The 45285-nt window shown below is 69.3% G+C and carries 35 protein-coding genes and 1 pseudogene; 18 read left to right on the forward strand and 18 right to left on the reverse strand.

Annotated elements, in window-relative coordinates:
* Nucleotides 1-1331, reverse strand: a 1331-nt coding sequence (locus MZTS_RS05725; RefSeq protein ID WP_210329142.1) for a helicase HerA-like domain-containing protein, incomplete at its 3' end; no start/stop codon positions are given.
* Nucleotides 1332-1477: 146 nt separating this feature from the next.
* Here MZTS_RS05725 and MZTS_RS05730 point away from each other — a divergent pair.
* The 4 genes from MZTS_RS05730 to MZTS_RS05745 all read left to right on the forward strand — a co-directional run bounded on the left by MZTS_RS05730 (nt 1478) and on the right by MZTS_RS05745 (nt 4536).
* Nucleotides 1478-1864 (forward strand): DUF2267 domain-containing protein, encoded by a 387-nt coding sequence (locus MZTS_RS05730; protein WP_192282452.1) that lies wholly within the window; start codon nt 1478-1480, stop codon nt 1862-1864.
* A gap of 209 nt (nt 1865-2073) precedes the next feature.
* Nucleotides 2074-3072 (forward strand): l-ornithine N(alpha)-acyltransferase, encoded by a 999-nt coding sequence (gene olsB, locus MZTS_RS05735; RefSeq protein ID WP_009864373.1) that lies wholly within the window; start codon nt 2074-2076, stop codon nt 3070-3072.
* Between the two features lie 78 nt (nt 3073-3150).
* A complete protein-coding gene (locus tag MZTS_RS05740; protein ID WP_192282454.1) occupies nt 3151-4320 on the forward strand; it encodes an MFS transporter in 1170 nt (389 codons plus the stop codon).
* Nucleotides 4321-4407: 87 nt separating this feature from the next.
* A complete protein-coding gene (locus MZTS_RS05745) occupies nt 4408-4536 on the forward strand; it encodes a TFIIS helical bundle-like domain containing protein (protein ID WP_192282456.1) in 129 nt (42 codons plus the stop codon).
* 141 nt (nt 4537-4677) lie between these two features.
* Here MZTS_RS05745 and MZTS_RS05750 read toward each other — a convergent pair whose 3' ends face one another.
* Nucleotides 4678-5871: a patatin-like phospholipase family protein gene (locus MZTS_RS05750; protein WP_192282458.1), complete on the reverse strand. Its 1194-nt coding sequence runs from the start codon at nt 5869-5871 to the stop codon at nt 4678-4680.
* 403 nt (nt 5872-6274) lie between these two features.
* Between MZTS_RS05750 and MZTS_RS05755 the strand changes: the two genes are divergently transcribed.
* From MZTS_RS05755 to MZTS_RS05775, 5 genes are all read left to right on the forward strand, one after another.
* Nucleotides 6275-6820 carry a ComEA family DNA-binding protein gene (locus MZTS_RS05755; RefSeq protein ID WP_009865043.1) on the forward strand — a complete coding sequence of 182 codons (546 nt, stop codon included), beginning with the start codon at nt 6275-6277 and terminating at the stop codon, nt 6818-6820.
* Nucleotides 6821-6979: 159 nt separating this feature from the next.
* Nucleotides 6980-7195, forward strand: a complete 216-nt coding sequence (locus MZTS_RS05760) for a hypothetical protein (RefSeq protein ID WP_009865044.1) — start codon at nt 6980-6982, stop codon at nt 7193-7195.
* Nucleotides 7192-7698: a DUF3016 domain-containing protein gene (locus MZTS_RS05765; protein WP_192282460.1), complete on the forward strand. Its 507-nt coding sequence runs from the start codon at nt 7192-7194 to the stop codon at nt 7696-7698. The genes MZTS_RS05760 and MZTS_RS05765 overlap by 4 nt, the downstream gene beginning before the upstream one ends.
* 74 nt (nt 7699-7772) lie before the next feature.
* The gene (locus MZTS_RS05770) at nt 7773-8672 is read left to right on the forward strand and encodes a diacylglycerol/lipid kinase family protein (protein ID WP_192282463.1); all 900 of its coding nucleotides are present in this window, start codon (nt 7773-7775) and stop codon (nt 8670-8672) included.
* Entirely contained in the window at nt 8669-9547 is an 879-nt protein-coding gene (locus MZTS_RS05775; protein ID WP_009864783.1) for a metallophosphoesterase, read from the forward strand. The genes MZTS_RS05770 and MZTS_RS05775 overlap by 4 nt, the downstream gene beginning before the upstream one ends.
* Before the next feature lie 28 nt (nt 9548-9575).
* Here the strand turns inward: MZTS_RS05775 and MZTS_RS05780 are convergent, their stop codons facing one another.
* From MZTS_RS05780 to MZTS_RS05825, 10 genes are all read right to left on the reverse strand, one after another.
* Nucleotides 9576-11036 (reverse strand): sodium:solute symporter family protein, encoded by a 1461-nt coding sequence (locus MZTS_RS05780; RefSeq protein WP_192282504.1) that lies wholly within the window; start codon nt 11034-11036, stop codon nt 9576-9578.
* An 8-nt stretch (nt 11037-11044) separates the two neighbouring features.
* Complete coding sequence (locus MZTS_RS05785; RefSeq protein ID WP_192282465.1) at nt 11045-11248, reverse strand: DUF3311 domain-containing protein; 204 nt, start codon at nt 11246-11248, stop codon at nt 11045-11047.
* Between the two features lie 214 nt (nt 11249-11462).
* On the reverse strand, nt 11463-13499 hold the full coding sequence (locus MZTS_RS05790; protein WP_192282467.1) for an ATP-binding protein: 2037 nt from the start codon (nt 13497-13499) through the stop codon (nt 11463-11465).
* A gap of 154 nt (nt 13500-13653) precedes the next feature.
* A complete protein-coding gene (locus tag MZTS_RS05795; RefSeq protein WP_192282469.1) occupies nt 13654-14103 on the reverse strand; it encodes a tellurite resistance TerB family protein in 450 nt (149 codons plus the stop codon).
* A 46-nt stretch (nt 14104-14149) separates the two neighbouring features.
* A complete protein-coding gene (locus tag MZTS_RS05800; protein ID WP_192282471.1) occupies nt 14150-14896 on the reverse strand; it encodes a nucleotidyltransferase family protein in 747 nt (248 codons plus the stop codon).
* A 55-nt stretch (nt 14897-14951) separates the two neighbouring features.
* Nucleotides 14952-16580 carry a tRNA (adenosine(37)-N6)-threonylcarbamoyltransferase complex ATPase subunit type 1 TsaE gene (gene tsaE, locus MZTS_RS05805; RefSeq protein WP_192282472.1) on the reverse strand — a complete coding sequence of 543 codons (1629 nt, stop codon included), beginning with the start codon at nt 16578-16580 and terminating at the stop codon, nt 14952-14954.
* Nucleotides 16581-16712: 132 nt separating this feature from the next.
* On the reverse strand, nt 16713-19367 hold the full coding sequence (locus MZTS_RS05810; RefSeq protein ID WP_192282473.1) for a PAS domain-containing sensor histidine kinase: 2655 nt from the start codon (nt 19365-19367) through the stop codon (nt 16713-16715).
* A 409-nt stretch (nt 19368-19776) separates the two neighbouring features.
* On the reverse strand, nt 19777-21183 hold the full coding sequence (gene ahcY / locus MZTS_RS05815; protein ID WP_192282474.1) for an adenosylhomocysteinase: 1407 nt from the start codon (nt 21181-21183) through the stop codon (nt 19777-19779).
* A gap of 162 nt (nt 21184-21345) precedes the next feature.
* Entirely contained in the window at nt 21346-22968 is a 1623-nt protein-coding gene (locus MZTS_RS05820; RefSeq protein WP_192282475.1) for an AMP-binding protein, read from the reverse strand.
* A 75-nt stretch (nt 22969-23043) separates the two neighbouring features.
* Entirely contained in the window at nt 23044-23661 is a 618-nt protein-coding gene (locus tag MZTS_RS05825; RefSeq protein WP_192282476.1) for a nitroreductase family protein, read from the reverse strand.
* Nucleotides 23662-23788: 127 nt separating this feature from the next.
* Between MZTS_RS05825 and MZTS_RS05830 the strand changes: the two genes are divergently transcribed.
* Both MZTS_RS05830 and MZTS_RS05835 read left to right on the forward strand, forming a co-directional pair.
* Nucleotides 23789-24595, forward strand: coding sequence for an enoyl-CoA hydratase (locus MZTS_RS05830; protein WP_192282477.1), 807 nt, complete (start codon nt 23789-23791; stop codon nt 24593-24595).
* 78 nt (nt 24596-24673) lie between these two features.
* The gene (locus tag MZTS_RS05835) at nt 24674-25453 is read left to right on the forward strand and encodes an endonuclease/exonuclease/phosphatase family protein (protein ID WP_192282479.1); all 780 of its coding nucleotides are present in this window, start codon (nt 24674-24676) and stop codon (nt 25451-25453) included.
* On the opposite strand, the gene cls is transcribed toward MZTS_RS05835, so the two are convergent.
* Together cls and MZTS_RS05845 are read right to left on the reverse strand one after the other, a co-directional pair.
* Nucleotides 25344-26780, reverse strand: coding sequence for a cardiolipin synthase (gene cls, locus MZTS_RS05840; RefSeq protein WP_192282481.1), 1437 nt, complete (start codon nt 26778-26780; stop codon nt 25344-25346). The two genes, MZTS_RS05835 and cls, sit on opposite strands and share 110 nt — an antisense overlap.
* Before the next feature lie 138 nt (nt 26781-26918).
* On the reverse strand, nt 26919-27908 hold the full coding sequence (locus tag MZTS_RS05845) for an NAD(P)H-binding protein (protein WP_192282483.1): 990 nt from the start codon (nt 27906-27908) through the stop codon (nt 26919-26921).
* 100 nt (nt 27909-28008) lie between these two features.
* Between MZTS_RS05845 and MZTS_RS05850 the strand changes: the two genes are divergently transcribed.
* The 3 genes from MZTS_RS05850 to addA all read left to right on the forward strand — a co-directional run bounded on the left by MZTS_RS05850 (nt 28009) and on the right by addA (nt 35638).
* Nucleotides 28009-28890, forward strand: coding sequence for a LysR family transcriptional regulator (locus MZTS_RS05850; protein WP_192282486.1), 882 nt, complete (start codon nt 28009-28011; stop codon nt 28888-28890).
* A gap of 185 nt (nt 28891-29075) precedes the next feature.
* The gene (gene addB, locus MZTS_RS05855) at nt 29076-32207 is read left to right on the forward strand and encodes a double-strand break repair protein AddB (protein WP_192282488.1); all 3132 of its coding nucleotides are present in this window, start codon (nt 29076-29078) and stop codon (nt 32205-32207) included.
* Nucleotides 32204-35638 carry a double-strand break repair helicase AddA gene (gene addA, locus MZTS_RS05860; RefSeq protein WP_192282490.1) on the forward strand — a complete coding sequence of 1145 codons (3435 nt, stop codon included), beginning with the start codon at nt 32204-32206 and terminating at the stop codon, nt 35636-35638. The genes addB and addA overlap by 4 nt, the downstream gene beginning before the upstream one ends.
* Before the next feature lie 59 nt (nt 35639-35697).
* Here the strand turns inward: addA and MZTS_RS05865 are convergent, their stop codons facing one another.
* Nucleotides 35698-36996: a PQQ-dependent sugar dehydrogenase gene (locus tag MZTS_RS05865; protein ID WP_192282492.1), complete on the reverse strand. Its 1299-nt coding sequence runs from the start codon at nt 36994-36996 to the stop codon at nt 35698-35700.
* Between the two features lie 305 nt (nt 36997-37301).
* On the opposite strand from MZTS_RS05865, the gene trxA reads away from it, so the two are divergent.
* Nucleotides 37302-37622: a thioredoxin gene (gene trxA, locus MZTS_RS05870; RefSeq protein ID WP_012456650.1), complete on the forward strand. Its 321-nt coding sequence runs from the start codon at nt 37302-37304 to the stop codon at nt 37620-37622.
* Between the two features lie 173 nt (nt 37623-37795).
* On the opposite strand, the gene MZTS_RS05875 is transcribed toward trxA, so the two are convergent.
* The gene (locus tag MZTS_RS05875; RefSeq protein WP_192282494.1) at nt 37796-38683 is read right to left on the reverse strand and encodes an outer membrane protein; all 888 of its coding nucleotides are present in this window, start codon (nt 38681-38683) and stop codon (nt 37796-37798) included.
* Nucleotides 38684-38994: 311 nt separating this feature from the next.
* Nucleotides 38995-40131, reverse strand: a pseudogene (locus tag MZTS_RS25135) (enoyl-CoA hydratase-related protein); the annotation flags it as partial.
* A gap of 232 nt (nt 40132-40363) precedes the next feature.
* Here MZTS_RS25135 and MZTS_RS05890 point away from each other — a divergent pair.
* The 3 genes from MZTS_RS05890 to MZTS_RS05900 all read left to right on the forward strand — a co-directional run bounded on the left by MZTS_RS05890 (nt 40364) and on the right by MZTS_RS05900 (nt 43225).
* The gene (locus tag MZTS_RS05890; RefSeq protein WP_009865711.1) at nt 40364-40807 is read left to right on the forward strand and encodes a DMT family transporter; all 444 of its coding nucleotides are present in this window, start codon (nt 40364-40366) and stop codon (nt 40805-40807) included.
* 197 nt (nt 40808-41004) lie between these two features.
* On the forward strand, nt 41005-42189 hold the full coding sequence (locus MZTS_RS05895) for a DUF262 domain-containing protein (RefSeq protein WP_192282496.1): 1185 nt from the start codon (nt 41005-41007) through the stop codon (nt 42187-42189).
* A 112-nt stretch (nt 42190-42301) separates the two neighbouring features.
* The gene (locus MZTS_RS05900) at nt 42302-43225 is read left to right on the forward strand and encodes an MAE_28990/MAE_18760 family HEPN-like nuclease (protein WP_192282498.1); all 924 of its coding nucleotides are present in this window, start codon (nt 42302-42304) and stop codon (nt 43223-43225) included.
* Between the two features lie 885 nt (nt 43226-44110).
* On the opposite strand, the gene MZTS_RS05905 is transcribed toward MZTS_RS05900, so the two are convergent.
* Nucleotides 44111-45127, reverse strand: coding sequence for a KpsF/GutQ family sugar-phosphate isomerase (locus MZTS_RS05905; protein WP_192282500.1), 1017 nt, complete (start codon nt 45125-45127; stop codon nt 44111-44113).
* Between the last annotated feature and the right edge of the window lie 158 nt (nt 45128-45285).

Here is a 45285-nt window from a genome sequence, read left to right on the forward strand (position 1 = left end):
GCCGCCGCCTCGGCCGGAGCCGCATCGAGCTGCTTGCGCTTGGCGAGCATCTCGTAGGCGCTCTCGGTGTCGACCGCCTCGTCGTATTTTCCGCGCAACGGACTCTGCTGGATGATCGCGGCGCGCTCGGCCGGCGTCAGCGGGCCCACCTTGCCCTGCGGCGGCGCGATCAGCGCCCGCTCCACCATGGAGGGCGTGCCCTTCGCCTCGAGGAAACTCACCAGCGCCTCGCCGACGGCGAGTTCGGTGATGGCCTTGCCCACGTCGAAGCCGGGGTTCTGGCGGAAGGTCTCGGCGGCGGCGCGCACGGCGCGCTGGTCGCGGGGGGTGAAGGCGCGCAGCGCGTGCTGCACCCGGTTGCCGAGCTGGCCGAGCACGGTCTCCGGCACGTCGAGGGGGTTCTGCGTCACGAAATAGACGCCGACGCCCTTGGACCGGATCAGGCGCACCACCTGCTCCACCGCGTCGAGCAGGGCTTTGGGCGCGTCGTTGAACAGGAGATGCGCCTCGTCGAAGAAGAACACGAGCTTCGGCTTGTCGAGGTCGCCGACCTCGGGAAGCTGCTCGAACAGCTCGGAGAGCATCCACAGCAGGAACGAGGCGTAGAGGCGCGGCCGCTGCATCAGCTTGTCGGCCGCCAGGATGTTGACGAAGCCCCTGCCCTCCCGGTCGGTGCGCATGAAGTCGGCGAGGTTCAGCGCCGGCTCGCCGAGGAACCGGTCCGCACCCTGATTCTCCAGCACCAGCAAGGCCCGCTGGATCGCGCCGATCGAGGCGCCGGAGATGTTGCCGTAGGTGCCCGAGAGCTCCTTGGCATTCTCCGACAGGAAGGTGAGCAGCGCGCGCAGATCCTTGAGGTCGATGACCGGCCACTGGTTCTCGTCGGCGACGCGGAAGGCGATGTTGAGCACGCCTTCCTGGATGTCGTTGAGTTCGAGGAGCCGCGCGAGCAGCAGCGGCCCCATCTCGGTCACGGTGCAGCGGATCGGATGGCCCTGCTCGCCGAACACGTCCCAGAACACCGTCGGGAAGCGGTCGGGTTCGTAGGCGATCCCGAGTTCCTCGGCGCGCTTGACGAAAGGCGGCTTGGCTTCGCCGGGGGCGGCGAGCCCCGAGAGGTCGCCCTTGATGTCGGCGGCGAAGACCGGCACGCCCGCGTTGGAAAAGCCCTCCGCCAGCACCTGGAGCGTCACGGTCTTGCCGGTGCCGGTGGCGCCGGCCACGAGGCCGTGCCGGTTGGCGAGCCGGAGGCTCAGCCGCTCGGGCTTCGGCTGCGGCCCGGTGCTCCGGCCCACCAGGATCGTTCCCTCGCTCGCCGCCACGCCCGTCATCGTGCCGCCCTTCCCTGAACCGTAACCGTGCTCAGATACAGGGTATGGCGCCCGGCCTGCCCGATCCAGGGCCCTCATCCGTGTGACCCTTGATTTCGCCGCCCCCGCGTCGGACAGACGAAAACCTGCCAGAGAGGAAGCGTTTTATGGAAGAGCTGATTGCCCGCGTCACCAACCGCACGGGCCTCGACGCGGCGACCGCCCAGACCGCCATCGGCCATATCCTCTCCTTCCTCCAGAAGGAGGGGCCGGCGGCCGAGGTGGGCCAGCTGATGGCGGCCCTGCCGGGCTCCGAGGCGGCCATCGCCGCGGCCAATGCCGGCGAGGGCGGCGGCGGATTGATGGGCATGCTCGGCGGCATGATGGGCGGCGGCGTGATGGCGCTCGGCCAGAAACTGATCTCGGCCGGCGTGCCGATGAACCAGATGCAGCCCCTCGGCCACGAGCTGTTCGCCTATGGCCGCGAGACGGCCGGCGAGGACGTGATGGGCCCGATCGTCGGCTCGATCCCCGGCCTGAGCCAGTTCGTCTGAGGCGTCAGCCTGCGCTAAGTCCTTCAGATCGTTAGCCGGGTTCGTTCGCCGGCTATGTCGCCGGCCTTGCGCGGGATCCCTCCCCGGCCCCGCGCAAGTCTCTGTTCCGGCACAAAGATTTCCGTCATAAAAGCGTGCGGCCTTCATGGTGTTGTCGCCGCATGAGAGGAGGCGCCGCGCCGCCTCGCCCGCGACGGGACCTGTCGACCATGCTGCCGAATTTCTCTCCCCGCGACGCGACGGCGGCGTGGAAGGCCGGCTGGGAGACCAAGGTGCAGGCGCCCTTCGCGCGCTTCCGCCAGACCTTCGAGGGTGGCGACCTGATGCTGCCGGGCGGCGCGCCGATCCTGCTGAAGGCCCGCGCCAAGCGGTCGCTGCTCGAACCGGGGCTCGATCCCAGCCTCGGTCGGATCGGCTCGCTCGAAGTGCGGCTCGCCACCACCAAATCCGAGATCCGCCGGGCGCAACGCCTGCGCTTCCGCGTGTTCTACGAGGAGATGTCGGCGGTTCCCACCGGCATGGCCGCGCTCAAGCGCCGGGACATCGACGCCTACGACGCGGTCTGCGACCATCTGCTGGTGATCGACCACGCCGCGACGGAGGCCAAGCCGTTCCGCAAGGCCCGGCCGAAGGTGGTCGGCACCTACCGGCTGCTGCGCCAGGAGCGGGCGGAGGCGCATTTCGGCTTCTACTCCTCCGGCGAATACGACCTCGCGCCCCTGCTGGAGCGCCATCCCGGCAAGCGCTTCCTCGAACTCGGCCGCTCCTGCGTGCTCAAGCCCTACCGCACCAAGCGGACGGTGGAGCTGCTGTGGCACGGCATCTGGACCTATGTGCTGCACCATCGCATCGACGCGATGCTGGGCTGCGCCAGCCTGGAGGGCACCGACCCGGACCGTCTGGCGCTCCCCTTGAGCTTCCTCCACCACCATGCCCGCGCCCCCGAGGCGTGGCGCGCCCGGGCGCTCCCGGAGCGCTACGTGGCGATGGATCGGTTGGCCAAGGAGGCGGTCGATCCGAAGGCGGCGCTGACGGCCTTGCCGCCGCTGATGAAGGGCTATCTCCGGGTCGGGGCGACATTCGGCGACGGCGCCGTGGTCGACCGTCAGTTCGGCACCACCGACGTGCTGGTGGTGCTTCCCGTCTCGGCGATCTCGGCCCGCTATATCGGCCATTTCGGCGCGGGTGCGGATCGGCACGCCGCCTGATCGCGACGGGTTGCGGAGAGGGGGCGGCCCGGCTCATGGCGGGTTCCCCCCGAACTGCCGCTCCGCCGTCCGAAGGTCATGACCGTCGTCCCCGCCCCCTCCCTCGATCGCGACCGTCTCTCCGCGATGGCCGCCGCGATCGCCTGCGTGGCGGTGGTCGGCACGGGGCTCGGACTGTCGATCCCGCTGCTGTCGCTGGAGATGGAGCGGATGGGCGCGTCGAGCGTCGTCATCGGCCTCAACACGGCGGTGGCGGGCTTCGCCGCGATCCTCACGGTGCCGTTCGTGCCGCGGCTCGCCGCCCGGATCGGTGTGGTGCGCCTGCTGATCCTGGCGATCGTGCTCGGCGGCCTGTGCCTCTCCGCGTTCAAGCTCCTGCCCCACCTCGCCCTGTGGTTCCCCTTACGCTTCGTCTTCTCGACAACCATGGGCGTGCTGTTCGTCCTCTCCGAGTACTGGATCAACGACGCCGCCCCGCCGGAGCGCCGCGGGCTGGTGATGGGGATCTACGCCACGGTGCTGGCGATCGGCTTCGCCATCGGGCCGACGCTGCTAACTGTCGTCGGCACGCAGGGGTTCGCGCCCTATCTCGCCGGCTCGGCCCTGTTCTTCCTCGGCCTGACGCCGCTGATCCTCGCCCGCAGCGTCTCGCCCGATCTCGGGCATGACGGGTCGGCCGGTATTCTCACCTATCTGCGCCTCGCGCCCCTGGCGGTGCTGGCCGCCGCCCTCTACGGCGCGGTCGAGGCGGGGGCCTTCGCCATCCTGCCGCTCTACGGCCTGCGCATCGGCCTCGACGCGCAGGTCTCCGCCGCGCTGGTGAGCGCCGTGGCGCTCGGCAACGTGCTGTTCCAGATTCCCGTGGGCCTCCTGGCCGACCGGGTGGACCGGCGTCTCGTACTGCTCGGCGCGAGCCTGGCCGGGGCGCTCGGCGCGGCCCTGATTCCCGCCGCCTCCGTCTCGCTGCCGCTGCTCTCCGCCCTGCTCTTCGCCTGGGGCGGCATCGCCGGCACGCTCTACACCGTCGGCCTCGCCCATCTCGGTGCCAGCCTGCGGGGGCCGGATCTGGCCGGGGCCAACGCCGCCTTCGTGATGCTCTACAATGCCGGTCTGATGCTCGGGCCGCCCCTCATCGGCGGCGGCATGGACCTTGAGCCGTCGCAGGGCTTCGCCGTCGCCCTCGCGCTGCTGTTCGTGGCCTATGCCGTGCCGGTGGTGCACAGCCTCGTCCGGGAGCGCGCGGCCTGAAGAGCGGGCCGCGCGGGGAACGGCATCGCCGGGTATCCGTTATCGGATCAAGCTGCACCGTTCTGCTCAGACCCGAAGGAGCCTGCCATGAGCCTCATCGGCCGCCTCGTCACCAAGATCCTCGGCACCGACGACCGCGTGGTCGCGCGCGACGACCGCAATGCCGGATCGAGCTCCCCGATCGGCCGCCTCGTCACGAAGATCCTGCGCAAATAGATCCTTCGGACGTCGCCCCGCCTTCCCCGCGCGTCATCGGACCGGTCGCCCTCCATGGGCGGCGCGGTCCGTTTCGGCGCCGGGGATCCTGCGGGTCGCGCTCTGACCGACCGGGCGTGGTTGGTTCGGGCGTGGTCGCTCTCAGCGCCCCGCCACGGCTTCCCGCACCACGGATTTGACGAGGGGCGATGCCGGCACGGTCGGACGCCAGAAATTGCCGCTCCGGCCGGCCTCGTAGCCGTATTGGTAGAGGCTGCGCATATAGCCGGTATCGAAGCCGCGGGCCGTCGTGGTCTGCGGCGCACGCTCGTCGATATAGGTGAGATTGAAGCCAATCCCGTTGCGGTGGGCGAAGGCATCGGTCGCGACCAGCGTCGCCCTGGAGCGGGCGCGGCTCGCCGTGGTGAAGGACTTCTCCACGATCGAGAGCGTGTTGTTCTTGGTGACGTCGAATTCCGGCTCCAACCGGCCGTTGATGACGACGTAGATGTCGGCCTTGCCGGCGCTGCGGAACCGCCCGTCGCGCACCAGGAAGGATTGCGGCAGGGTGAAGACCGGCGTCACCACCGAGCCGTCCACATGCATCTCCTGGAAGGCGCGACCCTCCGCTTGCACGTCGAGGAGTTGCGGCGGGAACACCGCCGGGATGCTGGCCGAGGCGGTCAGAACGTCGGTGAACAGCGAGACCGCGTTGGGGGCGCCGCTGGCGGCGATGGCGCCCATGTTCCAGATCACCGCGCGCTGGCTGTCGAGATTCGTGGTCACCACCAGCAGGCGCCGGCCCTTGGCATGCTCCTCGGCGATGGCCTGAAGCAGCTCGGGCGTGACGTAGCGGGCGATCAGGTTGCGCAGGCGCCCATCGCCGAACAGGCCGGAGCCGAACAGGACGTTGGCGATGCTCGGGCTCTGCACCAGCGATTCGGCGACGCCGCTGGTGTAGATGTCGGTCAGATAGCTGTCATAGCCCGGGCCGAGGAAGGCGAAGGGGGCGATCAGGGCCCCGGTGGAGACACCCGACACGATGGTGAAGTCGGGCCGCTTGCCAGAGGCGGTCCAGCCGTTGAGCACCCCCGCGCCGTAGGCGCCGTCCCCGCCGCCGCCGGACAGGGCGAGGTAGGTGAAGGCTTGGCGCTTCTTCTGCGGACCGGCCGTCATCGCCACGAAATCCGCGGCGGTGGCATCGGCATAGGCCCGGACGCCGACCATGCCCGGCACCGTGGCCGCTTCGGCCTCGGCCTCGGTGTAATTCGTGCGCGGAAGCGAGGAGCAGGCCGCTGCCTGCCCGGCCAGCGCCGCCGCGAGGAGCAGGCGCGACCAGCGGAAACCCTGTGACATCGGTATGACCTGAAAAGCCCGGACGCGTGCTCAAGCTTACACCAAACGAGCTTGGCCGTATTGCGTTCCCGCACGGCACCCCCGTTCGCGCCGCCGCTGATGCGGTCGGGCCACAGGCGTCAGGCGCGCCCTGATCGGAGGCTCGACTCGCGCCCCCGCCACGGCCGGAGGCTGGCGGTTCCAGCCCCGGTGTCGAACCGCCGCCAGGTCGGTTCCGCAGCCTACTCTCAAACTTGTCATATGTTTAGCGGACGAGTTCGCATTAGAATGCGCTGTTGAGATTCCGTCTGCGGTCCTGAGCTGCCCTTCCGTCGCTGCGATGCCGGCCCGGCCGAGCGCAGGTCCCAGAATTCAGGTCTCTTGAGTCGGCGAGCGCCCGGGAGCCGGGGGAGGATACGCGCCCATGCTGAGCGGATCGGCGATCCTGCGCCTTCTTCTCCTGATCGTGGCAGCAGCGGGCATCGCCGGCTTGGTCCAGCAGGTCTGGTTGAGGCGATCGGCGCAGGACACCGCCGCGCCGATCGCCGTGATCGCCCCGGCCAAGCCGGTGACGGAGCGCGCATCTCCTCCGCCGGCTCCGGTGCGGACCGTGAACCCGGCCGAATCCCCGTCGGTCCCCGTCGCCGATGAGCCTTCCCCGTCTCGGCCGGCAAAGCCAGCCCCGCCCGCATCCCCGCCTGTTCCCGCGCCGGTCGCAGAGGCGCCGCCCGTTGCCCCTGAGCGGGATCCGGTGGTCGAGGCGGAGGAGAACGCCCCCTCCGCGGCGGTCGCGCTGGTCGATCTCAATACGGCCTCACTCGCCGAGCTGAACGGATTGAAGGGCGGCGGCTCCATCGGACGGGCGATCATCCAGCACCGCCCCTACACCTCGGTCGAGCAGCTTCTGTCCAAGCGCGTCCTCAACCGCGCCACCTATCAGCGCATCAAGGATCAGGTGACGGTGCGCTGAAGCCGCCCTCGACCGGGGGGGCGAGCGGCGACATTCGGGCCCGAGCGAAACAAGCCTCCGGCTTTCAGGTTACCTCGCGGGACGCTCGACCCTGGCAGAGTGCGCGCGCAGGCCCTAAACAGGAGCGGACCTTTCCCGCAGCGAGGCCGAGGCCGATCCATGCAAACGACATCCGGCGCACCGATCCTCCGCCAGGATCTGGGCGTCGAGGAAACGACGGAATCCGACAACATCGTCCGCTGGGACGGTGAGCGGCTCTACGTCGAGCAGGACATCTACCACAACGGTCAGCTCGTCCACCGCAAGTACCGGCGCACCATCACCGAGCCGGTCGCCCGCGCCCTGCAGGCGGTCATCAAGCGCTCGCATCAGTGAGGGCTCCGGCGCTCGCCCTGCTGGCGGCGCTGGCCGCATCCGTCGCCGTCTCGCCCGCAACGGCGCAGGTGCGGGTCACCTTCGTCGCGCCCGAGCGCTACACGGATGCCGACAATCGCTTCGGCTCGGGGCTGTCGCTCCGGGCCGTCCTCGCCGAGATGCGCCGCCTGTTCGAGAGCCTGGGCGAGCGCGCCCTGGCGCCGGGCCAGAGCCTGGACATCGCGGTGCTCGACATCGACCTCGCCGGGATCGACCGGCCGAGCTTCAGCATGCCCCAGGGGCTGCGGGTGGTGACCGACATCACCCCGCCCCGTTTCCGCCTGCGCTACGCGCTGAAGCAGCGCGGCCGCACCCTGCTCGCGGCGGAGGAGACCGTCAGCGACATCAACTTCCTGCTGCGCTCCAACCGCCTGTCCTCCGGGCAGCCCTTCTTCTACGAGCGGGAGGTGCTGCGGGATTGGTTCCGCGACCGCATCGTCGAGCGCCGGCCGCCGCGCGGCTGATCCATCGTCACAGGGACGACGCCTCGATCTGTCATCCCGGCGCGGTCACGGGCCGGGTCACCTCCCACGCGGATATGCGGATCGTCCTCGTCGCCAACGCCGCGTCCGGCTCCTTCGCCGACGGCCTCACCCCGGCCGCGATCCGTGAGCGGCTGGCGGCGGCCGGTTTCGATCTCGCCCCCGAGCCGGAGGAAAGCCTTCCCCTGCCCGAGCGGCTGCGGGCCGCCGCAAGCGTGGACGAGGTCGAGGCCGTCGTGGTGGCCGGCGGGGACGGCACGCTCAACTGCGCCGCCGGCATCCTGGCCGGCACCGGGCGGGCGCTCGGCATCCTGCCGCTCGGCACCCTGAACCTGCTCGCCAAGGATCTCGGGATCCCCCTCGATCTCGACCGGGCGATCGCCGTGCTGAGGGACGGCCGGCGCCACGCCGTCGATGTCGGCCGCGTCAACGGCCATGTCTTCCTCATCAATTCGGTGCTCGGCATGCCTGCCCGCATGGTCCGTCACCGCGAGGCCCTGCGCGGTGGCCCGCTCGGACCGTTGGGCCTGCTGCGGCTCGCCGCCGTGGCCCTGCGCCATCTCGGCCCCTATCCGCGCCTCCCGGCCTCGGTCTCCGTCGGCGGCCAGAGGCGGCGGATCCGGTTTCGCCTGCTCGCCGTCGTCAACAACGACTACGCCGAGGCGCCGGGAAGGATTCTGGAGCGGAGCCAGGTCGATGGCGGCGGGTTGACACTCTACATCGCCCGCCGGCTCTCCCCCTGGCGTCTCGCGCGGTTGGCGCTCGGCTTCGGCCTGGGGCGCTGGCGCGACCTGCCGGACCTGGAGCGCTGCGGTGCGACCCGCTTCGCCGTGTCGGCCGGGCGGCGCGCAGTGCGGGTGATGAACGATGGAGAGATCCGCTTGATCGCCCCGCCCCTGCGCTACCGGCTGATGCCCCGTGCCCTGACCGTGATCGTGCCGGAGCCGGGCCGGTGAGGCGGCTCGCCCACATCTCCGACCTGCATTTCGGGCGCACCGATCCGGCGGTGGTCGAGGGGCTGGTGGCCGAACTGAACCGCGCGCCGCCGGACCTGATCGTCGCCTCGGGCGACTTCACCATGCGGGCCCGGCGCAGGGAATATGCGGAGGCGCGGGCCTTCCTCGACCGCCTCGCCGCACCCTGGATCGCGGTGCCGGGCAACCACGACATCGCCTATTTCAAGCTCTTCACCCGCTTCTTCCATCCGTTCCGGCGCTATCGCCGCTTCATCGCGCAGGACACGGAGCCGACCTTTCTCGACGACGAGATCGCGGTGATCTGCCTCAACACCGTGCGGACCTGGGCGCCGGAAACGGATTGGTCGCAAGGCAAGATCACCCGGACGCAGATCGCCCGCACCGAGGAGCGGCTGGCCGCCGTGCCGCCGCAGGTCTTCCGGATCGTGGTGGGCCATCACCCGTTCATGCCGCCGCCCTGGGATGCGGAGGCCCGTCTCGTCGGCCGGGCCGACGAGGCCCTCGACGCCTTCCGCCGCCACGGCGTCGGCCTGACCCTGGCGGGCCATCTCCACCGCCATTATGCCCGCTTCGCGGAAGCTCCGGCGACCGGCACCGAGCCCGATGCGGTCGCCGTCGACCGGGGCGTGGCGCGGGCGAGCGGCACGCGGCTGCTGGCGGTGCAGGCGGGCTCGGCCACCTCGACGCGGCTGCGCGGCAACGAGCCCAACGCCTATAACCGCATCGTCATCGCGGACGGGCAGGCGACCGTCACCGTCCGGATCTGGACCGGCGACGCCTTCGAGGATGCCCGGGAGGAGGAGGCCGCCCCGTCCGAAGCCCGGAGCGACGAGGCGGTGCCGGCCGCGCGCTGAGCGGCCGGCTCCTCTCCTCTGGCTACCTTCAGGGCTGGGCCGTCCGCCGCGCTCCGCCGCCCGCGAGGCTGACGGCGAAGGCCACCGCGAGGTTGAGGGCCAGAGCCACCACGCCGATGTTGAGATCCTGCACCGGCCCCGGCAGGCCGGGAAACAGCTTGGCCAGGGTGTAGCCGCCGAGCACGGTGACCGCGACCGTGGCGATGCCGGCGAGGATCCCCGCCATCGCGCCGGCGCGGGTCAGCGGGTTGTTCGGCAGCAGGCTGAAGAAGAAGGCCGGGAAGAGCTGCGTCACCACCGCGTAGCCGATCAGCAGGAGCTGTACGATGGTCTCGCCCCCGTGCAGGGTGAAGCCGACGCAGGCCAAAGCCAGCAAGGGCGCGACCCCCTTGGCGAGCCGGCCGGTGGAGGCATCGGTCGCGTTCGGAGCCAGCGGCCGGTAGAGGTTCTGGGCGATCAGGGTCGAGCCCGCGATCAGGATCATCGAGCCCGGCACCAGGGCCGTCAGCACGCCGGTGGCGCCGATCACGCCGACGAACCATGGCGGGAAGGTCTGCAAGGCGATTCTGAACAGCGACAGGTCGACATCCGGTCCCGTCAGCCCCGGCACTTGGAGCACGGCGGCGAAGCCCGCGAAGAACACGAACAGCAGCATCAGCTGGTAGAGCGGCAGGAACACCGCGTTGCGCCGGAACACCTTCGGGTCGCGGGCGGTGTAGATCGAGGCGAAGATGTGCGGGAACATCCAGCCGCCGAGCGCCGTGAGCAGGGTGGTCGAGGCGAACCATGTCGCGCTCTGCCCGCGATCCGGCAAAGCGAGGAAGCCGGGCTTGGCGGTGTCGATCGCCGCGAACATCGGGCCGATGCCGCCGTAATAGTGGTACGGCAGATAGAGCCCGAGGAAGAGCACCACGAACAGGATCATGAAATCCTTGAGCACGGCGGTCCAGGCCGAGCCGCGCACGCCGGAGACCATGACGTAGACCGTGAGCGTGCCGGCGCCGATCCAGATCGCGGTCGTCGGCGAGATCACGCCGTAGGAGGCGGTGGCGACGATGATGCCGAGCCCCTTGAGCTGCAGCACCATGTAGGGAATGAGCGCCACGATCCCGACCAGGGCGACCAGGATGCCGAGGCTGCGGCTCTCGTAGCGCGCGGCGAAATAATCGGGCTGCGAGAACAGGTTGCGCTCCTTGGCGAAGCGCCAGGCCGGCGGCAGGATCCAGTAGGAGATGACGTAGATCAGCGTCAGGTAGCAGAGGATGTAATAGGTCGGCCCGCCCTTGCCGTAGGCCCAGCCCGAGCCGCCGAGGAAGGTGAAGGTGGTGTAGATCTCGCCGGCCATCAGCAGGAAGACCAGCAGCGTGCCGAAGCCGCGCTTGCCGACGCTCCACTGCTCCATGTCCATGTCGTGCCCGGCCCGCGCCCGCAGGCCCAGTCCCAGGGCCACGACGACCGCGAGGGCGATGATCGGAAGCGCCGCGTTCATCGCTCCGTTCATGGCCCCTCCTCCGGCTCGCTATTGGCGGGATCGGTGAGGTAGATCAGCGCCATGATGCCTGAGGTCGCCACGGTGCAGCCGACGAGCCACGCCAGCAGCAGCGGCATGCCGAACACCAGGGGCTCGACCCGGTTGAGGAAGAAGGGCCCCGCCATCATCCCGAGGAAGGGCAGGAGCGCGAGCCAGCGGAGATGCCTCATGGCCGCGCCCTCCCCGGCTTCGGTTCGCTCGGCATCGTCCCTGGTCCGCTCATGCGCTTCCCGTCCGTTCGGCCGGGAGAGCATGGGGCAGATCGTCCGGCGGGGCGAGGGGATGAATTCCTCTTTTGCGCCTCATGCCCAAGGCGCCTCATGCCCAAGCCGGCGGAGCCCACCGGGATGGCGGATTTGGGCTTCGCTCAAACGCCGCGCGGTCTCATGCTGCTTCCGCGCGATCCCCGAGCAGGCCCGGCAGGGCGCGCAGGTTGAGGGGTTTGGGCAGGAAGTCATCGAACCCCGCGTCGAAGGCGGCGGCGACATCCTCGCGCCCGGTATTGGCGGTGAGCGCCACCAGGTGGAGCGGGGCGGCGCCGGTCTCTGCCTCGCGGGCGCGGATGCGGCGGGCGGTCTCCAGGCCGTCGAGGCCGGGCATGCGGATGTCGATCAGCGCCAGATCGAACGGTCCCTGAGTCTCGGACATGGCGAGGGCTTCGAGGCCGTCCCGGGCGAGGCTGACCCGCGCGCCGAGCCGTTCCAACGCCTTTGTGGCGAGCAGGGCGTTGATCGGATTGTCCTCCGCCAGCAGCACCCGCCGGCCCGGCGCGGCGGCCTCGCTCCGAAGCGGAGCGGATTCGGCCGAGGCCGGGCTTCCGGCGCTGTCGGAGCGCGGCTCCAGCAGGCGGTCGAACAGGGAGCGGGCCCGGACCGGCTTGATCAGGTAGCTGTCGAAGCCCGCCGCGCTCGGGGCGCCGAATTCGCGGCGGTCGAAGGGCGAGAGCAGAATCAGGCTGCAACGCACGCCGCTGCGCCCGGCCTCCGCCGCGAGCGCCCGCACCGGGCCGTCCCCCAGGCTGCGGTCGGCGATGAGCCCGTCGAAGCGAACCCCGGCCAGGGCATCGAGACCGGCCTCGACGCTGTCGACCAAAACCGCCGCCGCGCCCGAGCGGGTCAGCCGCCGGGCAAGGAATTGCGCCTGGAACGGCGAGGCCGCCACGATCAGGATCCTGCGCTGGGGCAGCGCCGGCTGCGGCGCGGGGGGCTGGGCCCCTTCCGCGACGGCGAGGGGCAGCACGACCCGGAAGGTCGAGCCGCGGCCGAGCGTCGAACGAGCGTCGATCGTCCCCTCCATCCGCTCCACGAGGCGGCGTGTGATGGCCAGCCCGAGGCCGGTGCCCTCGTGCCGCCGGCTGGCGCTGTCGTCGCCCTGCACGAATTCCTCGAACAGGAGCGGGATGCGGTCCTCCGGCATGCCCGGACCGGTATCCTCGATGGTGAGGACGAACCCCTCACCGGCGCGGGCGAGGCTGACGCCGACGCCGCCGGTCTGCGTGAACTTGATGGCGTTGCCGGCGAGGTTCAGCAGGATCTGCCGCACCCGGTCGGCGTCGCCGACCCGCAGGGTGGTCAGGTCGTCGGCGATGTCGAGGGCGATCTCCAGGCCCTTGTCCTGGGCCCGCGGCGCCAGCAGCTCGACCACGCCCTCGACCAGGGCGGCGACATCGAACGGCTCCGCCGCCAGATCGAGGCGGCCCGCCTCGATGCGGGAGAAATCGAGAATGCCATCGACGAGACCGAGCAGCGCCGTGCCGCTGGTCCGCAGCGCCTCGACGTAGGTGCGCTGCTCCGGGTCGAGCCGCGTCTCGAGCAGGAGGTCGCCCATGCCGAGGATGCCGTTGAGCGGCGTGCGCAATTCGTGGCTGACGGTGGCGAGGAAGCGGGATTTCGCGACGTTGGCGGCCTCCGCCCGGCTTCGGGCCTCGTCGAGCGACCGCACCGCCTCGACATGCTCGGTCACGTCCTTGCCTGCCCGCAGCCAGGTCGGGCCGTCCCGGTTCGCCGCCGCCGGCATCTCGACGAAGGAGAACCAGCGCGGAACCCCGTCCACCGGAACCAGCCGCTCCTCGACCACCCGCACCCCGTCGGGGCGCAGCTCGACCGTGCCGCGTTCGATCACCTCGGGCGTCAGCGTCGAGCCGATCAACTCCAGTGGACTCATGCCGAACAGGGCGGCGAAGCCCTCACTGGCGAAGACGATCCGTCCCTGCCCGTCCCGCTGCACCACCGCTTGGGTGGTGGCCTCCACGAGGACGCGGTAGCGCTCCTCGTTCTCGGCGATCTGCCAAAGCCGGTCCTGCAGCGCTTCGGCCCGGTCGGATTCGTGGATGAGGGGCTGGCGGCGGATCGATGCCAGGATCAGCGCTAGCATCGCCGCCGCCACGCCCAGGCTCGTCAGGGTCACCGCGAGGGTGGTCATCGGCTCAACACGCTCCCCGTCGCCGGACGGCCGGCTGTTCAGGGGGCGACGATGCCAGCCTTGCGTGAAGCGGCGCTTGAGAAAGGTGCTTAAGGGCGCGTGAGCGGGAACGGTCGCGTTTGCGCGTCGATCCGCAGCGCCCTCGGTCCGGCCGTCACAGCTCCGGAAACCGCTGCAGAAGGGTGTCCTTGTCGAGCCCGAGGGCGGCGGCCACCTCGGCCAGCGCCGCATCCTCCTCGCGGCCGATGCCCTCGTGATCGGCCACGTCGGCGGCGATGAGGAAGACGTTGCGGCGCTGCTCCTCCGGCCGGTCGGCGATGGCGGCGATCCGCACGAGGTTTTCCGCGCGGCCGGCGCGGGTGCGGGCGCGACCGAGTCCCTCGTAGAGGGCGTGTTCCAGCATCAGGCTGTCATAGCCCTTTTCCAGGATCGGGTTCGCCCGCATTCCCTCCAACGCCGTCTCGAATTCCTCGGTCATCAGCTCGCCGTCGGCGACGGCGACGTTGGCGCAGGCCGAGACCGCCGCCTGCATCAGCGCCTCGTCGCCGGCATAGGCCTTGAGCGTGAAGCGAAACCGCTCGACCGCGTCGTGAAGGAAGCCCATTCTCACCAAAAACCCTGCCGCCGACCCCCGACAACGGGGGTGCCGCTCAAACGATCCGCGCGCTCTCGCGCACCCGCGCCTCGGCGGCCTCGATCGCCTCCGGGGTGCCGACATGGAGCCATTGCCCGTCCAGGCGCAGGCCCCGCAGGCGGTCGCGCTTCACGGCCCGGTCGAACAGCAGGGTCAGGGAGAACGGCCCCTCCGGCGTGTCGGCGAACAGCTCCGGCTTCAGGATGGCCACGCCGGCATAGATGAAGGGCGCGACCTCGCGCTCGCCGCGCCAGTGGAGGCGGCCGTCCGATTCCATGAAGAAGTCGCCGGCCCCGTCATAGCCGAGGCTCGTGGCGGTGGGGGCGACGAGGAGCAGGATGTCCGTGGTCTCCGGGTCCCAGGCCTCGATCAGCCGGTTCAGGTTCGGCCGCGGCCCTTCCAGCCAGAAGGAATCCGAGTTGAACACCACGAAGGGCTCGCCCGCGAACCGGTCGAGCGCCTTCTTCACGCCGCCGCCGGTCTCCAGCAGCGCGTCCCGTTCGTCGGAGAGGACGATCCGCGGCAGCCCGGTGCGGCGAGCGAGATGGCCCTCCATCAGGTCGGCGAGCCAGTGGACGTTGACCACCGCCGTCTCGATGCCGCCCTCCGCCGCCCGGTCGAGGGCGTGATCGATCAGCGCCTTGCCGGCGACCTCGACGAGGGGCTTCGGCAGCGTCGCCGTGACCGGGCGCATGCGCTTGCCCAGCCCCGCCGCGAGCACGAAGGCGCGGGTGATGGTGTTCGGGATCTGCTCGTCGCTCATGACGCGTTCGCGGGCCGGTTCGCAGGGAGGCTTCGATAGGGCTTCGACGGGATTGTCAGGGGGCGGCGGGGCCGGTCTCCGGCCGGGGCGCGACGAGGTTCGGCAGGTGGGTCTCGTGCCACGCCCGCAGGCCCGCCAGGGCGGGATGGGCGAGGTTGCGGGCGAGATAACCCTCGATGCGCGGCAGATGGGCGAGGTAGCCCGGCTTGCCGTCGCGCCTGTCGAGCCGGGCGAAGATGCCGAGGATCTTGGTGGCGCGCTGCGCCGCCAGCACCGCGTAGGAGCGGGCGAAGGCCTGCATGTCGAAGCCGATGTCGCGGGCGCGGCGCTCGCGGATGTAGAGGCCGAGCAGGCGCAATTCGAAATCGGCGCTGGCATTCACCCGCGCATCCTGCAGCAGCGAGGCGACGTCGTAGGCCGGATGGCCCATCACCGCGTCCTGGAAATCGATCACGCCGACCCGCTCCAGCCCGGTCCGCTCGGGCAGCCAGATCAGGTTGGGCGAATGGTAGTCGCGCAGGCACCAGGTGGTTGGTTCGGCGAGGAGCCCCTTCAGCGCCTCGGTCCAGAGGTCGAGGAAGGCTGTGCGCGCCTCCGGTGCCAGGGTCGTGCCGCGGATCGCCGGGGCATACCATTCGGGCATCAGTTCCGCCTCGAACAGCAGCGCCTCGAGGTCGTAGGGCGGGATGACGTGCTCGATCCCCTCGCTCACCGGCACGGCGGCGGGCAAATCGGTGGCGTGCAGCTTGGCGAGCAGCCGCACCGCCTCGGCATAGCGCTCGGGCCGCGGCGCGCCGTTCTCGACCACCGGCTCGGAGCCCAGATCCTCCAGGATCAGCAGGCCGGCATCGAGGTTCTCGCCGAGGATCCGGGGCGCCGACACGCCGATGGCCCGCAGCGCCCGGTCCATGCCGACGAAGGCATGGATGCTCTCGGCGAGCTTGACGATGGCGCTGTAGGGCTTCCCGTCGCGCACCGGCGGCCCGTCGGGGCGCGGCGGCGCGATCATCAGCACGGCGGTCTCCCCCCCCGGCTTGACCAAGCGTTCATAGGCGCGGGACGAGGCGTCGCCCTGCATCAGCACCCGGTCGGCCTCGTCCCAGCCGCTGCGGGCGAGCAGCCCCCGGATGGCGCGGGCCCGTTCGAGGCGCTCGCGCATGTCGCCGGTGCCGTCGATCCGCACGAGGCGGGCCTCCTCGCCATACTCCGCCCGCAGGGACAGCTCGACGGTGAGCGTCGGGTTGTCCCGCCGGCCGAGGCGCTCGGGCCATTCGACCAGGGTGATCGCCGTCTCGGACAATTCGTCGAAGCCGAGTTCCACCAATTCGTCCGGGCCGCGCAGGCGGTAGAGATCGGCGTGGATCACCGTGCGGCCGCTTCCGGTCTCGTAGGGCTGCATCAGGGTGAAGGTCGGGCTCGGCACCTCCAGGGCGGGGTCGCGGGCGAGTTCCCGGATCATGGCGCGGGCCAGCGTGGTCTTGCCCGCGCCGAGGCCGCCGAACAGGGCCACGAGGTCGCCGGGCCTGAGGAAGCTCGCGAGGAAGGCCGCCATGTCCTCGGTGGCGCCCTCCTCGGGCAGCAGCACCTCCCAGGCCGTCCGCCGCGGCGCGGATGGCGGGGGAGCCTCTCCCGGCGGTGAGCCGGGCTGCGGGCTTCCCGCCGTGCCGTCCGGTTCCTCGCTCAACGCCCCAACCCTCCGCACAACCCGTCCCCCGGCCGCCCCGAGGGAGCCGCCATCATCCTAGCGGGGGATGTTTAACCATTTCCGGCATCCGGGGTGAGCCCCCCGGTCCGGGGCGTCGGCTTCCCGTGCCGGCTATTCGGCGGCGTCGAGATTGGCGGCGGCCGGGCGGGCCGCGATCCGCGCCGCCGCGCCGGGCGCCCCCCGGACGCCCTCGCCCGGCTGGCCGGTGCCCGGCAGCCGCCCGTCGCCGGGGGGCGGTTCGACCGGGAACAGGCAGGTGACGCAGGTGCCCCGGCCCGCCGCCGAGTCGATCTCGACCCGGCCCCCGTGCAGTTCCACGAAGGAGCGCACGATGGAGAGGCCGAGGCCGACGCCGCGATGCTTGGTGCCCAGGGTGTTGCTCTCGAAGCGGTCGAATACCCGGTCGATGACCTCGGGGGCGATGCCCCGGCCGCGATCGACCACCGTGAGCCGCAGTTCGGCACCCTCGCGCCGGGCCTCGACCCGGACCTGCTGGCCGGGTTCGGAGAAGCCGACCGCGTTGGAGAGCAGGTTGAACAGGATCTGGCGCACCCGCTTGCCGTCGGCGAACACGCTGCCGATGTCCTCCGGCACGTCGAGATCGAGGCCGATATCCGATTCCGCCAGCCGGTCCTCGATGCCGCGGGCGGCGGCCTCGACGGTGGCGCGCACGTCGATGGTCTCGCGCTGGAGTTCGAGCGAGCCGGCATCGATCGAGGCGAGGTCGAGGATGTCGTTGATGATCACGAGCAGCGCCGCCGACGAGCGCATGATGTGCTCGGAATATTCGCGCTGGCGCTCGTTCAGGGCGCCGACCGTCTCGTCGCCGAGGAGCTGGGTGAAGCCGATGATGTTGGTGAGCGGCGAGCGCAGCTCGTAGGAGACGTGGTGGACGAAGGTGTCACGCAGCTGCGAGGCGCGCTCCAGGGCGTCGTTCTTCTCGGTGAGCGCCCGCTCGACATTGGCGCTCGCGGTCACGTCGATGAAGGTGAGCAGCGTGGCGCCGAGCGGCAGCGGCTGGGCCGAGCAGTCGAGCACCGTGCCGTCGCTCATGTCGAGGCGGCAGGCATGGCCGCTGCGGGTCTCGTTGAGGCCGGTGACCGCTTGGCGGATGCCGGCCCAGGGGCTCTGGTCCGGGGTGAGCGCCCGGCAGGCGGCGATGACCGCATCGGCATGCGGCCGGCCGGCCAAGGTGGCCGGGTCGAGGCGCCAAGTGACGGCGAAGGCGCGGTTGGCCACGGTCAGGCGCCCATCGGCGGCGAACACCGCAACCGGCTCCTTCAGGGCCTCCAGAGTCTCGGCCTGCTCCTTCATCAGCGCGTCATAGCGCGAGGCGAGCTTCATGCTCTCCGAGACGTCGTGGTAAAGATAGGTCAGGCCGCCCTGCGGGTTGGGATCGGCGACGACGCGCAAAGCCCGGCCATCGGGCAGGTACCAGGGCGTGTCCGTTGCCTCGACGGCGTGGTAGGCGGCCAGGATATCGGCCTTCCACGAGCGGAAATCGGCCTGTTCCGGCAGCTTGCGGGCGGCGCGCAGGCGGTCGAGGATCTCCCCGTCGAGGGGGCGGCTTTCGAGGAAGGCGGGGTCGAGATCCCACAGGCGCTGATAGGCGGCGTTGTGGAAGATCAGGCGCTGGCGCGCATCGAACATCGCCACCGCAGTCGGCAGTTGGTCGAGGGTGCGCACATTGGCATCCATCTGCCGCTGCAGGTCGGCCCGCACGCTTTCCAGTTCCGAGACGTCGACGGCGATGCCGACCCGGCCGGTTTCGAGGGCGGTCTCGGTCACGTCGAGGGTGCGGCGCGCGCCCGCCACCACCGCCGAGAGGCGCAAGGGATGGGCGGCGAAGCCCGGCCGGCTCGCCTGCCTGGCGATCTGCTCGCGGGCGGCCCGGTCGAGCAGCTCCAGGCCTTGGTTCAGCACCGCCTCGCGGCTCTGTGCGTCGACGGCGGCGGCGTAGGCGAGGTTGACGAAGGCGAGCGCCCCGTCCGTTCCCCGTTGCCAGACCGGTTGCGGAAGCGCGTCGAGGAGCCCGGCCAGGGCGGAGAGGCCGCGCTTGGCCTCCTCCAGCTTGCCGCGCAGCTCGATCAGTTCGCGGCGCTCCTCCGTCGTCTCGCGCAGGCGCAGCAGCGCCCGCCCGCTCACGGCCTGCCCCTGGGCCTCGACGAAGCGTCCGGCGAGGCTGCGCAGGTTCATCCGGAAGCCGGTCCCGCGCTCGCGCAAGGTGGCGACGGCGGCGTCGAGGAGCTGCGCATCCTGCGCCGTCAGCCAAGTTTCGAAGGCGAGCAGGCGCCGGGCAGGGCCCTGGCCCCCCCGCGGGTCCTGGCGTGGATCCTGAAGGGCGGAGTTCAGGCCCCGGCCGTCCTGGTGCCGGCCATCCTGGCTTCTCAGGTCCTGGGCGAAACCCACATCGCCGATGACCGCCGGGTCGCCGCGCCCGGCCCAGGTGACGAGAACCTGGCGCTCGGAATGAAGCAGCATCTCGGACCGGTCGTGCGCGCCGCCGAGCTGGGTCAGCTCGTCCAGAAGCAGGCGCTCCTTGCGCATCCAGCCGACGCGCTCGCGCAGATGGACCAGCGACAGGATGGTCGCGAACAGGATCAGGCCGAGGATGACGGCGAGGCCGGCAACGTTGTGCGTGTGCATCGGTCCCAGCATCGGCCCCATCTCGGCGGACGGATCGCCCGCAGCGGCCGCTGCAACCGGCGCCACGGCGACGAGGACGCCGACGCGCGACAGGACGCGCGCCGCCCGTTCCAGACCCATGTCCCGCCCCCACCCCAAACCCGGTCTTCCGCGGGCACGGGCCCCGTCGCCGGCCCATGCCCTGAGAAGATGTCCTGGGAAAATTTTCGCTCGATACCGGGCGAGCGCCGACGCTCGCGATCGGCATGGGCCGTCGCGCCGGGGCACCTGCTCCGAAGATTCGATTCACTGTAACGCGGGGTCGATTCCGGCTGGAAGCGCCTTTGTGGCCGGAAGTCCGCCAGCCCTGCATTCCGGCGGCGTACACAGCACAAAAGCAACACTGCCCGATTGCGCCCTTGACGGCGGAGGCGAAATCGCGTGCGGGCCGCCTCGCCGGTTTCGCACGGCAAAAAAAGAGCCCGGCCATGGGCCGGGCTCAAGGATGTGTCGGTTCCGGAACCCGCCCCGCGAGGGGGCGGGCAGCCTATCAGTAGCGGTAATGCTCGGGCTTGAACGGGCCGGTCTGCGGCACGCCGATATAGGCGGCCTGATCGGGGCGGAGCTTGGAGAGCTTCACGCCGATCTTCTCGAGGTGCAGGGCCGCGACCTTCTCGTCGAGGGTCTTGGGCAGGGTGTAGACCTGCTTCTCGTACTTGCCGGGGTTGGTCCAGAGCTCGATCTGGGCCAGCGTCTGGTTGGTGAAGGAGGCCGACATCACGAAGGACGGGTGGCCGGTGGCGTTGCCGAGGTTCACCAGACGACCCTCCGACAGGAGGATGATGCGGTGGCCGTCGGCGAACTCGATCTCGTCGACCTGCGGCTTGATGTTCTGCCACTTGAGGTTCTTCAGGCCGGCGACCTGAATCTCGTTGTCGAAGTGGCCGATGTTGCACACGATGGCGCGGTCCTTCATCGCCCGCATGTGCTCGATCGTGATGATGTCCTTGTTGCCCGTGGCGGTCACGAAGATGTCGGCGCGCGGCGCGGCCTCCTCCATGGTGACGACCTCGTAGCCCTCCATCGCCGCCTGCAGGGCGCAGATCGGGTCGATCTCGGAGACCATCACGCGGCAGCCGGCGTTACGGAGCGAAGCGGCCGAGCCCTTGCCCACGTCGCCGAAGCCCGCGACCATGGCGACCTTGCCGGCCATCATCACGTCGGTGCCGCGACGGATGCCGTCGACCAGCGACTCCTTGCAGCCGTAGAGGTTGTCGAACTTCGACTTGGTGACCGAGTCGTTCACGTTGATCGCCGGGAAGAGCAGCTTGCCCTCCTTGGCGAGGTTGTAGAGGCGGTGAACGCCGGTGGTGGTCTCCTCGGAGACACCCTTGATCGAGTCGGCGAGACCGGCGAACCAGCCCTTCGGCTTCTCGGCGAGCTTCTTCTTCAGGAGCGCGAAGAAGATCTCCTCCTCCTCCGATTCCGGCTTGTCGAGGAAGGCGGTGTCGCCGTTCTCGGCGCGCAGGCCGAGATGGACGAACATGGTGGCATCGCCGCCGTCGTCGAGGATCATGTTCGGCATGCCGCCGTCATGCCAGTCGAACAGCTTCGAGGTGTAGTCCCAGTACTCGGTCAGCGTCTCGCCCTTGACGGCGAAAACCGGGATGCCGGCGGCGGCGATGGCGGCGGCGGCGTGGTCCTGGGTCGAGTAGATGTTGCAGGAGACCCAGCGGATGTCGGCGCCGAGTGCCTTCAGGGTCTCGATCAGCACCGCCGTCTGGATCGTCATGTGCAGCGAGCCGGCGATCTTGGCGCCCTTGAGCGGCTGCGACGGGCCGTATTCGGCGCGGGTCGCCATCAGGCCGGGCATCTCGGTCTCGGCGATCGAGATCTCCTTGCGGCCGTACTCGGCCAGCCCGATGTCGCGGACGATGTAATCGTTGGCAGCTGCCATCTCGGTATCCTTCTCAGTCGTGGCCCGCGCGAAACGACGCGCCGGCCCGGCGCATCGGCCGGTTCGCCCGGCCGGGTCGGCCATCCCTGTAGCAGGGCTCGATCTAGGGAGCAATCAAGACATAAAGATGTCTTTATGCGTTTAATTCCAGGCTGGCGGGCGCTACGCCGGTTCCTCCCGCAGCTGCCGCCGGATGATCTTGCCGCTGGTCGTCATCGGGAGGCTGTCGCGGAAGGCGAGCGCGCGGGGCACCTCGTGACCGGAGAGACGGGCCTTGGCGAAGGCGAGGATCTCGGCGGCGAGGGCGTCGGAGGGCGAAAACTCCGGACGCAGGACGATGAAGGCCTTCACGATCTCGGTGCGCAGCGGGTCCGGCGCGCCCACGGCGGCGGCGAGCGCCACCGCCGGATGGGCCGACAGGCAGGCCTCGATCTCCGCCGGGCCGATCCGGTAGGCCGCCGAGGTGATGAGGTCGTCCTCGCGGCCGACGAAGCGGACGAAGCCCTCGGCGTCGCGCCGCGCCCGGTCGCCGGTCATCCACCAGCCGTCGCGAAACTTCCCCGCCGTCGCCTCCGGCTGGTTCCAGTAGCCGAGGAACATCACCGGATCGGGGGCGCGCACGGCGATCTCGCCGATCTCGTCCGTGTCCGTCTCGGTCCCGTCCTCGCGCAGGATCGCGACGCGGTGACCCGGCACCGGCTTCCCCGTCGCGCCGGCCCGCGCCACGCCGACCTTCGCGCAGGAGGCCAGTACGAGGTTGCACTCGGTCTGCCCGTAAGCCTCGCCGATGGTGAGGCCGAGGGCCTCCTGCGCCCAGAGGAAGGTCTCGGCGCCGAGCGCCTCCCCGGCCGAGGCGATGTTGCGCAGGGCGGACAGGTCGAAGCGGTCGCGCGGAGCGGCCACCCCGCGCAGCATCCTGAGCGCCGTCGGCGGCAGGAAGGCGTGGGTCACGCGGAGATCGGCCATCAGCCGGAACGCCCGCTCCGGCTCGAACCGGCCGGAGGCCTGCGCCACCACCGGCATGCCGAGGCGCAAGGACGGCAACAGCACGTTGAGCAGGCCGCCGGCCCAGGCCCAGTCGGCGGGTGTCCACATCAGCCCGGTCCCCTCGGGGGGGAAGCCGTGCATCAGGGTCCAGCCCGGCAGGTGGCCGAGTACGACGCGGTGGCCGTGCAGCGCCCCCTTGGCGAGGCCGGTCGTGCCGGAGGTGTAGATCATCAGCGCCGGATCGTCCGGCCCGCTCGCCCGCGTTTCGAATTCCTCCGAAGCCGAGGCGAGGGCGTCGGCGAAATCCTCCGCCGGCCCCGAAGCGCCGTCGACCGACAGGATCGTCACGAGATCCGGCAGGTCGGGGCGCAGCCGTTCGAGCTTGGCCAACCCGCCGGCATCGGTGACGATGGCCCGCGCCCCGGAATCAGTGAGGCGGTGGCGCAGGGCCGCCTCGCCGAACAGGCCGGCCAGCGGCAGGGCGATCGCTCCCAGGCGATAGGCGGCGAAATGGGTGACCACCACCGCCGCCGATTGCGGCAGCAGCAGCGCGACCCGGTCGCCCGGTTCGATGCCGCGGGCGGCCAGGGCGGCGGCGAGCCGCAGCGAATCGGCCCGCAGCCGGCCATAACTGACCGGCTCCGGCCGGTCGTCGGGCCCGAGCACGAGGAGTGCCGTGCGGTCGGGTTCGCTCAGCGCCCAACGGTCGCAGACATCCACCGCGATATTGGTGCGCGCGGGGATCTCCCAGCGGAAATCCGCGACGAGCGTCTCATAGGTGTCGGCCGCTTCCAGCACGGCATCGTCCTCGAACCTGGTGCGGGCGCCCCCGCATCCGCGTGAGGGGCGCCCGCCGTCGGACTCTCTCGGGGCTTACTCTTGCTCCTGCCGCTGCGGGAAGCCGCCGCGGAAGGCGAAGTCGGTGACCGGGCGGCGGGCATTCGGGCGCTCCTTCGCGCGCTGCTCCTCGGTCAGCTCCGCCCAGGGCGTGGCGCGGCCGACTGCGTAGGCTGCCTCGACCCGGTGGTGCTCGGGCACGTTCAGGGTCGGGCCGGCGCGCTCGTGATCGAATCCGCCCATGCCGTGGACATGCCAACCCTGCCGGTTGGCCTGGAGCGCGAAGGCGAGCGAGGCCGCCCCGGCATCGAGAGTGTGGCTGTAGGACGGCTTCAGCTCATCGCCGACCTTCATCCGGCTGTTCGACACGAGGAACACCAGGGCGCCGGTATCCTTGGCCCATTTCTGGTTGCCCGGCACGAGCAGGCCGAGAAAGCTGTCCCATTCCGGCGTGTCGCGCAGGGCGTAGAGGAAGCGCCAGGGCTGCGAGTTGTAGGCCGAGGGCGACCAGCGGGCCGCCTCGAACATCCGCAGCAATTCCGCTTCCGGCACCGCCTCCCCGGTGAAGGCACGGGGCGACCAGCGCTCCAGGAAGAGCGGATCGATGGCGTGGTCGTGGGTGCGCGTGGTCGGGCGGGTCGTCTCGTTGGTCACCGGGGCCGGTCTCCAGGGCGTCGGTCAGTGGTGCGGTGCACGGTATGGCAGTGCACAAGAGCGGGCTAGGGGGCAGCGTTGCCGCAACGGCTCCGGCGCGCGACATGAGGGGTGATATCTGCAAGAGATGAGGGGAAGCCCGGTGAGCGTGCCCGATCGACACTCCCTTCTGCTGCGCGAGGATCGCGACGGCGTCGCCACCCTGACGCTCAACCGGCCGAAGGCCCGCAACGCCCTCTCCTTCGCCCTGCTCAATGCCTTACGCGACGCCCTTGCCGCGTTGGGTGAGGACGAGAGCGTCCGCGCCGTCGTGCTGGCGGGGGCGGGGCCGGCCTTCTGTGCCGGCCACGACCTCAAGGAGATGACCGGCTACCGGGCGGAGAGCGATCGCGGCGCCGCGAAGTTCGAGGAGCTGTTCGGGCTGTGCTCGGGCGTGATGATGGCGATCCCCGCCCTGCCCCAGCCGGTGATCGCGGCGGTGGAGGGCGTCGCGACCGCGGCGGGATGCCAGCTCGTGGCCTCATGCGACCTCGCGGTGGCCGGCGCGGAGGCCCGCTTCGCCACGCCGGGGGTGCAGATCGGCCTGTTCTGCTCCACCCCGATGGTGGCGCTCTCGCGCAACCTCTCCCGCAAGGCGGCGATGCGGATGCTGCTCACCGCCGAGATGGCCGATGCGCAGGAGGCCCGGCGTCTCGGCCTCGTCAACGACGTGGTGGAGGCGGGCGGCGCGCTCGCGGCCGCGCAGGCGCTGGCGGCGGGCATCGCCGGCCGCAGCGCCTATACCGTGCGGGTCGGCAAGCGGACCTTCTACGAGCAACTGGAGATGCCGCTGGCCGAGGCCTACGCCCAGGCCGGCCGGGTGATGACGCAGAACATGCTGGCGCGGGCGGCGGAAGAGGGGATCGACGCCTTCCTCAACCGGAAGGCGCGCTGAAACCGCGAACCGATTCACGGCCCGCGCATTGCCTCCCCGCCGCCTCGAAGCCGACACAGGTTCGCGCGAACCAGCCCCATGCTCCTGCGACGCCCTCCTCCGCTCACCGCCGATGCCGGCCAGAACGCCCGAAAGATCGTGAGCTGGAACCTGCTGCGCCGGACCGGCGCGGCGGTCGATTGCCTCGTGGATCTGATCGAGCGGGAGCGGCCCGATCTCCTGCTGATGCAGGAGGCGACCCAGGAGATCGCGGCGCTGACGGAGCGGGTCGGCGGCGTTTTCGCCCGGGCGCCGCTGCCGGGGCGCATCCACGGGCCGGCGATGTGGAGCCCGACGCCCTGGGAGAAGCCGCCCGAGATCGTCGCCCTGCCGTCCGGCGTGCTGATCGACCGGGTCTGCCAAGTGCTCGATTGCGGCGATTTCGGCGTGGCCAACGTGCATCTCTCGCACGGGCAGGTGCTCAACCGCCGCCAGCTCCGGCGGATCGCGCTGCACCTGCCGCAGCGCGCGGCGGTGCTCGGCGATTACAACATCGTCGGCCCCGCCCTGCTGCCGGGCTTTCGCGATGTCGGCCCCCGGCGGCCGACCCATGCCATGGTGGATGTGCTGCCCCTGCGGCTCGACCGCTGCCTCGTGCGCGGGCTGGTTTGTCACGAGCGGGCGGTGCTGCCCCGCGGCCTGTCCGACCACCACCCCATCGTGGTGCGGCTGTCGCCGGCGCCGGAGGGAGCCGCGACAATGGGCCGGCTCAGAGGTATGGCAGAAGCAGTCGGACGGCTGCGTCGCGCAGGCGCATCGGGAACGGGCGGGCGTCGAGGTCGGCCTGTGTCAGGCGCCGCTGCCGCTTCGCCGAAATGAAGGTTTCGAGCGCCCGGGCGAGGCGGATGTCGTAGACCTCGACATTCAGTTCGAAGTTCAGGCGAAAGCTGCGCGAATCCCAGTTGGCGCTGCCGACGAAGCACCATTGGCCGTCCACCACCATGGCCTTCGAGTGATCGAAGGGCGGGTCGTCGGTCCAGATCCGCACGCCGTTCCGCAGGAGCGGGTCGATATGCGCGCGGGTCGCCCAATCGACGAAACGATGGTCGCTCTTGCAGGGGATGACGACATCGACCTCTATGCCCCGGGTCGCCGCGAGGCAGAGCGCGTTCACCACGAGGTCGTTGGGCAGGAAATAGGGCGTCGCCAGCCGGATCGAACTCCTCGCGCAGGTGATGGCCTGGAGGATCACCGTGGCGATCTTCTCGATGTCGGCGTCGGGCCCGGAGGTGACCACCCGGGCGGTGACGTCCCCGGCGGGCGCCAGCGGCGGCAGCCACGCCTCGCCATCCAGTTCCTCGCCATCGACGAACAGCCAGTCGGCGATGAAGGCCTGGGTCAGGTGCTCGACCACCGGCCCCTCGAGGCGGAAATGGGTGTCGCGGATCGGGAAGGCCGGCCGCTCCGCGACGCGGTTGCCGTCGGAGATGTTGACGCCGCCGGTGAAGGCGGTGCGCCCGTCGACGATCAGCAGCTTCTTATGGCTGCGCAGGTTCAGGAACGGCATCCGCCAGGGCAGCGCCGAATGCATGAACAGCCCGGCCGGCACCCCGAGCCGGCGCAGGCGCCGCCACGCGGCGGGGAAGAAGTAGCCGCTGCCGATGCCGTCGAGGATGACGCGGACCTCGGCCCCCCTCTCCTGCGCCGCCCGCAGCGCCTCGCAGAAGGCCCGGCCGGTGGCGTCGTCGCGGAAGATGTAGCTCGACAGGGCGACGCTGCGGCGTGCCCCCGCGATCGCCGCCAGCATCGCCGGATAGGCCTCGTCGCCGTTGCGGTACATCGTGACCGCGTTGCCGGCGACCGTGGGCAGGCCGGTGATGGATTGCACCGCCCGGTCGAGGGCGCGGAAGGCGTCGGGCACATGGGCCGAGGGCTGGGGCGTGTCGTCGATCTGCTGCGACGGGCGCCGCTTCAGCCGGCGGGCGCGCCGTTCCACCCGGTTGATGCCGAAGGTGATGTAGAGAAGGCTGCCGAAGACCGGCGCCAGCCAAGCCAGGCCGATCCAGCCGATCGCCGCGCCCACCACCCGCTTGCGCAGCAGCACGTGGACGCTGACCCCGAGCGACAGCACGAGGCCGATGGCCGCGACGATCTCGGTCCGGAGGGAGGCCGTCGTGCCGAGCCATCGGGTGAGGAGTTCTTCCACCGCTGCCGCCTGCCGCCCTGTGCCGAGGTTCGGCCGGGGAGATAAGTCAGGCCGCCGGCAGCGAACAGGCGGCCGCGGCCACGGTTCCGCGTCTTCGTCCCTGCCGCTTCATCCATCGCTTGAGGAGACAGGGCGGTTTTATGAAAAAGATGAAGCCGGACCCGTGGTTTGACGCGATGGGCTCGCTTTTCGTCTCAGGGCGGCGATGCTGCGGGTGACGGCCTCGTCGAGGGGCGTGTGCGGTTCGTGGCCCAGGAGGGCGACGAGGGCGGTGTTGTCGGGGCGGAGGGGCGTATGCCAGAGCCCGCGCATCTCGAACAATTCGCGCAGGAACGGCACGAAGGGCGCGCCCAGCGCCACGGGGAGCCAGGGGAACGGCCTGATCGGAAGCGTGCCGCCTTCGGCCCGCCGGATCGCTTCGGCCATGGCGCGCCCCGCGAGGTCATGGCCCCCGAACTGGAGTCGCAACTCGGCCGGCAAGTCCGCCTCGCGCTCGGCCAGGAGCGCCACCGTCTCGGCCAGATCCGGCAGGTAGGCCCAGTTATGGCCGATGCCCGGCCGCTCCGGCGTGACGATGCGGCGGAGCGGACGACCCTTGTCGAGCAGGACGAGGCTGACCCAGGAACTCGGCGCGCGCGGCCCGAAGAAATCGCCCGCCCGCAGGATCAGCGTGCGCAAGCCCGCCATCGCTGCCGCATCGATCATCGCTTCCATCTCCACCCGGATCTTGCCCTTGCGGGTTCGTGGGTTCTGCGATGCCTGCTCGCCTACGACGGTCCCGGCATCCGGGCCGTAGACGTAGAGGTTGCCGGGCAGGATCAGCCGCGACCCGGCGGCCTGGGCTGCGGCGATGGCGTGGCGCAGCATCGGCATGGCGAGGCCGCGCCAGTCCCGGTAGCCCGGCGGGTTGGCGCCGTGGAACAGGACATCGGCGCCGCGCGCCGCGCCGATCACGTCCTCCACCCGCATGGCGTCGCCTTCGATCCACACGACTCCGGCCGGGCCGGCCTCTTCCGCCCGCCTGCGGTCGCGGACGAGGCCGCGCACCTGCCAGCCGCGCCGCAGCAAGGCCGCCGCGACTTCGCCGCCGACGCCGCCCGTCGCGCCCGTCACCAATGCCGTCTTCATCGCTGCCGTCTTTCCGTATTGTCCGGTTCGATGTGCGGTGTGAACCCTGGCGCTTTCAACGACTATCGCCGAAGTGCGGAAGCCTGCCATACGGAAATGCATGAGCGATCCCGACTGGCATCTCTGGCGCGCCTTCCTTGCGGTCCTGCAGCGGGGCAGCCTCTCGGCGGCGGCCCGGGATCTCGGCCTGACGCAGCCGACCCTCGGCCGGCAGATCGCCGCCCTGGAAATGGCCCTGTCCACCACCCTGTTCACCCGCTCCACTGACGGACTCCGCCCGCCGGAGCGGGCACGCGATCTCGCGCCCCATGCCGAGGCGATGGCGGCGGCCGCCGCCGCTCTGGTGCGTGCCGGCTCGGGCGGGCGCGGGGAGGTGAGCGGGAGCGTCCGGCTGGCCGCGAGCGAGTTCCTGGGAGGCGCCGTGCTCCCGCCGATGCTGGCGGCTTTCCGGGTTTCGCATCCGCAGGTCGATATCGAGCTGTCGCTCAGCGACCGGGTCGAGGATCTGCTGCGGCGCGATGCCGACCTCGCCGTGCGCAACGTCGCACCGACGCAGGGCGGTCTGGTGGCGCGGCGGATCGGCGCCGTGCCGATCCGGTTCTACGCCCATCGCAGCTATGTGGCCCGGTACGGCGTGCCGGAAACCCTCCCCGCTCTGGCGGGTCATACGCTGATCGGGCAGGAGGACCATGTGCGCCAGATCCGGCCCCGGCTCGGCCTCGATCTCCGGCTCGGCCTGCGTTGCGACAACGCCCTCGGCCTCCTTGCCGCCCTGCGGGCCGGCTACGGCATCGGCTACTGCCAGGAGGGGGTTGCCCGTCATGAACCGGATCTGGTGCCGGTCCTGCCCGATCTCGTCCTCGTGGAGATCGGGATCTGGCTCGTCATGCACGAGGATCTGAGACGGACGCAGCGTATCCGCGTTCTGTTCGACCATCTGGTCGCGGAACTGACCGCCTATGCGCGGCCTCGAGACGCCTGATCGGTCCTTGTCTCGGCCTCCCCCTGCCGCGGCAGCCATCCTGTGCTAGAACAAACCGGGATCGTGACTTGGCGAGAGCGCATCCCGGAACGTCCCGGCTCCGGTTTTCGGAAAGCCTTCACCATCTTGCCCCCAGATTCGGCGGCTACGGCCTCGTCTCCGCATCAGGTTTGCAAAGCTTCGCCATGTCCGCGGACTCCTCTCCCCGCGTCTTCACGATTCCCCCCGGCGCGCCGTTCCTGCCGACTTTGGCGGAGGCGCTGGTGTCCGGCCGGCTCGTCGGCGGGATCGGCGACGATCCCTTCGCGCTCGCCTCGGTGACGCTCTACCTGCCGACGCAGCGGGCGGTGCGGGCGCTCTCGACCGTGCTCGCCAAGCGGCTCGGCGGGGCGGCCCTGCTGCCGCGGATGATCCCCCTCGGCGAGGCGGACGAGGCCGAACTCGACCTCTCCGCCCAGTCCTTGCTGGAAACCCCGGAAGAGCTGCTGCACCCCTCGATCCCGGCCCTCGAACGCCGCCTGATCCTCGCTCGCCTCGTCCAGGCATGGGCGGAGACGGTCGACCGCGAACTCCTGCCCATCGACGACGAGGTGCCCTTCCTCGTGCCCTCCTCCCCCGCCGACGCGGTGGCGCTCGCCGCCGACCTCGAAGGGCTGATGGATGCGCTCACCGTCGAGGGGCTGCCCTGGAGCGAGATCGCCTCGGCGGTCGAGGCGGAGCATTCCCGCTATTTCCGCCTCACCCTCGACTTCCTGAAGATCGCCGCCGAGCATTGGCCCGATATCCTCGCGGCCCGCTCGCTCGCCGATCCCACCGCCCGCGCCCGCCGCCTCGTCCTGGCCGAGGCCGACCGGCTCCTGCGCGAGCGGCCGGCCGATCCGGTGATCGTGGCGGGCTCCACCGGTTCGGTGCCGGCCACCGCCCGGCTGATCGCGGCGGTGGCCCGCCTGCCCCGGGGCGCGGCGGTGCTGCCGGGGCTCGACCTACATCTCGACGCGGAGGGCTGGGAGGCCATCGACGGTGCCGGCGGGACGCGGGAGGAGATCGCCCACGGCCATCCCCAGGCGATCCTGCGGGCCTTGACCGGGCCGAAGGGGCTCGGCGTGGAGCGCGCGGCCGTCGAGACGCTCGGCGCGCTTTCGCCGGAAGCCGTCGCCCGGGAGAAACTGCTGTCGCAGGCCCTGCGCCCGGCCGAGACCACCGATGCCTGGGCCCGCCTCGATGCGGGCGAGCGTCTGGCTCTCGCGCGGGAGGGGATGGCGGGCCTCGCCGTGGTCGAGGCGGCGGATGAGCGGGAGGAGGCGCTGATCGCGGCCCTGGCCCTGCGCGAGACCCTGGAGACGCCCAGGGCCACGGCGGCTCTGGTCACGCCGGACCGCGGGCTCGCCCTGCGGGTCTCGGCCGAACTCGCCCGGTGGGGCATCGCCGCCGAGGATTCGGCGGGCCTGAGTCTCGCCCGCTCGCAGGCCGGCCGCTTCGCACGGCTGGTGGCGGAACTGGCCGCCGAGGTGGCGCCGGCCCGGGTCATCGCGCTCCTCGCCCATCCCTTCGTGCGCCTCGGGTTGACCCGCAGCGAGGTGGTGCGCGCCGCCGCCGCCCTGGAGATCGGTGGCCTGCGCGGCCCCGCCCCGATCCCGAAGAACAGCTTTGGGGGGATGCTGGCGGCGGTCGGCCTGCAGCGCGCCTCCACCGAGCGGGTGCCGCGGGCTAAGAAGCGCCTCAAGCCCATCGACTGGGATCTGGCGGAGACCATCCTCAGGCGCCTGAAGGACGCGCTCGGTCCGTTCCAGGCCGAAGACCTGCCCGTCACTGGCAACCTCGTGGCGCTCGCCGCCCTCCACCGCGAGGCCTGCGAGCGGATGATGGACGGGCCCGAGGACGAGATCGACGATCCGTCCCTCGACAGTCTCGACGGGCTGTTCGACGACCTGGAAGCGGCGGCTCGGGAAGAGCTGCCGGGCCGCTTCTCGGATTACGCCGCCTTCTTCACCGCGCTCGCCCGCGACCGCACGGTGGCCTGCGCGCAGAGGAACGCCCATCCGCGCCTGCGCATCCTGGGCCCGCTGGAGGCGCGCCTGCTCTCCGTCGACCGGATCGTGCTCGGCGGGCTCGACGAGGCGGTCTGGCCGGTGCGCCAGACCACGGATGCCTTCCTCAACCGGCCGATGCGCGGGCAGGTGGGCTTGAGCCCGCCGGAGCGCCGGATCGGCCAGGCAGCCCACGATTTCGTCCAGGCCCTGGGCACGCACGATGCCGTGGTGACCCGGGCGGCCAAGCGCGAGGGATCGCCGACGGTCCCCTCCCGCTTCCTGCAAAGGTTGCGCGCCTTCGGCGGCGACGCCGTCTGGAGCGAGGCCGTGGGGCGCGGGCAGCGCCTGCGCCGGCTCGCCGCCGCCCTCGACCGGGGCCGCGAGGCGCCGCCGCCGCGCCTGAAGCGCCCCGCGCCGAAGCCCGACCCGGCCCTGTTCCCGGAGCGGCTCAGCGTGACCGAGATCGAGACGCTGGTGCGCGACCCCTACTCGATCTTCGCCAAGCACATTCTGGGACTCGAGGCGCTGGAGCCTCTCGCCGTGGTGCCGGGGGCGGCCGAGCGCGGCAGCCTGATCCACAAGATCCTGGGCGACTTCTCCCAGGCCCATCCCGGCGCCCTGCCGGCGGCGGCGGAAACGCTGCTCTACGCCATCGCCCTCGACGCCTTCGGCCCGCTTCAGGACCAGTATCCGGAACTCTACGCCGAGTGGTTCCCCCGCTACGAGCGGATGGCGGTCGCCTTCCTCGAATGGGAGGCGAGCCAGCGCCGGAGCATCCGCGCGATCCATGCCGAGCGCTCGGGCAAGCTCACGATCCCGCTCGGCGAGAGAACCTTCACTCTCTCGGCCCGGGCCGACCGCATCGAGCAGCGCGCGGACGGCGGCTTCTGCATCGTCGATTTCAAGACCGGCACGCCGCCGAGCAACCGCACCGTCTTCGCCGGCTTCTCGCCGCAGCTGACGCTGGAGGCGGCGATGCTGATGCGCGGCGCCTTCGAGGGGCTGAAGGCGGAGACGGCCCCCGATCTCCTCTACATCCATGCCTCGGGCGGGCGCGAGCCGTTCCGGCCGATCCCGGTCAAGGCGCCGCCGGGCGACGACCGCCCGGTCGCGGCCATCGTCGAGGAGCATCTCGATCGCCTGCGCGGCCTGATCGCCCGCTACATGACCGGCGAGGCGGCCTACCTGTCCCGTCCCTACCCGCAATATATCCGCGCCTACAGCGAGTACGATCACCTCGCCCGCGTCCTCGAATGGTCGCTGGCGGGCGAAGGAGAGGCCGCGTGAACGCTCCCCTGACCGGCTTCACCGTCGACGACGTCACCCGGCTCGCCCAGCGCCGGGCCGCCGATCCGCGCCTCTCGGCCTGGGTCTCGGCCAATGCCGGCGCGGGCAAGACCAAGGTGCTGACCGACCGGGTGCTGCGCCTGCTCCTCGACGGGGCGCCCCCCGGCCGCATCCTCTGCCTCACCTTCACCAAGGCGGCCGCCGCCAACATGTCGATCCGGGTCTTCCAGCGGCTCGGCCGCTGGGTGACCGCCGACGACGCGACGCTGACGGCCGAACTCACCGAACTGACCGGCGAACGGCCCTCCCGCGACACGCTGCGGCTCGCCCGGCGCCTGTTCGCCCGCGCCGTCGAAACGCCGGGAGGGCTCAAGATCGAGACCCTGCACGCGCTGTGCGAACGGCTGCTGCACATGTTCCCGTTCGAGGCCAACGTGCCGGCCCGCTTCGTGGTGCTCGACGACAACCAGTCGCGCGAGGCCTTCGAGATCGAGACCGACAACGTGCTGGCCGACGCGATCCTCGGCGGCAACCAGGCGCTGTCCGAAGCCCTCGCGGTGGTGGGGGCGGAAGCCTCCGGCGACACCCTGCGCGAGGCGATCCGCGCTGCCATGCGGGCGCGGGCCCTGTTCGCCGATCACCGCGCCCTGGAACCGGCCCTGGCCCGCCTCCCCCGGGCCCTGGCGCTCGAGGACGGCGCCAGCGTCGAGAGCATCGAGGCGGAGATCCTGGAGGGCAGCACCCTCGGGGATTGGGGGGCGTTCGCGGGTAAGCTGCGCACCGGCAAGAGCACCGACGAGAAGCTCGCCGAGGGGCTGCTCGCGGCCAAGGCCGCCCCGGATCCCGGCAAGGCGCTGAGCGCCTACCGCTCGGTCTTCTTCACCGACAAGGACGACCCGAGGGCGGAAAAGTCCTTCGGCACCAAGGCGGTGGCCCCGGAGGTGAAGCAGGCGCTGCTCGACGAGCAGGCCCGGCTGATCCCGCTGTTCGACGCTCTGCGCGCCGCCCGGGCGCTGGCCCGCACGCGGGGCCTGTTCCGGCTGGCCGCCGAGATCCACCGCCGGGTCGAGGCCCAGAAGACCCGCCTCGGCGCCCTCGATTTCGACGACCTGATCCACAAGACCCTCGACCTGCTCTCGCGGGTCGGCGCCTCCTGGGTGCTGTACAAGCTCGATCGCGGCGTCGACCACGTCCTCGTGGACGAGGCGCAGGACACCAACCCGCAGCAATGGGAGATCCTGCGCACCCTCACCGCCGAATTCGCGGCGGGCGAAGGCGCGCGCGGCCTCACCCGCACCCGCTTCGCCGTGGGCGATCCCAAGCAGTCGATCTACAGCTTCCAGGGGGCCGACCCCCGGGAATTCGAGCTGACCCGCCGCGCCTGGGAGCGGGCGGCGAAAGGCGCTGATCTCGATTTCGCCGATGTCAGCCTGAGGCTGTCCTTCCGCACCGCGAGCCATGTGCTCGCGGCGGTCGATGCGGTGTTCAAGATCCCCGAGCATTTCGCCGGCCTGTCCTTCGAGGCTGGGGCGCCGGGCACGGTGCATGCCTCCGCCCGCGCCGGGGTGCCCGGCGCGGTCGAGCTGTGGTGCATCGAGGAGCCGGCGGAGGCCGAGGATCCCGATGCCTGGGCCGCCCCCGTCGATGCGCCGGAGCCGAACGCGCCGGCCATCGTCGTCGCCCGCCGCATCGCCCGCGCGGTCAAGGCCTGGACGACCACGGGCGATGCCTGCGGCCGGATCTGGCGGCCCGGCGATGTGCTGATCCTCGTGCGCAAGCGCTCGGCCGCCTTCGAGGAAGTGATCCGGGCGCTGAAGAGCCTCGGCGTGCCGGTCGCGGGTCAGGACCGGCTGGAGGTCGCGGGCCATATCGCCGTGCTCGACCTCGTGGCGGTCGGCCGGGCCGGGCTGCTGCCCGCCGACGACCTGACCCTGGCCACTGCCCTCAAGACACCGCTGGTCGGGCTCACCGACGACGACCTCACCCGGATCTCGGCCCGGCGCCCCTTCGAGGAGACGCTGGAGGATGCCCTGAACCGCCATGCGCGGGACGGCGATGGGGCGGCGATTCGCGGCCTGGAGGCGCTGCGGCTCTGGATCCGGCTCGCCGCCGAGAACGGTCCGTTCGGCTTCTATGCTGCTCTGCTCGGTCCCCATGGCGGCCGCAGCCGCCTAGTGGCGCGGCTCGGCGGCGAGGCCGGCGACGCCATCGACGTGTTCCTGGCCCAGGCGGCGGAGGCCGAGACCGGCGCCGATGCTCCCTGCCTCGACGCCTTCCTCGCCGATTACATCGTCCGCCCCGGCCGTGGGAAAAGCGGCCTCTCGGTCAAGCGCGATCTGGAATCCGGGCGCGACGAGGTGCGGGTGATGACCGTGCACGGCGCCAAGGGGCTGGAGGCGCCGGTGGTGGTCGTCATCGATGGGTGCGAGCCGCTGGGGCGCAACGATCCGCCCTTGCTCTCTCTCGATCACGCCGCCGACGGGCCGCTGCCGCCGGTCTGGACCGGGGGGCGCACGCAGGATTGCGCCGCGACCATGGCCGCCCGCACCGCGCTTCAGGCGCGGGCGCGGGAGGAGCATAACCGCCTGCTCTACGTCGCCATGACCCGCGCGGCCGACCACCTCGTCATCGCGCCCTATCGCGGGGCGACGCGGGAGACGCCCGCCTCCTGGTGCGAGATGGTCCGCATCGGCCTCGAACGGCATCTGGGGGCCGGCGAGGCCCTCGAGACCGATCACGGGCCGATCACGATCTGGCGCGACGGCAACGCCGCCTCCCTCGCCGCCGCGGCGGAGGCCTCCGCCCTCCCCGAGCCGGAGGCGGTGCCGGATTGGCTATTCTCTCCCGCCGCCCCCGAGGCGGAGGCCGCGCCGCCCTTGAGCCCGTCCGGGGCGCTCGGCGCGGCGGACGGTCAGCGCCAGCCCCACCGCCGCCAGGGCGATGCCGAGGCGCGCCGCCGGGGCGCCTTGGTCCACTCGCTGCTGGAACATCTACCACGGATCGAGCCGGCCCGCCGGGCCGAGGCCGCCGAGCGCTTCGCCCGGGCGCGGGCCCCGGCCCTCGACGAGGGCAAGCGCCGGGACCTCGTCCGCTCGGTGCTGCGCCTGATCGCGGAGCCGGATCTCGCCCCGCTCTTCTCGGCGCATGCCCGGGCCGAGGTGGCGCTGTCGGGCCGGATCGTGGTGGAGGGGGTTGAGCGCGACGTGACCGGACGCATCGACCGCCTCGTGGTCGAGGGCAACCGGGTGACGCTGTGTGATTTCAAGACCGGCCGCCCGCCCGCCGACGACGCGCCCCTGCCGGAGCGCGAGGCGGCGCAGGTCGCTCTCTATGCCCGCCTCGCCGCCGCGATCTGGCCCGGCCACACGATCGTGGCCCTGCTGGTCTGGACCTCGGGGCCGGTGATGCGCCGGGTGGAAGGCGGCATCTGACCGCCCCCGTCATCGCTTCGCTTGCGCGCGATGACGGGCGAGAGGACGGGTCCGCGGCCTCAGCTGCTCTTCTTCGGAGTCAGCTTGACGATCTGCCCGTCATCCTCGGTCACCGCGTAGACGGCGCCATCGGGGCCGACCTTCACGTCGCGGACGCGATGTTCCAGCGGGATGCGCTCCTCGGTGACGACCTTGTCGCCGTCGAGCTTGAGCACGACCACGCCCATGCTGACGAGGCCGCCGATGAGGAACTGGTCCTTCCAGGCCGGAAACAGATCCTTGTTGTAGAGCGCCATGCCCGACGGGCCGATCACCGGGTCCCAGTAATAGACCGGCTGCACCGTGCCGCCGGCCTGGGTCTGGCCATCGCCGATCTTCTCGCCGGAATACTCGATGCCGTAGGTGACGAGCGGCCAGCCGTAATTGAGGCCGGGACGCGGGCGGTTCAGCTCGTCGCCGCCGCGGGGGCCGTGCTCCACGGTCCAGAGCCGGCCCTGGCCGTCGAGGGCGGCGGCCTGGACGTTGCGATGGCCGTAGGACCAGATTTCTGGCTTGGCCTTCTCGCTGCCGACATAGGGGTTGTCCTTCGGCGCGTTGCCGTCGGTGTCGATGCGGAACACCTTGCCGAGCCCGCTCGACAGATCCTGCGCCTGACCACGGGTCTGCTTGTCGGAGCGTTCGCCGACGGTCACGAACAGCTTGCCGTCCGGCGCGAAGACGAGGCGCGAGCCGAAATGCTTGTCGCCGTCATAGGTCGGCATCTGGCGGAAGATGACCTTGAGGTCGTCGAGCCTGGCCTTTCCGTCGCTCTCCACCAGCTTGGCCTTGGCCACGGTGGTGCCGTTGCCCTTCTCGCGCGGCTCGCTGTAGCTGAAATAGACGGTGCGGTCGCTGGCGAAGCCGGGGCTGAGGGCGATGTCGAGCAGGCCGCCCTGCCCGCGTGCGTCGACCTTCGGCACGCCGGCCACCGGCTGGCCCACCGTGCCGTCCTTGGCGACGAGGCGAATCGTGCCGGCCTTCTCGGTCACGATCATGCGCCCGTCCGGCAGGAATTCCATCGCCCAGGGGCTCTGGAGGCCCTTCACGACGGTCGCGGTTTCGACCTGCGTCTTCTGAGCCGGCTCCGGCGAACGGGTCTGGTTCGGCAGGAGCGGCTTGTACTCGGTGTTCGGCGGCGCCGTCTCGGCGATCGAGGTGCCCGCGCTCGGCGCGGCCGGCGCCTGGAACGATTCCCCCTCGATCCGGGGCGAGCGGGGCTCCTGGCCGGCGGCGTCGCCGGAGGGCTGCTGCGCGAAGGCGGAGGCATCGAGGCCGAGGGCCGCGACGGTGGCGAGCAGGACAGTGAGGGTGCGCGTCACGTCGATTGATCCTTGTGCGGGTCGCCGATCCTGCTCGCCAAATGGGGCGCGCGCCGCTCACGGCGAGGGTCGGGGTGCCGCAGAACGGGCTGGACGGAGGGGCACAGGCCGGGATCGGATACGGAATCCGCGCGGCGATGGATCAAACCCGGTGGGCAGGCCCATGTGGAGATGGCGGGCCAGACCCGTGGTACCCGCCGGGCGCCTTGACCGGGAGGCGGGGCGTTGCCAAGTCTCGCCTCACCGTGAGGCGCCGATGCCGCTCCCCGGTGCCCTCATAGGACCGCGTGTCGAAAGGACTGACGATGGCGACCGTGAAAGTGACCGATGCGAGCTTCGAGCAGGACGTGCTCCAGTCCGCCGAGCCCGTCGTGGTGGATTTCTGGGCGGAGTGGTGCGGCCCCTGCCGTCAGATCGGCCCGGCCCTGGAAGAGATCTCCGTCGATCTCCAGGGCAAGGTGAAGATCGCCAAGGTCAATGTCGATGAGAATCCCGGCATTGCCTCGACCTACGGCATCCGCTCGATCCCGACGCTGATGATCTTCAAAGACGGCAAGCTCGCCAGCCAGAAGGTCGGCGCCGCTCCCAAGGGCGACCTCTCCCGCTGGATTCAGGCGAGCGCCTGACGAGATTCTTCTCTGGATATCGCCTGTCCGAGACAGCCCGGCCGAGAGGCCGGGCTTTTTTGTGTGCGCTGTCCGCGACGAGGAAGGTCGTGAGTGTCACCACACCCCAAAACGCAAGAAGCCCGGCCTTGCGGCCGGGCTCCCTGGTTTCGAGACCCTTATGGGTGTTCGGCTTAGTAGCTGCCGAACTTGTAGTTCAGGCCGGCGCGGACGACGGCGAACTCGGTGTCGTTGCGGCGCAGGGCGCCGGAAGCGACGATCACACCCGGGGAGGTCGTGGTGATGATCGCACCGGCGTTGTTCACCGCGAAGGCGCCGTTGAGGGCACCGCCACCGCGATCCAGGTTCACGTACAGGCCTTCGACCTTGAGCGTGACGGCCGAGGAGCGGAAGAAGTTCAGGAAGGAGTCGGTCGGCAGAGCGTACTCGACACCACCGCCAGCGGCGTAGCCGGTGCGGAAGTCGTCGCGCGAGCTGTTCGGCAGGCCGAACTGACGGCCACCACCGGCGCCGTAGGCGAAGCCGCCGGTGCCGTAGAACAGGACGCGGTCGAAGGCGTAGCCGATGCGGCCGCGGACGGTGCCGAAGAAGTCGAGGCTGGACAGGCCGTTCGGGTTGAACACCTGCTGAGCGGCGACGCCCGGGAAGGCCGGGTTGCTGTTCGCGACGGCGAACTGGTTCCGGTTGCGGCCGAAGTCGACGTACTGGGCGTCAGCCTCGATACCGACGACGACGCCGGAGCCCGGGGTGAACTGATAGTTGTAGCCGATCTGACCACCGCCGACGAAGCCGTCGTTGCGGCTGTTGCCACCGAAGGCGATGACGGCGGTCTGGCCCGGACGGACGAGGCCGGTCAGGCTGTTCACGCCGACGACCGGAGCAGCGCCGTCATCCTGCACGCCGAAGCCGTAACCGGCGTTGAAACCGGCGTAGAAACCGGTCCAGGTGAACACCGGGACGGGGGTGAAGACCGGCGGAGCGGCGCGGCGCGGCAGATCGGCGGCGGAAGCCGCAGCGGTCAGCGCCGTGAAGGCGGCCAACGTGGAGAGAAGCTTTTTCATTGTTGTGTGAACCCCAGCAGAAACCCGATGGCGCTGAAGCTAGACCATTTCCGCCCCATGAGATGTAGCGGCCAGGACACACCCGCCGCACGACATCCGGCACGATAACCGGTTGCGCCGCTCCAGACGGAGCATGAAATCGGATTTCGTCCCGGTCCAATGCTGCGACGGAGCGTTTCTAGCAATGCTGGGAGCGCTCCGACTTGCCGCGTCGCCGCCTTGACCAGTCTGCCCCTCAGGAAAGACCGGTCGAGGGGCGTCATCGAATCGCCCCCGGGCCGGCCGGCCCTCGGACGATCATGGGAAGAGCCTCAGACCGGGATCGTGCCGTTGGCCTCGAGCACGGCGCCGGCCAGATAGAGCGAGCCACAGATCAGCACTCGCGGCGGGCGCTCGAAGATCGTCTCGGACAGGCCTGTCACCGCTGCCTCGACACTCGGGGCGATGCTGGCGGTGAGCCCGACCTCGCGGGCGATGTCCGCGACCTCTTCGGCGGGCCGCGCAGCCACCTGGCCGGTGATCGGCACCGCGATGAGCGAGCGGGCGAGGCCGGTGAAGTTCTTCAGGAAGCCGTGCGCGTCCTTGGTGCCGAGCAGCCCGACGATCAGGACAAGGGGCGCATCGCTGCGCTCGCCGAGATCGGCCATGGCCGCGGCGAGGATGCGGCCGCCATCGGCATTGTGGCCGCCATCGAGCCACAGCTCGGCATCCTTGGGCATCCGCTCGGCCAGGGCGCCGCGCACGAGGCGCTGGAGCCGGCCAGGCCAATCGACATTGCGCAGGCCCGCCTCGAAGGCCTGCGCCTCCGCCTCGATCGCCGCCTCGACCGCGGCCTGATCGCCGCGCATCAGGGCGCGGCTCGCCTGCACGGCCTGGCGCGGCAGGGCGGCGAGCCGGGTGGCTTGCGCCAGGGCGTGCTCCTCCAGCAGGTCGGAGGGCACCAGGGCATTGGCGAGCCCGAGGGAGACGGCCGCGTCGCCGTCGAACGGATCGGAGAGCAGCAGCAGCGCCGAGGCCCGGGCGAGCCCGATCCGGCGCGGCAGCAGGAAGCTCGCGGCCGCCTCCGGCACCACCCCGAGTTCCACGAACGGCATGCGGAAGCGCGCCTGCGGCCCGACATAGACGAGGTCGCAATGCAGCGTCAGCGTGGTGCCGACGCCGATGGCGAGCCCGTCCACCGCCGCGACCATCGGCGTGCGGGTGCGGGCGAGCTGCCGGATGAAGCGCAGGGCCGGCATCTCCGAAAAGGTCTCCCGCGGCGGCGTGCCGGCGGAGAAGAAATCGGAGAGGTCGTTGCCGGTGGTGAAGGCGCCGGGCAGCCCGGCGAACACCACCGCCCCGATCCGCTGGGAGGCGTCGTCGGCCCCCTCCAGGGCGGCGCGGGCGGCGTCGTACATCGCGCCGGTCAGGGCGTTCTTCTTCGCCGGACGGTTCCAGCGGATCAGCCGGACGCCGCCCGGACGGTCCTCGATGGTGACGTGCTCGGTCATGCGGTCCCGTCCCGGCGTATTTTTTGATCGTTGCGCGTGGGCCCTACCCTTCCGCCTCCGGCCGCGCTTTGTCGAGGGGAGCCGGTGACGCCGGGCTGAGGCTCGTCGCCCGGCGCCCGGATCACGCGACCGTGACGGCGCCGATGTCGCAATCGCGAAACTGGGCGGCGGGCGCGCCGGATGACGGGCTATGTGGTCCCTCTACGCGCTCACCATCTTCGCCGGCCTCGCCAACGCGATCCAGCCGGGACAAAACGCGACTCTGTCGAAGTCGCTCGGCCTGCCGATCACGGCGGGCCTGCTGACGCTCCTCGTCGGCACCACCGTCCTGCTCGTGGGCGGCCTCGCCCTCGGCAAGCTCGAACTCCCCACCGGTCAGCAACTCGGACAGGTGCCGTGGTGGGCGTGGTTCGGCGGATTTTTGAGTGTTCTGCTGATCCTGGCCCAGCTCTACGCCTCCCCCGCCATCGGCGCCGCGAGCTTTTTGGGCATCATCGTGACGGTCGGCGTGGTGGTCTCGCTGGTGCTCGACCATTTCGGCTGGGTCGGGTTTCAGGTGCACCCGGCGAGCCTCTGGCGGATCGCCGGGGCGGTTTTGATGGTGATTGGCGTGGGGTTGGTGGCTGTTTTTTAGTGAGCGGTTCCGCTAATTGACTTCAAGCATGCGCCCATGGATGACGCGCTGCGAACCTTTTTGCGAAGGTAATGAGCAAGTTTATTTGGATCGATGTCGGCAAGCATGGTGTTCAAAATGGTGGCCGCCTAATTGGGCTGGTGATCCAATGTTCTGATCTAAAATTCGCCACTATTTAATTTAGGGACAGGCGGCAGATGCCATTTTCTCCGACAGAACAATTTATGTGGTCTAATGATCCTGGTGAGCGTGTCACTCATCCAGATGACCGAGCAATTAATGAAAGATACGTTCGAGGCGAGGGACGAATTGTAATCGAAACCAATCGCGAGAAATTGCCAGGATTTGTAAATCAATTGAAAGACACAGATTATATGGATCTCAGGCCGTTTTATCAACGTCGGCCACGCTGGGATTCAAGGACTCAGAGCTTGCTAATAGAGTCTTTTATCATGAATATTCCTGTGCCACCTGTGTTTCTTTATGAGCGTGATTATAATTCTTACGAAGTAATGGATGGGCAGCAAAGAATTACTGCGATTCGTGATTTTTACGCAAATGGATTTAAATTGCGTGGGTTGGAAACGTGGCCAGAGTTAAATGGGAGAACGTACTCGACGCTCCCCGAAAAAATCAGGGCCGGTATTGACAGGCGTTCAATAACATCTGTTGTACTTCTTAAAGAGTCTACGGAGAGTGAGGAAGAGGCGTCTCTTCTTCGAGAGACTGTATTTGATCGTCTAAATACAGGTGGAATCAAGCTTGAGCGACAAGAAATAAGAAATGCTCTTTATAGGGGGCGATTTAATGACATGCTGCACGAAATCTCTCGAACCGATGATTTCCGTGAAGTATGGGGGCTGCCGCGGTGGGTCGAAAATGAAATTGAAACGAATCAGGCCCTGGTAGATGAACAATTCTTCGCCAAAATGTTAGATACCGAGATTGTTCTTCGCTTTTTTGCTCTTAGACATGTCGAACACTATCGCAGAGGTATGCAAGGGTTCTTAGACTTATATATGAGGCGCGCCACAAAGTTTGACAAAACGGATATAGATCAGCTTAAGGATTTGTATAAAAACACCTTAAACTTGGCAAAGGAAGTATATAATGGACTTATATTCAGGCCATATTCGCCGGATAGCGCAAGTTGGGATGCTAAGCCACATAGAGCATTTCATGATGCTGTGATGATTGGGTTCTCTGAAAGGTTATCAGATGCTGAGGCGATAAAGCAGCGTGCGGCACAGATTGTTGATGAGACGAAAATATTATTTCAGTCAAATCCGAGAGGAACGTTTACTGGACAGGGTAATACAAAGCAAGACATAAAAAGCAGAATTAATCTATTTCGGCAAATGCTCTCGAATATTGTTCCGTAAAATGTATAATGCATTTTTGCTTCGAACGCAGGCAGCAGTACACGCGCTTGTTAGACATATACAGACCTCGGATCGATACAGAGCTGCAGTTTTTGACAATGACCTGACATGCTTGGCAGAAAGAGCTTGCTTTGACTCCGCTATTTGTTCATTGGAGGCAGTTCCTGATCGAATAGAGTGGCGCATTATTGATCATTGTGCCGCGGTAACAAGGATCTACGCGCTTTATGAGCAATTTGTCCATGAGATGATTCGTGAGCATATCAGCCTTTTGCAGGGGCGATTAGCTTTCAGGGAATTGCCAGCGGTCATTGCTAATTCGTATAGGCTCGGGCTTGCAAAAATTCTTGAGAAAAAAGATGGCCCGCGATTTAACGATTTGCATCTTGGGCAGCTAATTAGTGAATACAATAATGCGTTGAATGATCAAATCTATAAAATTGAACCCCGTGCACTGCTTATGCAAGAGCAGAACCTCCGGCTTGCCGAGCTAAACCGGGTTTTGAATGCTTGTGGAATCGAAAATGTTTCGAGATGGATTGATAATCATAAAAGCATAAAAGAATTCTTTGATGCAGGGGAGAGACTTACTGCTTCGGCACCTAACGAAATGACAGCATTGATTGGATATCGTAATGATGCCGCGCACGGGAGTATTGATATCAGTGATGTTCTGCACCCAAATGTGTTGATTGAATTTTGTGAGTTTATTAGTGCTATTTGTGAGGCAATTTCTGAGAAAGTGCAGCTTGCAGGACTTCGGGCCCTCGAGCTGCATAATCATGTCAATAATCATGGTAAAATAACAGAGTTGCTGAGGAAAGGAAGCGTTTCGATTGTTCCGGCTGTTGGGGTTTTGAAGGTCGGCGATACAGTTTATTTGTGTGGTGAAGATTATTGTCTTGAGCGCAGAATCAATAGCATTCAAGTAAACAATATTGATAAATTAGAAGTTTCGGCCTCTGTAGAAACAGAAGTTGGAATTATGTTTGATGGACTTGGGCGCAAAAATGCTTCCATTTTAACTATGCGCTAGACATTTCTGCTGCCTTAGAGGGCGGTCCAAGTTTCTAATTAAATCAAGTTGCAGGCCAGATTTTAGATAGTTGTATCTGTCTTTTAGCCAAATCATGTTCAGAATGCATGTAAGAAAATTTTCTTGACAATTCAGGCCTAAAATCCTACAACCGCACCCGCTCACCTCCCGAATCATTCGGGGGAGCGTCTTCGGTGACCGGCCGGGGAGGCTCGTGGGGAGGTGGGGCGGTTCCCGCGTCGGTGGCCCGGTCGCCATCGCCTCGGGCGCTGCGCGCGACGCAACGCCGTCTCGGGATGGGGCCGTAGGCCGTCTCGGGCGAGCGCCCAGGAACAACCGGAGCCGGGCCCACTACGAGGTCCGGCGCGGACGAAACCGCTGGGGCCGGCCTTGGCCGAGGCGCCTCACCCCTCACCGGGTGGCGCGCCGGAGAGCACCGGGGCCCGCCGATCCGGGGTCGATGCCGGCGAGAAGAGCCGTGACGCCAAAACGGAAGGGGGCGGAAAAAAAGCCTCTCCCCTTCCGCGGGACGCCGGGAGACCGGCACAGTTGAGAAACAAATCCGGAGGTCTCGCGGCGTCCCGCGTCCCCCTCAGGATGGTGCGATGGGGAACCCGCCGGCCGATCGGCCAGCCGTCCTCCGGGCCCGCCTTGTCGGGCCGCGGGGGTCGAGGTGCTGCAACGGGCTGTTTGACCGGTCGGGGAGATGGCGCTGCGCGTCCCGAGTCTTGCCCATTTTGAGTCTCGCCCTCATCCCGAGGGGCCGGCGCGCAGCGGCAGCCGCGAAGGATGTTCCAGAGGCTGCGCGGGATCGGCGCGGGATCGGGAAGATCCTTCGAGGCCGCTCTCGCGGCACCTCAGGGTGAGGGGGCGGGGACGGCAGCCTTACGCCACGCCGGTGCGCAGCAGGTCGTGGTAATGCACGAGGCCGACCGGGCGGTCCTGGTCCACCACCACCAGGGCGGTGATCTTCATCGCCTCCTGGATCTGCAGCGCCTTGGCGAGCAGGGTTTCGGGGGCGATGGTGCGGGGGTTGTGGGTCATCACCGCCTCGACCGGCAGGCCCTCCAGGCCCTCCCGCGAGAAGATGGCGCGGCGCACGTCGCCGTCGGTGAGGATGCCGGCGAGCCGGCCCTCGTCATCGACCACGAGGACGGAGCCGAAGCCCTTGGCGTCGATCTCGGCCACCGCCGCCCGCATCGGTGTGCCGAGCGCCACCAGCGGCAGCCGCTCGCCGCCATGCATGACCTCGCGCACCTGCCGCAGCGACGCGCCGAGCCGGCCGCCGGGATGGAACACGGAGAAATCGCGGGCGGAGAAGCCGCGGGCCTCCAGCAGGGCCACGGCGAGCGCATCGCCGAGCGCCAGCTGCATCGCCGTCGAGGTGGTGGGTGCGAGCCCGTTCGGGCAGGCCTCCTTCGCCTTCGGCAGGGCGAGGCAGGTATCGGCCTCGCGGCCGAGGGTCGAGGCGGCGTTCGAGGTGATCGCCACGAGGCCGACGCGGTAGCGCCGGGTATAGCCGATGATGTCGGCCAGTTCCGTGGTCTCGCCCGACCACGACAGGGCCAGCACCACGTCGTCCGGCTGGATCATGCCGAGATCGCCGTGGCTCGCCTCCGCCGGGTGGACATAGAGCGCCGGGGTGCCGGTGGAGGCCATGGTCGCCGCGATCTTGCGCGCCACGTGGCCGGATTTGCCCATGCCGGTGCAGATCACCCGCCCCCGCGCCGCGCCGATCCGCGCCACCGCCTGCGCGAAGGGCTCGCCCAACCCGTTGCCGATCGCCGCCATCAGGCAGGCCAGTCCCTCGCGCTCGGTCTCGATGGTGCGCAGGGCCGAGGCGATGGCGGGCGCCCGCGCCTGCCCCTCGTCCCGATCCTCGATCCGCTGTGCCAGGGCCATGAAGCGCGTTCCGGTCCGCTCGTGAGTGAGAATGTCGCGCTCTCATCGCCGCCGAATGTGGTCGCAAGGCGGCTGATCCTGTCTCCGGTCGATCAAACCGGAGACAGGATCGGGAAGCCGGCGCGGCGTCTGGGCGAAGCCCGAATCCGCCATCCCGA

Origin of the sequence: Methylorubrum zatmanii (genome assembly GCF_014845115.1) — a bacterium.
GTDB classification, from domain to species: domain Bacteria; phylum Pseudomonadota; class Alphaproteobacteria; order Rhizobiales; family Beijerinckiaceae; genus Methylobacterium; species Methylobacterium zatmanii.

What these genes read in the sequence shown, in the direction of transcription:
- MZTS_RS05730 (WP_192282452.1), top strand. Translation starts at nt 1,478, where the DNA reads ATGGAAGAGCTGATTGCCCGCGTCACCAACCGCACGGGCCTCGACGCG.
- olsB (WP_009864373.1), top strand. Translation starts at nt 2,074, where the DNA reads ATGCTGCCGAATTTCTCTCCCCGCGACGCGACGGCGGCGTGGAAGGCC.
- MZTS_RS05740 (WP_192282454.1), top strand. Translation starts at nt 3,151, where the DNA reads ATGACCGTCGTCCCCGCCCCCTCCCTCGATCGCGACCGTCTCTCCGCG.
- MZTS_RS05745 (WP_192282456.1), top strand. Translation starts at nt 4,408, where the DNA reads ATGAGCCTCATCGGCCGCCTCGTCACCAAGATCCTCGGCACCGACGAC.
- MZTS_RS05750 (WP_192282458.1), bottom strand. Translation starts at nt 5,871, where the DNA reads ATGTCACAGGGTTTCCGCTGGTCGCGCCTGCTCCTCGCGGCGGCGCTG.
- MZTS_RS05755 (WP_009865043.1), top strand. Translation starts at nt 6,275, where the DNA reads ATGCTGAGCGGATCGGCGATCCTGCGCCTTCTTCTCCTGATCGTGGCA.
- MZTS_RS05760 (WP_009865044.1), top strand. Translation starts at nt 6,980, where the DNA reads ATGCAAACGACATCCGGCGCACCGATCCTCCGCCAGGATCTGGGCGTC.
- MZTS_RS05770 (WP_192282463.1), top strand. Translation starts at nt 7,773, where the DNA reads ATGCGGATCGTCCTCGTCGCCAACGCCGCGTCCGGCTCCTTCGCCGAC.
- MZTS_RS05780 (WP_192282504.1), bottom strand. Translation starts at nt 11,036, where the DNA reads ATGAACGCGGCGCTTCCGATCATCGCCCTCGCGGTCGTCGTGGCCCTG.
- MZTS_RS05785 (WP_192282465.1), bottom strand. Translation starts at nt 11,248, where the DNA reads ATGAGGCATCTCCGCTGGCTCGCGCTCCTGCCCTTCCTCGGGATGATG.
- MZTS_RS05790 (WP_192282467.1), bottom strand. Translation starts at nt 13,499, where the DNA reads ATGACCACCCTCGCGGTGACCCTGACGAGCCTGGGCGTGGCGGCGGCG.
- MZTS_RS05795 (WP_192282469.1), bottom strand. Translation starts at nt 14,103, where the DNA reads ATGGGCTTCCTTCACGACGCGGTCGAGCGGTTTCGCTTCACGCTCAAG.
- MZTS_RS05800 (WP_192282471.1), bottom strand. Translation starts at nt 14,896, where the DNA reads ATGAGCGACGAGCAGATCCCGAACACCATCACCCGCGCCTTCGTGCTC.
- MZTS_RS05810 (WP_192282473.1), bottom strand. Translation starts at nt 19,367, where the DNA reads ATGGGTCTGGAACGGGCGGCGCGCGTCCTGTCGCGCGTCGGCGTCCTC.
- ahcY (WP_192282474.1), bottom strand. Translation starts at nt 21,183, where the DNA reads ATGGCAGCTGCCAACGATTACATCGTCCGCGACATCGGGCTGGCCGAG.
- MZTS_RS05830 (WP_192282477.1), top strand. Translation starts at nt 23,789, where the DNA reads ATGAGGGGAAGCCCGGTGAGCGTGCCCGATCGACACTCCCTTCTGCTG.
- MZTS_RS05835 (WP_192282479.1), top strand. Translation starts at nt 24,674, where the DNA reads ATGCTCCTGCGACGCCCTCCTCCGCTCACCGCCGATGCCGGCCAGAAC.
- MZTS_RS05845 (WP_192282483.1), bottom strand. Translation starts at nt 27,908, where the DNA reads ATGAAGACGGCATTGGTGACGGGCGCGACGGGCGGCGTCGGCGGCGAA.
- MZTS_RS05850 (WP_192282486.1), top strand. Translation starts at nt 28,009, where the DNA reads ATGAGCGATCCCGACTGGCATCTCTGGCGCGCCTTCCTTGCGGTCCTG.
- addB (WP_192282488.1), top strand. Translation starts at nt 29,076, where the DNA reads ATGTCCGCGGACTCCTCTCCCCGCGTCTTCACGATTCCCCCCGGCGCG.
- trxA (WP_012456650.1), top strand. Translation starts at nt 37,302, where the DNA reads ATGGCGACCGTGAAAGTGACCGATGCGAGCTTCGAGCAGGACGTGCTC.
- MZTS_RS05875 (WP_192282494.1), bottom strand. Translation starts at nt 38,683, where the DNA reads ATGAAAAAGCTTCTCTCCACGTTGGCCGCCTTCACGGCGCTGACCGCT.
- MZTS_RS05890 (WP_009865711.1), top strand. Translation starts at nt 40,364, where the DNA reads ATGTGGTCCCTCTACGCGCTCACCATCTTCGCCGGCCTCGCCAACGCG.
- MZTS_RS05895 (WP_192282496.1), top strand. Translation starts at nt 41,005, where the DNA reads ATGCCATTTTCTCCGACAGAACAATTTATGTGGTCTAATGATCCTGGT.
- MZTS_RS05905 (WP_192282500.1), bottom strand. Translation starts at nt 45,127, where the DNA reads ATGGCCCTGGCACAGCGGATCGAGGATCGGGACGAGGGGCAGGCGCGG.